The 57,671-nt window shown below is 59.6% G+C and carries 51 protein-coding genes (1 of these 51 running past the window's edge); 29 read left to right on the top strand and 22 right to left on the bottom strand.

Annotated elements, in window-relative coordinates:
* Positions 1–83 carry the start of an ATP-grasp domain-containing protein gene (locus tag VEJ16_08035; protein ID HYB09605.1) on the bottom strand. 2,071 nt of this gene lie to the left of the window's left edge, so only the first 83 of its 2,154 coding nucleotides appear in the window; it begins with the start codon at positions 81–83; its stop codon lies off the left edge, out of view.
* 107 nt (positions 84–190) lie between these two features.
* Positions 191–490 carry a PqqD family protein gene (locus VEJ16_08030; GenBank protein ID HYB09604.1) on the bottom strand — a complete coding sequence of 100 codons (300 nt, stop codon included), beginning with the start codon at positions 488–490 and terminating at the stop codon, positions 191–193.
* A gap of 618 nt (positions 491–1,108) precedes the next feature.
* On the opposite strand from VEJ16_08030, the gene VEJ16_08025 reads away from it, so the two are divergent.
* Positions 1,109–2,329: a cache domain-containing protein gene (locus tag VEJ16_08025; GenBank protein ID HYB09603.1), complete on the top strand. Its 1,221-nt coding sequence runs from the start codon at positions 1,109–1,111 to the stop codon at positions 2,327–2,329.
* An 81-nt stretch (positions 2,330–2,410) separates the two neighbouring features.
* On the opposite strand, the gene VEJ16_08020 is transcribed toward VEJ16_08025, so the two are convergent.
* A complete protein-coding gene (locus VEJ16_08020) occupies positions 2,411–2,713 on the bottom strand; it encodes a hypothetical protein (GenBank protein ID HYB09602.1) in 303 nt (100 codons plus the stop codon).
* A 140-nt stretch (positions 2,714–2,853) separates the two neighbouring features.
* Here VEJ16_08020 and VEJ16_08015 point away from each other — a divergent pair, with 140 nt between their 5' ends.
* Entirely contained in the window at positions 2,854–4,101 is a 1,248-nt protein-coding gene (locus VEJ16_08015; GenBank protein HYB09601.1) for an FtsX-like permease family protein, read from the top strand.
* Positions 4,102–4,132: 31 nt separating this feature from the next.
* Here the strand turns inward: VEJ16_08015 and VEJ16_08010 are convergent, their stop codons facing one another.
* Positions 4,133–5,092, bottom strand: coding sequence for a nickel/cobalt transporter (locus tag VEJ16_08010; GenBank protein ID HYB09600.1), 960 nt, complete (start codon positions 5,090–5,092; stop codon positions 4,133–4,135).
* On the bottom strand, positions 5,089–5,712 hold the full coding sequence (locus tag VEJ16_08005) for a DUF1007 family protein (GenBank protein ID HYB09599.1): 624 nt from the start codon (positions 5,710–5,712) through the stop codon (positions 5,089–5,091). The genes VEJ16_08010 and VEJ16_08005 overlap by 4 nt, the downstream gene beginning before the upstream one ends.
* Positions 5,713–5,942: 230 nt before the next feature.
* Here VEJ16_08005 and VEJ16_08000 point away from each other — a divergent pair, with 230 nt between their 5' ends.
* The 16 genes from VEJ16_08000 to VEJ16_07925 all read left to right on the top strand — a co-directional run bounded on the left by VEJ16_08000 (position 5,943) and on the right by VEJ16_07925 (position 24,994).
* Entirely contained in the window at positions 5,943–6,686 is a 744-nt protein-coding gene (locus VEJ16_08000) for a hypothetical protein (protein ID HYB09598.1), read from the top strand.
* Positions 6,687–6,748: 62 nt separating this feature from the next.
* Positions 6,749–7,690, top strand: coding sequence for a TonB family protein (locus VEJ16_07995; GenBank protein HYB09597.1), 942 nt, complete (start codon positions 6,749–6,751; stop codon positions 7,688–7,690).
* Between the two features lie 175 nt (positions 7,691–7,865).
* A complete protein-coding gene (locus VEJ16_07990) occupies positions 7,866–11,210 on the top strand; it encodes a CHAT domain-containing tetratricopeptide repeat protein (GenBank protein ID HYB09596.1) in 3,345 nt (1,114 codons plus the stop codon).
* Between the two features lie 103 nt (positions 11,211–11,313).
* The gene (locus tag VEJ16_07985; GenBank protein ID HYB09595.1) at positions 11,314–11,997 is read left to right on the top strand and encodes a hypothetical protein; all 684 of its coding nucleotides are present in this window, start codon (positions 11,314–11,316) and stop codon (positions 11,995–11,997) included.
* A 43-nt stretch (positions 11,998–12,040) separates the two neighbouring features.
* Positions 12,041–14,152, top strand: a complete 2,112-nt coding sequence (locus VEJ16_07980; GenBank protein HYB09594.1) for an adenylate/guanylate cyclase domain-containing protein — start codon at positions 12,041–12,043, stop codon at positions 14,150–14,152.
* Between the two features lie 613 nt (positions 14,153–14,765).
* A complete protein-coding gene (locus VEJ16_07975; GenBank protein HYB09593.1) occupies positions 14,766–15,485 on the top strand; it encodes a DUF1194 domain-containing protein in 720 nt (239 codons plus the stop codon).
* A gap of 103 nt (positions 15,486–15,588) precedes the next feature.
* Positions 15,589–16,179, top strand: coding sequence for an RNA polymerase sigma factor (locus VEJ16_07970; protein HYB09592.1), 591 nt, complete (start codon positions 15,589–15,591; stop codon positions 16,177–16,179).
* A 416-nt stretch (positions 16,180–16,595) separates the two neighbouring features.
* On the top strand, positions 16,596–17,318 hold the full coding sequence (locus VEJ16_07965) for a response regulator transcription factor (protein ID HYB09591.1): 723 nt from the start codon (positions 16,596–16,598) through the stop codon (positions 17,316–17,318).
* Between the two features lie 220 nt (positions 17,319–17,538).
* Positions 17,539–18,339, top strand: a complete 801-nt coding sequence (gene modA / locus VEJ16_07960) for a molybdate ABC transporter substrate-binding protein (protein HYB09590.1) — start codon at positions 17,539–17,541, stop codon at positions 18,337–18,339.
* A gap of 51 nt (positions 18,340–18,390) precedes the next feature.
* On the top strand, positions 18,391–19,116 hold the full coding sequence (locus VEJ16_07955; GenBank protein HYB09589.1) for a cytochrome b/b6 domain-containing protein: 726 nt from the start codon (positions 18,391–18,393) through the stop codon (positions 19,114–19,116).
* Positions 19,117–19,184: 68 nt separating this feature from the next.
* Entirely contained in the window at positions 19,185–19,892 is a 708-nt protein-coding gene (locus VEJ16_07950) for a molybdopterin-dependent oxidoreductase (GenBank protein HYB09588.1), read from the top strand.
* An 11-nt stretch (positions 19,893–19,903) separates the two neighbouring features.
* The gene (locus VEJ16_07945; GenBank protein HYB09587.1) at positions 19,904–20,746 is read left to right on the top strand and encodes a TIGR04282 family arsenosugar biosynthesis glycosyltransferase; all 843 of its coding nucleotides are present in this window, start codon (positions 19,904–19,906) and stop codon (positions 20,744–20,746) included.
* A gap of 5 nt (positions 20,747–20,751) precedes the next feature.
* Positions 20,752–22,104 (top strand): glycosyltransferase 87 family protein, encoded by a 1,353-nt coding sequence (locus VEJ16_07940; GenBank protein HYB09586.1) that lies wholly within the window; start codon positions 20,752–20,754, stop codon positions 22,102–22,104.
* The gene (locus VEJ16_07935) at positions 22,101–23,153 is read left to right on the top strand and encodes a radical SAM protein (GenBank protein HYB09585.1); all 1,053 of its coding nucleotides are present in this window, start codon (positions 22,101–22,103) and stop codon (positions 23,151–23,153) included. Before VEJ16_07940 ends, VEJ16_07935 begins: the two co-directional genes overlap by 4 nt.
* Complete coding sequence (locus VEJ16_07930) at positions 23,141–23,911, top strand: glycosyltransferase family 2 protein (GenBank protein ID HYB09584.1); 771 nt, start codon at positions 23,141–23,143, stop codon at positions 23,909–23,911. Before VEJ16_07935 ends, VEJ16_07930 begins: the two co-directional genes overlap by 13 nt.
* Positions 23,912–24,292: 381 nt before the next feature.
* Complete coding sequence (locus VEJ16_07925; protein ID HYB09583.1) at positions 24,293–24,994, top strand: SDR family NAD(P)-dependent oxidoreductase; 702 nt, start codon at positions 24,293–24,295, stop codon at positions 24,992–24,994.
* A gap of 55 nt (positions 24,995–25,049) precedes the next feature.
* Here the strand turns inward: VEJ16_07925 and VEJ16_07920 are convergent, their stop codons facing one another.
* The gene (locus VEJ16_07920) at positions 25,050–26,003 is read right to left on the bottom strand and encodes a DMT family transporter (protein ID HYB09582.1); all 954 of its coding nucleotides are present in this window, start codon (positions 26,001–26,003) and stop codon (positions 25,050–25,052) included.
* Positions 26,004–26,121: 118 nt separating this feature from the next.
* On the opposite strand from VEJ16_07920, the gene VEJ16_07915 reads away from it, so the two are divergent.
* Entirely contained in the window at positions 26,122–26,967 is an 846-nt protein-coding gene (locus tag VEJ16_07915; protein ID HYB09581.1) for a ribbon-helix-helix domain-containing protein, read from the top strand.
* Here the strand turns inward: VEJ16_07915 and VEJ16_07910 are convergent.
* Complete coding sequence (locus VEJ16_07910; protein HYB09580.1) at positions 26,867–27,601, bottom strand: hypothetical protein; 735 nt, start codon at positions 27,599–27,601, stop codon at positions 26,867–26,869. The genes VEJ16_07915 and VEJ16_07910 overlap by 101 nt on opposite strands.
* Positions 27,602–27,807: 206 nt before the next feature.
* On the opposite strand from VEJ16_07910, the gene VEJ16_07905 reads away from it, so the two are divergent.
* Positions 27,808–28,218, top strand: coding sequence for a ribbon-helix-helix domain-containing protein (locus tag VEJ16_07905; GenBank protein ID HYB09579.1), 411 nt, complete (start codon positions 27,808–27,810; stop codon positions 28,216–28,218).
* 100 nt (positions 28,219–28,318) lie between these two features.
* Complete coding sequence (locus VEJ16_07900; protein ID HYB09578.1) at positions 28,319–28,513, top strand: hypothetical protein; 195 nt, start codon at positions 28,319–28,321, stop codon at positions 28,511–28,513.
* 165 nt (positions 28,514–28,678) lie between these two features.
* Here VEJ16_07900 and VEJ16_07895 read toward each other — a convergent pair whose 3' ends face one another.
* Positions 28,679–30,106 carry a glycosyltransferase family 9 protein gene (locus VEJ16_07895; protein HYB09577.1) on the bottom strand — a complete coding sequence of 476 codons (1,428 nt, stop codon included), beginning with the start codon at positions 30,104–30,106 and terminating at the stop codon, positions 28,679–28,681.
* A 402-nt stretch (positions 30,107–30,508) separates the two neighbouring features.
* Here VEJ16_07895 and VEJ16_07890 point away from each other — a divergent pair, with 402 nt between their 5' ends.
* Positions 30,509–30,811: an HU family DNA-binding protein gene (locus VEJ16_07890; protein ID HYB09576.1), complete on the top strand. Its 303-nt coding sequence runs from the start codon at positions 30,509–30,511 to the stop codon at positions 30,809–30,811.
* Between the two features lie 71 nt (positions 30,812–30,882).
* Here VEJ16_07890 and VEJ16_07885 read toward each other — a convergent pair whose 3' ends face one another.
* The 5 genes from VEJ16_07885 to VEJ16_07865 all read right to left on the bottom strand — a co-directional run bounded on the left by VEJ16_07885 (position 30,883) and on the right by VEJ16_07865 (position 36,327).
* Positions 30,883–32,094: an amino acid ABC transporter permease gene (locus VEJ16_07885; GenBank protein ID HYB09575.1), complete on the bottom strand. Its 1,212-nt coding sequence runs from the start codon at positions 32,092–32,094 to the stop codon at positions 30,883–30,885.
* A 13-nt stretch (positions 32,095–32,107) separates the two neighbouring features.
* On the bottom strand, positions 32,108–33,223 hold the full coding sequence (locus VEJ16_07880; GenBank protein ID HYB09574.1) for an ABC transporter permease subunit: 1,116 nt from the start codon (positions 33,221–33,223) through the stop codon (positions 32,108–32,110).
* Positions 33,224–33,229: 6 nt separating this feature from the next.
* Positions 33,230–34,267, bottom strand: coding sequence for an amino acid ABC transporter substrate-binding protein (locus VEJ16_07875; protein HYB09573.1), 1,038 nt, complete (start codon positions 34,265–34,267; stop codon positions 33,230–33,232).
* 68 nt (positions 34,268–34,335) lie between these two features.
* Entirely contained in the window at positions 34,336–35,244 is a 909-nt protein-coding gene (locus tag VEJ16_07870) for an aminotransferase class IV (protein ID HYB09572.1), read from the bottom strand.
* Positions 35,245–35,574: 330 nt separating this feature from the next.
* Positions 35,575–36,327 (bottom strand): cell wall hydrolase, encoded by a 753-nt coding sequence (locus VEJ16_07865; GenBank protein HYB09571.1) that lies wholly within the window; start codon positions 36,325–36,327, stop codon positions 35,575–35,577.
* Between the two features lie 291 nt (positions 36,328–36,618).
* Here VEJ16_07865 and VEJ16_07860 point away from each other — a divergent pair, with 291 nt between their 5' ends.
* Positions 36,619–37,209 carry a hypothetical protein gene (locus VEJ16_07860; protein HYB09570.1) on the top strand — a complete coding sequence of 197 codons (591 nt, stop codon included), beginning with the start codon at positions 36,619–36,621 and terminating at the stop codon, positions 37,207–37,209.
* Between the two features lie 8 nt (positions 37,210–37,217).
* Here the strand turns inward: VEJ16_07860 and VEJ16_07855 are convergent, their stop codons facing one another.
* Together VEJ16_07855 and VEJ16_07850 are read right to left on the bottom strand one after the other, a co-directional pair.
* Positions 37,218–38,810 (bottom strand): adenylate/guanylate cyclase domain-containing protein, encoded by a 1,593-nt coding sequence (locus VEJ16_07855; GenBank protein ID HYB09569.1) that lies wholly within the window; start codon positions 38,808–38,810, stop codon positions 37,218–37,220.
* A gap of 130 nt (positions 38,811–38,940) precedes the next feature.
* Positions 38,941–39,195, bottom strand: a complete 255-nt coding sequence (locus tag VEJ16_07850; protein HYB09568.1) for a hypothetical protein — start codon at positions 39,193–39,195, stop codon at positions 38,941–38,943.
* Positions 39,196–40,135: 940 nt separating this feature from the next.
* On the opposite strand from VEJ16_07850, the gene VEJ16_07845 reads away from it, so the two are divergent.
* On the top strand, positions 40,136–40,876 hold the full coding sequence (locus tag VEJ16_07845; protein HYB09567.1) for a Crp/Fnr family transcriptional regulator: 741 nt from the start codon (positions 40,136–40,138) through the stop codon (positions 40,874–40,876).
* Between the two features lie 16 nt (positions 40,877–40,892).
* Here the strand turns inward: VEJ16_07845 and VEJ16_07840 are convergent, their stop codons facing one another.
* Complete coding sequence (locus VEJ16_07840) at positions 40,893–41,747, bottom strand: response regulator transcription factor (protein HYB09566.1); 855 nt, start codon at positions 41,745–41,747, stop codon at positions 40,893–40,895.
* Positions 41,748–43,022: 1,275 nt separating this feature from the next.
* Between VEJ16_07840 and VEJ16_07835 the strand changes: the two genes are divergently transcribed.
* A complete protein-coding gene (locus VEJ16_07835) occupies positions 43,023–43,745 on the top strand; it encodes a response regulator transcription factor (GenBank protein HYB09565.1) in 723 nt (240 codons plus the stop codon).
* Between the two features lie 164 nt (positions 43,746–43,909).
* Here the strand turns inward: VEJ16_07835 and VEJ16_07830 are convergent, their stop codons facing one another.
* The 3 genes from VEJ16_07830 to VEJ16_07820 form a co-directional block, all read right to left on the bottom strand.
* Positions 43,910–44,221 carry a helix-turn-helix transcriptional regulator gene (locus tag VEJ16_07830; GenBank protein HYB09564.1) on the bottom strand — a complete coding sequence of 104 codons (312 nt, stop codon included), beginning with the start codon at positions 44,219–44,221 and terminating at the stop codon, positions 43,910–43,912.
* A gap of 329 nt (positions 44,222–44,550) precedes the next feature.
* Positions 44,551–45,198 carry a hypothetical protein gene (locus VEJ16_07825; GenBank protein HYB09563.1) on the bottom strand — a complete coding sequence of 216 codons (648 nt, stop codon included), beginning with the start codon at positions 45,196–45,198 and terminating at the stop codon, positions 44,551–44,553.
* Positions 45,199–45,606: 408 nt separating this feature from the next.
* The gene (locus VEJ16_07820; GenBank protein ID HYB09562.1) at positions 45,607–46,083 is read right to left on the bottom strand and encodes a hypothetical protein; all 477 of its coding nucleotides are present in this window, start codon (positions 46,081–46,083) and stop codon (positions 45,607–45,609) included.
* Positions 46,084–47,240: 1,157 nt separating this feature from the next.
* Here VEJ16_07820 and VEJ16_07815 point away from each other — a divergent pair.
* The 3 genes from VEJ16_07815 to VEJ16_07805 are packed head-to-tail and all read left to right on the top strand — an operon-like array spanning position 47,241 to position 52,716.
* Complete coding sequence (locus VEJ16_07815; protein ID HYB09561.1) at positions 47,241–49,115, top strand: hypothetical protein; 1,875 nt, start codon at positions 47,241–47,243, stop codon at positions 49,113–49,115.
* A gap of 15 nt (positions 49,116–49,130) precedes the next feature.
* A complete protein-coding gene (locus VEJ16_07810) occupies positions 49,131–51,323 on the top strand; it encodes a peptidase domain-containing ABC transporter (GenBank protein HYB09560.1) in 2,193 nt (730 codons plus the stop codon).
* Positions 51,324–51,372: 49 nt separating this feature from the next.
* Positions 51,373–52,716 (top strand): HlyD family type I secretion periplasmic adaptor subunit, encoded by a 1,344-nt coding sequence (locus VEJ16_07805; protein ID HYB09559.1) that lies wholly within the window; start codon positions 51,373–51,375, stop codon positions 52,714–52,716.
* Between the two features lie 35 nt (positions 52,717–52,751).
* Here the strand turns inward: VEJ16_07805 and VEJ16_07800 are convergent, their stop codons facing one another.
* The 3 genes from VEJ16_07800 to VEJ16_07790 all read right to left on the bottom strand — a co-directional run bounded on the left by VEJ16_07800 (position 52,752) and on the right by VEJ16_07790 (position 56,015).
* Positions 52,752–53,468: a response regulator transcription factor gene (locus VEJ16_07800; protein ID HYB09558.1), complete on the bottom strand. Its 717-nt coding sequence runs from the start codon at positions 53,466–53,468 to the stop codon at positions 52,752–52,754.
* A gap of 659 nt (positions 53,469–54,127) precedes the next feature.
* Positions 54,128–54,646, bottom strand: a complete 519-nt coding sequence (locus tag VEJ16_07795) for a hypothetical protein (GenBank protein HYB09557.1) — start codon at positions 54,644–54,646, stop codon at positions 54,128–54,130.
* Positions 54,647–54,767: 121 nt separating this feature from the next.
* Positions 54,768–56,015, bottom strand: coding sequence for a sigma-54 dependent transcriptional regulator (locus tag VEJ16_07790; protein ID HYB09556.1), 1,248 nt, complete (start codon positions 56,013–56,015; stop codon positions 54,768–54,770).
* A gap of 700 nt (positions 56,016–56,715) precedes the next feature.
* Here VEJ16_07790 and VEJ16_07785 point away from each other — a divergent pair.
* A partial coding sequence (locus VEJ16_07785; protein ID HYB09555.1) for a hypothetical protein occupies positions 56,716–57,671 on the top strand: 956 nt, incomplete at its 3' end.

Genomic DNA, 57,671 nt, shown 5'->3' with positions numbered 1-57,671 from the left:
GAGCCGGCGACGTCCAAGCCTTCAAACCCGGTGATTGCTATTGCGGCCTTACGACCGGCGGGTAATGCGGCGCCGTGGTTCATGGCGGGACCCTCAGCGCAGCGACGGATTTAGTTGGCGAGTACTTAGAGTCGCAGAAGACATTGCAAACTGAAATGTCTGTTCTCAATGACATCTGCGCACCGATCAACTAGGCGACTTGGATAATTGGACGGTCGACTATTTCGAGCAATCCTGCCGCATTAAGAGCGTCGATGAATTGATGTATATCCCGCAGTGCCTTGTCCGCAGACACCTCGAAATGCTGTATGAGTAATTTTTGCAGCAATTCCACGTCGGCCCCCTTGACCAACTCGGACGCCAACATCGCAGCGGTTGCGTTACATGAATAAAGTACTCCCGAACGTCCGTTGATTAGTACAGAACCCTCGGAATCGGCGCTGGCCTCCAGCTCGACAAACCCTGCCAGCCTCAGAAATTTCTCGCCCATTATCCCTCCTTCGACACCCTATTGCCGCACTGAACTCGTCCTTCGCGGCGTGGTCGCGTACTAAGGGTTCCGATGTGCGCGTTGCTCCTACGCTCCTGCATTGCCGCTGACGTTGCCAATGCTGCCGGACACCCTCCTACCGATAGAACTTGTCAGTTTCGCTGCTCTGACCGACCTCCGCCCCATTCCACCGCTTCTTCAATGAGCGCAGCCAAAAACTTCACGCAAATTGGATGCCATGGTTGGAGGTACGGCTGGCATTCGAAAACAAAATAGCTTCAAAAGCTTAGGAGGGCTCTCGGCGGTGTCTCGGTGACGCCACTGTTACATAGTTGAGACCGCGGATTGCCACCGGTGACGGATGTCGGATTATGTGAATGGATCGTCTCCAAAGGTGGTATCCGTTAGATGGAATGTGATTAGATGGAATGTGAGAGGTCGCGAGCCTGCCGCAAGCGAAATGCCGTCGACGATGACTGGGTGACATTGCGACGGGACGAAGCGTGGTGGTAGTCTTTTAGCGCTCTAAACCAAGTCGGATAGGCCGCGTCGGCGCGGGGACGGTGCATTGCGCGACGCGCCCCGCAAAAATGCGCGGGTGATCCGATGGGGGCGCACATGGCTGGGAAGGGCAAGAAGACAGAGTCCGGCACGCGGATCTATATCGCCATTGCCGTCCTGATGGTAATCGTCATCGTCGGCTTGCTTGGCGGAATTCTCTGGTACAACTTCCAGAAGACGACAAAGCTCACAATTGCCAGCGCTGAGCGGCTCCTTGCCGAAAGCAGCGACAAAACCGTCAATCGCGTGAAGCTATTCTACGAACCCGTGATCGCGATCGTCTCTCTCTCCTCCCGGGTCCCCCAGGTCGTCAAGATGGACGCCGATCCTGACGACCAGCGTCCGACACTGATGATGTCGGGCCTGCGGCGTTATCCGCAGATTTTTTCCCTGGAAGTCGGCTTCGATAACGGCGATTTCGAAATGGTGACGCGCATCAGCGGAGACGAGCGCGCCGCGGTAAGGCAGAAGCTTGGTGCTCCTGACCAAGCCGTCTTCGCTCATGAACTCATCGGGAGCGGCAACAATGGCGAGCGGACAACGCGCTGGACATTCCTGGCGAATGACGGAACGCCCATTGAGATGCGCATCTCAGACGAAACGACGTACGACCCGCGCAAGCGCCAATGGTACACGGTTGCGGCGCAGGACGGAAATGTTCACCAGAGCGACGCGTATTTGTTTGCCTCAAGTCAAGAGATCGGCGTAACGCTCTCTCGGCGTCTCAACGGCTCGCAAGGGGGCGTATTTGGCGCCGATCTGTCACTGCATGAGGTTTCCAGTTTCCTCGCGGACCAGAAGATCACGCCATCCAGCATGGCCTTCATCTTCGGCGATGACGGTACCGTCATGGCTTATCCAGACGAGAGCAAGATCAATAAGAATGTCAAGAACGAGGGTGAATCGATTTTGGTTCCTACCAAGATCGAAAGCCTGGGCGCTCCGGCTATCGCAGCACTGTTCGAGCAGTTTCGCCAGCACCTGGACGGCAAGGTCTGGATGATGGATGTCGGTGGGCGGGATTACCTGGCGCGTGTCAGCGCATTCGCCAATCCATTCGGTCAGCGCGAATACCTCGGCATGGTGGTGCCGGTCGACGAGATTACCAGGGACATCGATGAGATCCGCTTCGATGCCCTCGTCGGCTCGATCGTAATCCTGCTCTTCATATTGCCCCTTTTCCTGACGATCATATTCGTGTGGATCGACGTTCGCCTGGGGCGCAAACCGTTTTCGCTTGCCGATTTCAAGAAGATCGACTTCGACAAAATCAAGTGACCGAAGGGGCGACGGATTTGCTCCTCTGACGGTGGCAAATCCTATCGCACCGCGAAAAGGGGATATTGCCTTTTCGGAGCCTCAGTCAAAGCGCCGGGTTGCAACAATCGGGCAGCCGCAGAAGGGGCAATATTCCGTCATCGAGACCGAGCTGCCTGGCGTTCCCGTTCGCTCAGCGAGGTTTTTCTCAAGTTTCGCCATTATCTGGGCATGTACCGGGTCGATACTGCAGCGATCCCTATACGCCACGCCAAGCGCACTTTGCGGCGGTATGCGCTCGGTCACGAAAGCCGACGCCGGCCGGCCCCCGGAAAACAAGGCTAAAGCGCTACTAGCGCCAACTGTGCCAAGAAGGAATGCACGCCGATCCAATTTTCTGCTCATGGGCAAAATCCCCGTCACCGGTTGAAGCCCCTCTAGGGCTAAGATATAGCATTCCCCGCCGCACGCAAGGCCGGACAGAGTGTCCAGGCGACAGGCCATTTGGCGAAGAATCATATAAGTGGTCGTGAAAACGTCTGAACATGAACCATCTGACCATCAGTCTTTCTTATTTGAAGGCGCGAGCCCCCGAGAGCTTGCTTCAAGTGTTGCTCCTCGCCATTGGCCTTGGGACGGTGGTCTTCGTCATTCTGTTCGAATCCCAATTCACTGAGCGCATGACGAGCAACGCCAAGCCATTCGACCTTGTCGTCGGCGCCAAAGGAAGTGCCCTGCAGCTCGTATTGTCCACCGTGTATCAGGCCGATGTCCCGACTGGGAATATTCCTCTCCCGGAGGCACAAGCGCTGAGAGAGGATCCTGGCGTGGCGGTGGCGATACCGATGGCGCTCGGCGACAGCTACGATGGGTTTCGCATCGTCGGAACCGAGCCGGATTATTCCGCCCAATATGGCGCAAAATTGAACAGCGGCCGGTTCTGGACGATTCCGCTTGAAGCCGTCTTGGGTGCTACGGTTGCGAAAAGATCGCGCTTAAGAATTGGTGACAGTTTCGTCGGCATCCACGGCGTCTTCGGCGGAGGCGACGAACATAAGGATACACCCTACCGCGTCGTCGGCATCCTCGGTGAAACGGGGACCCTTATCGACCGGCTCGTCTTGACGTCGGTCGAAAGCGTGTGGCGGGTACATGAGGTACAGTATGCCCATGCGAAATCGATGATCTTCGGCGGCAGCTCGGAAGCGAGCCCCGAAGGGGACGGTTCCGTGGGGAATTCGCTTAGGGAAGTAACCGCAATGCTGATCCGGCTCAAGTCCCCGGCCTCATTGGATAGGCTTGAGCAATACGTCGACCGACGCCCGACGTTGCAATGGGCGTCACCGCAGCAAGAGGCGACGCGGTTTCTCGCATTCGTCGGCGCGGGTGGCGACATGCTGCGCGTCATGGCGGGCGTTTTTATTGCAATGTCGGCGCTGGGTGTTTGCACTGCACTTTTCAACGCTATGCGCAAACGGCGATACGATTTTGCGATAATGCGCGCCCTGGGGGCTTCGCCAGCAGGACTTTTGTGGCTCGTTCTTGTCGAGGGGGTGATCGTGGCCTTTTCCGCCGCCGTGATCGGGATTATGCTCGGACACGCCGGCGCCGGGCTGATCGGAAAGTTGGTTCCTGAGGCAGGCGCTATGGCGCTCGACGGCAGTACGCTTGCGGAGGCGGAGATTTATATACCACTCCTCGCGCTTGGCGCGTGTCTCCTTGGCGCCCTATTGCCCGCGGTCCTCGCTTACCGAATCGAAGTGGCCGAGGTTCTCCTCCGGCGCAAACCCTGATCTGGCCTCCTTGCCAAATCTCGTTTGAACTTCAGAGCGACAGCGGCTGGGATAAACTCGCAAATAGGAGGACACAGCCGGCAGCGACCACGATGACCGCACTGAGTGCCGAAAGTCCGATGTGGATCCGCGATTGCCACTCGGAATCCCCGGCGGCAACGCTAAGGGCGGTTCGGCGCGACGCCACGGCAAGTAACGCTAGAGCGGAAATCGTTATGCTAGTGCCGAGCGCCATCACAAATGTCGCCACGATTCCCGCCACGAATATTTTTTGCGCCAAGCAGAAAAGAAGAACAAGAATGGCGCCGCTGCAGGGTCGTATTCCCGTCGCGAATATGACCGCGAGGTAATGGCGCCAGTCGTGCCGAAGCGGGCCGAACTCGATTGCGGATGAAGGCGTCCCCTCGGAGTCTTCGTGGATGTGTTGGTCGTGACGAGCGTCCGCTCCATGATGGGCGTGAAGGTGCGCGCAATGGGCTCCGGCGCGAAAGGTTGAGACGAGCATCCACACACCGAGTAGGATGATCAAGGCGTAGCTGGCCTCCTCGAGGAGCTGACCTTTCTGGTCGACCTCCATTCGCGTGAGGTTGAGCGCCAGAGCCAAAACGCCGACGAGGATAATCGCCGACGCCGCTTGGACAAGTGCCGAGGCGAACGAAATCAGAAGGCCCTTCCGCGCTTGGCTTCCACTCGCCACAAGATAAGATGAGATCACGATCTTTCCGTGGCCTGGCCCGACCGCGTGGAGCACGCCATACGCGAATGAGACAGCGAATAGCACGAGCAGGGGCCAAGGCGACGACCGCTCATGCGCGTGGCGCACCGCGTTGGCCAGGATCTCGTACAGACTGCGCTGGACTGCATTGATCCATGCAATCGCCGGGTGCAAGCTGCCCGCAGCACCGACATCCGTGCTCGCCAATGCGGCCAAACATGCGACGAGCAGGAGAAAAATAGCGCTGGTAACGAGCAGATGGCGGTAACGCTTCATTTGCAAGATATCCTGATCAAGGTCGGATAGTCGTAGCCGAAATAGAGCGGCGTTGTCGTGTCCGTCGAGCGCGTTTCTTTGCAGTCGGCTGGAGCGTCGCCTTCATACGTGACCTTGTGGCCTTTCGCCATGGCGAGATAGACGTAATAGGTCTCGTCGTAAAGCAGGAACTCAAAGGGCTGGACGCGGGGATCCACGGGAGGATCGACGGGTACGGTGAAGTGATAGACGAGCAGGCCATCTGCGATTTCAGCCGTGAAGTCCTGCACTTCGGTCACGGTCCGCCGTTTGCCGTCGATCTGAAGATATGTGAAATAGCTGTACTTCTTGAGCGACTTCGAGCTTGCCGCCACCAGCTCCTTCAGCTCCGACTGATCGATCTTGCCTCTCTCTTTTTTTCCGAAATCCTCTATCGTCGACTCGGTAAAGATATCGTCGAATACCCACGTTATCTTCATCGCAGCGACCCTCTTGTCCTTAAATTGGAGGGCCACGTCAGCGCCGATCCACACATGCGGATGTGCATGCGCTGGGAAAATCCAGATCGCGGCGAGCAGGGTAGCGGCTGCCGTTGAACGCAGGGCCTCTTGAAGGACGAGAAGAATACTATGGCCGCGCACGCCGGATTCGCACCGCTCAAAGGTCCTGGCAGGCCGGAAGGTGTCGCAATTTCGCTGCCTGCGCGAGTGGGCTAAACATATGCGATGCCGTCGCCCGGTAACAGGCCCGTTTTGGCCTGTTGGAGCGACCCGCCATTTCTCATGCGGGGATGTCGAGGTGGCGACGGCATGCGCCGGGTTTCTCGACAATGCCGGCTAGATATATCATATCCAGTCAGGAGGTTGATGTCGTGAGGCGTGGATTGGCAGGGCAGGCGCTGCGAGCCGGAATGGGCGTTGTCATGGTCGCTCTCGCGTCAAGCCTGGTGACGCCGGATAGCTACGCCGCTATGGCGGGCTCGACCGCCGGTTCACAAAGGATGGTCATTGGTCCCGGTTGCCACAAGCTTGCACCTGGCGGCTACGACGACGTGAGCGCATTTTGCCTCGACCAGTCAAGGGCAGCACCGGCATCTGGAGCGATTTTGGGCAGTGCGCCGCCCACCTTGGGTACGGCCGTCGTCAAAGTTCAGGATGGCGCACCAGTCACGCTTCAATCAGCGCTTTCTCGGCACATGATCCAGCTGGAGGGATTAGGCGACGACCTCCATGTGCGGATCAGGAATCTCACTGATATGCAGTTGGAGATTTGCATCGACGCGCCGACGGTCGTCATGGAGAACGGCGATTCCTACACGGGTGACCTGGCAAAGGTTTATGGCCAAATCGTTCGCATTCTCAAACCCTCTCCCGGCGACATTGCTCAGAGCGGCAAATCCGATAATGCGAGCGAGCGAGATGCTCGGGCAAAGACACAGGCGAAGCTTTGGACTGTCGTGAATGCTGTCGATGAGGCGGAGGCGAAGGAACAGGGCAAAACACTGCCTGCGGGGCCGTTCGATACACCTGGCGAGTCGGCCCCGGCGTGGTATTTCCCGAACAAATCCAAATGCACGGGTGGAACCAGTAGCGTTGAGGTTTGTGCCGGCCAGTGAAGTCTGTGCAATTTTGGCATTCGCTCGATCGTAAGGCGGGCGCGGATGCGGAGACGCTGGGCATGCCCGGGGTTTCAACGGCGAGGCGACTGGTTGCGACACGGATATTCGCAGTCCAATCGTCGAAGGACACTTGGGCTTGGCGTCGACGCGCCCTTGCGCGAAGCAGCGCATTTCTACTTCACGCGGTCGTGATTGCGCTCCTGCTCGTTCATTTCCCCATGGAGGTATTGCCGCCGACGCCAACCATCGCCGTCGACCTCGTCATGGCGCCCCCGCCCCAACCTCCCGCCAAAACGCCAAGTGCGCCGCAAACGATCCCCCTGGAAAACGCGCAAGTTCGCGTGAGCGTGTCGGGCAATGATCCCGATCGAGAAGCAGGGCGCCTGCCGACAGAGAAGACAAAAACAAGCGAGGAACCAGCGCCAGAACCGCCGGCTGCACCACCGCAAAAGGCCGAACCGGCGCGCGAAACGCCGGCGCAAGGCATCCCTGCGGCACCTGAAGCACCGGACGCCGTCGCAGCACCTGCAAACCCGCCCGTCAAATCGCCCACCGTCGATCCACACGCGAACGAGGCGATCGCCTCCCTGGAGCCGTTGCCGCAGCTCAAGCCAGCGCCACCTCCGAATCCGACGGCTCCGGATGCCGAGACCTCGCCCCAAAGGCCGCCCGCAAGGACCGCCGAAACCAGCACAGAGCTTCAGCCCGGCCAGGGCGGGGGCGATCGCTATCTCGAGAAGATCCGGCAGGACATTGACCGTAACCGCGTTTACCCGCCCGAAGCTCGTTCGCTTGGCATCAGCGGAACGGCACAATACGCGATCTTCATCGACCGCCAGGGTCACCTGCTTCGCTTGCGTCTGTTACAGTCTTCGGGTGCCGATCTCCTCGACAGGGCCGGCATGCAGATGATTCAACAAAGCGCCCCTTTCCAACCGCCACCTCTCGACCTCAAGGGCAACGAGATAAGGCTCGTCGTCATGCTGCATATCGGCCCTTGAATGCGGGACTCGTGGCCGCCTGTGCGCTCGCGCACAGACAGGCAAATCGGGCATGGTAAGATTCGGGCGAGGGAAGGGAGGTGCAAGGACCAGGGGCGGCCTTTTTAATGGTGGCCGATAAAACTAAGATATTCGCAGGGATTGGAATGAGGGCTTAATGGTCCGGGGGACGGCCATGAGGTTCCTTGATTTTCGCAAGGCGTACGCACTTTCGTCGGTCCGGTATGGACTGGGGGCGTTGGCAGTTGCGGCAATCATCGTCCAGGTTGCCCTCGCAACCTCCCAAGCCGGGGAGAAAAATCGTACCGAGGCCGTCCAGCCGTCAGGTGGCGGGCCTGCAGCAAGTGGCGCCGACCCGTCCGCACCCGCGCAGGCGCCTGCCGTCTCCATCGACGAAGCGCGCAAGATCACTTCGGCGGCTGAGAATGGTACTTCAGCACCCCCGCCGCGCACGATCTCCGACATTACCGCAGTCCTCGATCAGGAAAAGCCGGATGCCACCAGGCTGGCAGCCGAGAAAATCAAGGCCGACACGACGCCCCCCGCAGGTCTAAGTGGCGCGGAAGCGGCGCAGTTCTACGCGGAGCGCGGTTCGGGAGCCAGCGCCATCGGGCGCGCCGATCAATCGGTCGCGGACTTTGGCGAAGCCGTCCAGATCATTCGCCCAATTCGCGATACCTACCCCGACAAGTATAACGAGTACGTCAATTTCCTCGCGAGTGCGGAGCAGAAATTCGGGCATTTGCGGGTGGCTTTAAAACTTCACGAAGAGGCTGCCGGCTTTGCGGAAAGCACGCCGAGCCTGCGCGGGGCTGTTTTCTCGCATTATTACCATCTCACGGACCTGAACGTTCGTCTTGGCGATATGAACGCAGCAAAATCATGGCTCGACAAGGGCGAAGCGGCCCTAGCACGAGTTCCCTCGTGGAAAGGCCCACGAGCGCAAGCGCGTATCAATCTTTTTAAGGCGCTGGTCGATTGGAGCCGCGCGATATTCCTCCAGGGCCAAGGCAAATTCGCCGAGGCCGAGCCTTTTTACCGACGCGCCGTCGCCGAGGAAACCGCCCTGGTCGAGGATGCCAAGCACTGGGACGTGCAATTTCCGGCAGGATACTTCGAGACGGGCCGTGATTTCGTGATCCGCGACTTGGCACTCAACCTGGCACAGCAAGGTCGTCTCGTGGAAGGCGAGATCGAAGTGCGCAAGGCGTTGCTCGATCAATTGCACATCCGCGGCCGCTACAGCCAGGAGACGGCGTTCCTGATCGAAGCGTTGGGGTTCATCATCGCCCAGCAAGGTCGTTATCCGGAGGCGGAAAAGCTGCAGCGCGTCGCGATCGACACACTCGTCCGCGCGGGGCATGAGCCAAGCTCGCTCTCGCTCAACGCCGCACGTCGAAATCTTGCCGACGTGCTCGTTATCGAGCAGCGCTGGGCCGACGCGCTGGCGCAATACGACGCAATTGAGCAGGCACTCTCGAAAGACCCGCAATTGCAGCGACGATTGATAGGCGGCGATTTGAACTATGCTTACGCACTGGTCGAGGGCAAACGCTACGATGCGGCACTCGAAATTGCTCAGCACGCCGTACAATACCGCACGAAGGCGTTGGGCGATAAGCACTACAACACGGGCGAAGCACACGGCTTCCACGCCCTTGCACTCGCGGCGACCGGAAAGGGAAACGAAGCGCTGCCGGAATTTGCCTCGGCTGTAGCGATCCTCCTGCAGGGTTCGCGTCAAGTCATCGAGGACGAAAGCGGGGGCACTGGCCAGGAGATACGCTTTCACCGGATACTCGAGGGCTATCTCGACGTCTTGGCCAATCAGAACGGCGAAAACGCCCGTGACTCTTATGCCGAGGCGTTCCGGATCGCTGACGCGGCACGGGGGCGCGCGGTGCAGCGCGCGCTGACCGCCTCCGCAGCACGCTCGGCCGTTGGCGATCCGGCACTCGCCGACCTCGTGCGCCGCGAACAGGACGCCCAGCGCCAGATCGTGACCCTGAATGGGACGATATCCGATATCATCGAGATGCCATCCGATCAGCAGGATCCGAAAGCGGTCGAATCCCTTCGGGGTCAGATCGACCAATTGCGCGCAGCGCGTGCGACGATCCGCACTGAGATCGAAAAGCGCTTTCCCGATTACGTGAATTTGATTGACCCCAAACCCGCGACGATCGCCCAGGCACAGGCAACACTCGAACCGGACGAAGCGCTGCTTGCCACTTACACCGCAAAAGAGCGCACTTACGTCTGGGCGGTGCGAAAAGACGGTCCCGCCGCCTTCGCCGCCGTTGCTCTGACGAGGAACGAGCTTGAGGCTGTCGTGGGCGAATTGCGCAAATCGCTCGACCCGAACGCCTCGACCTTGGGCGAGATACCGCCCTTCAATGTGGCGCTTGCCTACAAGCTGTTTACGCTATTGCTCAAGCCCGTCGAAGCGGGCTGGAAGGGTGCCAAGAGCATCCTTGTCGTCGCGCACGGCGCTTTGGCGCAATTGCCACTCGGCCTCCTGGTGACGACGCCAACGAGCCTCGAGCCCGAGGGGGAGGGTCAAACGCCGTTCTTTCGTTACAAAAAGGTGCCGTGGTTGATTCGCGATGTCGCGATCGACGCACTTCCGTCCGTCGCGTCGCTCACCGCACTGCGCTCCTCGCAAGCGAGCAAGGCGGCACCGAAGCCCTTCATCGGCTTTGGCGATCCGTGGTTCAACGCCAAAGAGGCAGCACAGGGCGAAGCCGGTGCTGGTGGAACGCAAATGGCCGCACTTCAGAGCCGAGGCGGGGCGGGGAAGCTCGTAACCCGCGGCGTGCCCTTGCATTTGCGGAGCGTTCCAAAGACCGAGACGGTCAATAAAGCCGAATTGGGATTGCTGCCTCGCCTTCCGGAAACAGCCGAGGAAGTGCGTCAAGTCGCAATAGCGCTCAAGGCGGACCCGCGTGCCGACGTGATTCTCGGGTTGCGCGCCAACGAGCATATGGTGCGAACCATGAAGCTCGATGATCGCCGGGTGATTATGTTCGCGACGCATGGCCTCGTTCCCGGCGATCTCGACGGGCTTATGGAGCCGGCGCTGGCACTTTCATCCCCGGAAGTCGCTGGCGTGAGTGGGGATGGATTGCTGACGACCAGCAAGATTCTCGACTTGAAACTCAACGCGGAATGGGTGGTGCTTTCGGCATGCAATACGGCCGCGGGCAACGGTGCTGGCGCCGATGCGGTCTCGGGGTTGGGCTTGGCGTTTTTCTATGCGGGGACGCGAGCGGTGTTGGTATCGAATTGGCCGGTGGAAACAAACTCCGCACAAGCGCTTACGACTGCCCTGTTTCGTCATGAAGTGGACCCGGCGGGACTTTCCCGAGCCCAAGCGTTGCGCCAGTCGATGCTCGAGCTCATCGACGGCCCTGGCTTCGTCGATTCATCACAAGACCACCCCCTTTTCAGCTACGCTCACCCGATCTTCTGGGCGCCTTTTTCCCTCGTCGGAGACGGTGGGCGGGGTCGAGGCGGTTGAGCTGCCAGAATAAGTGTGAGAAGGCGAGACTATGCCGGGACGGTTGCGGGAGAAGTCGCGGGAGTAAAGCTAGGAACACTTCGATTCAGTCGAGGCATGTGTCATGGCGAGATGGCATTTGACGGTGTTTTCCCTTCTGTTCGGCGCCTCGTTTCTAGCGCCGCCTGCAGCGGCGGGTGATCCCGTCGCAATGGTCGAAGATATATCCGGAAAGCCCGCGGGGGTCGCGGTCATGGATTATCTCTCGAGCGGCAAAGTGATTCAACTAGGCGCCTCGGATAGGCTCATCATCAGCTATTTTCACTCCTGCACGCGGGAAAAGATTACCGGCGGCGTGGTAACGATCCGCACGGATCAAAGCGATGTCGTTGGCGGCACGGTACAGCGCGAAAAGGTCGAATGCGACGGCGGTCATCTTCATCTGACGACCGAGCAAGCCGCAAATAGCGGCGTCGTCGTGTTTCGTGCGCCACCGAAGCCGGGTGTGCGGACGGCCGAGTTTCCCATCGAGCGCACTCTTTATGGGCTAAGCCCGCTTATCGACCTTCGCGGTGGCGGAAAGCTCGTTATCGAACGTCTCGATGAGGCGGGCGAAAAGATCGAGCTCGATTTGCCTGCGAAGGAGCTCATGCGCGGGAAATTCTACGACTGCGCGAAGCACGAGGTGGCGCTGGCGCCGGGCGGGGTCTATCGGGCGAGCGTCAAGGGTCGCAGCGTCGTCTTCAAGATCGACCCACTGGCCCAACCGGGCGAGGTTGCGTTTGCAGCAAGGCTCCTCCAGCTCTAGGCGGAGCAGCGCCAAGGGCTCCCATCGGCGCCGGGATTGGGCCGTGGCCGTCCTGGTCGCTTTCGCCGTGAGCGTCGGGATGAGCCTCGGCCCGACGACGCGGCTTTCTGGGATTTCGATCGATTTTCTGTTCTGGCTCCGAAGCAAGGTGGTATCCGTCCGCTACGATCCAGCCACCTCGCCCGCCGTCGTCGTTGCAATCGACGAAGAGACTTTCCACACCCCGCCCTTTGCTGAAATCCCGCAGGCGCTCTGGACGCGCGAGATCGCATCGGTCCTTGACGCAATCGTCGCCGCAAACGTGAAGGTCGTCGGGTTCGATGCGATTTTCCCAGCGTCCGTCGAGCGTTACGTTCCCGGCTTCGACCGTGACTTCTTGCTTGCCCTACAGAACGCCGCCAAAGAGGGAAAGATCGTCCTGGGTGAAGCACAGCACCAGCGCTTTCCCATCCATCCGTTTCCCGCCCAAAGCTTTGCGGTCGGAAACCAAAAGAACATCCGCTCAACCAACCTCTTCACCGATGATGACGGCGTAATCCGGAAGATCCCGCTCACATTCGAGCGCGAGAATCCAGAGGGCGGCACGCGAACCGAGCCGTCGATGGCGCTCGAGCTTGCGGCACGCGCCCTTGGCGCCAGTCCCCAGCCGACCCGTTCGGGTGCCTTGGCACTGGGGGGCTACGAAATCCCGGGCTCCGCGCACAAATCCATGCTGGTCAATTTCGAAGGCGGGGATGCAATCCCTTCCTATTCCCTCGCGGACCTCCATGCCTGTGCCGCAGCCGGAAACGCCGCATTCTTCCAGGAGCATTTTGCCGGCAAGGTCGTGCTTGTTGGCGGCGTGCTCGATGTGGAGGACCGCAAACTTACCTCGATGCGGTTCATCACGGAACCCGACCACCCAAGCTCCGGCGAGCGGTGTGCCTTGCCGCCGATGCGCGATCTCTTTCGCAGCGACCTCGTGCGCGACTCGATTCCCGGAGTTTTCGTGCTCGCGACAGCGGTCGATAATCTCCTGCGCGGCGATGGGCTTTACGAACCCGCTCCGCCAGCGCCGTTCATACTTCTTCTCCTGGTGACGCTGGGCGGTGCCGTGGCAACGATGGCGCTCCGGCCGTTAGCCGCGGGTGGGGTTCTCGTGGGCGGAAGCGTGCTGTGGATCGGAATCGCGACGTTCGCCTTCGCGCACGATGTGGTTGTTCCTCTCGTGGCTCCTCCGCTCGGTGCAGCGCTCGCCACGGCACTCCTGCTCGGATATCGATTTGCCGTGACAGACAGGGATCGGCGATTACTACGGAGCAGCTTCAGTCTCTATTTGGCCCCCGCCCTCATCGATCGAATGCTCGAGTCGGATCGACAACCCGAGCTCGGCGGGGAGCTGCGCAAGGTGACCGTGCTCTTTTCCGATCTCGCGGGGTTTACGAATCTCTCCGAGCGTCTCGCGCCAAGCCAGCTGGTGACGCTCATGAATTCGTACCTCACGGCGATGACCGACATCATCGAGTCGGAGGGTGGGTTTGTCGACAAGTTCGTGGGTGATGCGATTTCGGCTGTTTTCGGCGCACCGCTGGATGACGCCAAGCACGCCGAGCACGCCGTGCGGGCGGCTCTCCGATGCCGTGAACGGCTCGTCGCTCTCAACCGCGACACGCCGGAATTCCATGGTCATCAATTGCAAGCGCGAATCGGACTCGGGACGGGCGAAGCGCTCGTGGGAAACATCGGGTCTCGCCGTCGGTTCAATTACACGGCGATGGGCGATATCGTGAATTTGGCGGCGCGCCTCGAGGGAGCGAACAAGACCTACGGTACCACGATCCTCGCGGCTGAGCCGACGCGCGTGGCCGTGGGCAATTCGATTGAGTGGCGCGAAATCGACCGCGTTCGCGTGGTAGGGCGCGAAAGTGCGGTATCGATATTCGAGCCGCTTGCGGTTGCGGACGCAATGAGCGCGGATAAACTCAAGCTCAGGGACACCTTTTCCTCCGCACTCGCCGCGTACCGCGCACGCCAGTTCGAAGCCGCCGCGACCCTCTTCGAGGAACTTGCCGCCGGCGACACGCCGTCGCGGATTTTCGTCGAGCGCGCGCGCCGCCTCTCTGCTACGCCGCCAGGTCCATCCTGGGATGGGATTGCGGTGCTCGAATCGAAGTAGGTCTCTCAGATGTGCGGTGTTTACTCGCGCTGCGAAATCTCGTCTTTTGCGAGAATGACTTTGCACGCGACCATTACCCTCATCCAGTTGGCCCGAGCTTCTACATCGCCGGCTTCAAGCAATTGATGTGCCCATTTCGACGCATAAGAGGGCGCTCTGTCACCTGCAAAATCCACAAGCGTGGACGCCGTCTCCCAGATCCTCTGTTCCGATTTCATGCAATTCGTCCCTCCACCGACGTTTTGCCCGTGCGCGAATGACCGCCCGGCCAACGAGATCACCGCGTTGCCGCGCGACATTGCGTGTATGTCAGGTCATTTAAGACGGGGGCGCGCGGTTGCAAGCGTATTTTCGTTCATCTTCGTGACGTTCTTTGGGCACGCATCCCATCGGCTCGATCGTTGTGACAATTTTTGGCCAGATGCGCAGAAGCAAGTCCGGCGACCGCTCTGCCGAACAATTTTGATTTACGAAAAACGCAATCGCGGCACGGAAATTTTGTCGCCTGGTGAAGGTCGACCGGCCGTAGAGGATACGCTATGCTCACGGGCCGCCGGCGCCGAGGTTGCGTGCCGAAGGGCAAATTGCGCTCAAATGCGATAGGGACCGCATCATGGGGGGGAAAATAAGGCATCTGCTCGTCATGTTGGTCGTGTTGTTCGCGCCGGTTTCCGCTTTCGCCGAAACGGTGGACGTCCAATTGGTCTACGCGGCCGACGTATCGCTTAGTATCCAGGGGACAGAATTCCTACTGGAGCGGCACGGATTCTCGTCGGCCCTGATGAGCGAGGAAACGATCGCGGCAATCCAGGCGGGCAAGCACAAGGCGATAGCCGTGTGTTTCATTGAATTTGCGGACCAATCCCAACAGAAGATCTTGGCCGATTGGACCATCCTGAGGGACGAAGGGGACGTGGCGACCTTCACGATAGACCTGCTGACCGCACCGCGCTCGTTCTCCGGCTACGCCTCGATCAGCGGCGCTATCGATTTCGCCGTCAAGCATATTCAGACGAGCGGTATTACGGCCGACCGGCGGATCGTCACGATCATGGCCGACGGCACGAATGCGGCCGGCCGTCCCGTCACCGCAGCGCGTGATGCGGCGGCAGCGGCCGGTGTCACGGTCGACGCCATCGCGATCGTGAATGTGGCGCCAAAATGGAAACATATAGAGCACACCAACCCCAAAGAAGGGCTCGCGGAATATTTTAGCAAAAACGTCATCGCGGGGCCGGGTGCCCGTGTCAGTGTGCTGGATAATGTGGCGCCACCGACCGCCGGCGACTTGATCGGCGGCCATCTGAGGCAAGAAATTCTCGGGCAGCAGTAATTGAAGCGTCCGGCGAAGCGGATTGCGAAACGGCAAGCGGCCCGATCGTGCAGGGGGTGAGGGTGCGCTTTCCACGAGGCGCTATTGTCCCTAATACGGCAGGATGAATCCTGAGGACACCGCGCTTCTGCCTCGGCTTCTGCGGAACGAGGCGGCTGCCTATCGCACGCTCGTGGAGAGACATCACGGGGCCCTGCGGCGGCTCGCGCGCGCGATCGTCGGCGACGCCCTCGCCGAGGAAGTCGCGCAGGAGACGTGGATCAAGGCGATTGCAGCACTTCCATCCTTCGAAGGGCGATCGAGCCTGCGCTCATGGTTGCTTCGAATCGCGCGCAACGAGGCGATCGATCGGCTGCGCAAGGAATCGCGTACGGGGGAGAGTGAAAGCCTTGAAGACGAAGTACTCGTGGACCGATTCGCTCCCGACGGCCATTGGCGGCCGCCGCCCGCCATTTGGTCCCACGAGACGCCGGAAGCGCTTCTGGCAACGCGCGAGCTTGCCGCCGTCATCGATGCCGCCCTCCACGCCATGCCTGCGAGGCAGCGCTCGGTACTGACGCTGCGCGACATGGATGGGTTGGACTTCGACGAGATTTGCAACATTTTGGACATTCCCGCGTCTAGCGTACGGGTGCTGTTGCATCGGGCGCGCCAGCGTCTGTGGATGGCGATTGACGCGCACGAGAGAAAGTAAAGTGAAGATGTATTCCTGCCACGACATAAGCGATAGAATCGGTGCTCACTTCGATGGTGAGCTTTCCCTCCGCGATCGGATCCATTTCCGGTTGCATCTCGCCATTTGCGTGCATTGCCGGCGCTTCATTCGGCAGTTCGCCGCGACAATTGGGCTCGTGCGACTGCGCGCCGCGGCGGAGCCGGACGACCTTCAAGCCCAGCTAGACTCGATCCGGCGACTACTCGAGCGTCGCGACAACCCTTAATTCCGACAGTCTTGGATGAACTGTAACGAAACGAGCGTCTTTTCGTCTTCTGCGTATGGTCACGACATACGGCAAAATGCCCTCGGCGTCAGAGCGGCACCTTCGCGCGATTGAGTCGGGCAAACCGCCGCGCGTTGGGCATTTGATATTTGCAAGCCGAGATTGCGGCATGAGCACGGCACTTGGCGACGCATTCGTCGCAAGTGGCGGCTATTCGATCGACCCGGTCCAATCGGGCGCTGCACTCGTCGGCCGGCTGACAGTGCGGCACTACGATGCCGTGGTGCTCGATGACCCTCTTTTGGACATGGATGCCTGCGAAGCCTGCCGTATTATCCGCCGTCGCGGCTACCGCGCGCCGGTGATTCTGTTGGGAGCGCCATGCGTCGACGCCGAAGTCATCCTGGGCCTCAGCGTCGGCGCCAACGACTATCTGGTCAAGCCATATTCGACGGCCGTCTTGCTCGCACGGCTGCGCGCGCATCTCAGCAACGCCGGGCAGGCCGAAGATGCAATGCTGCCGATTGGTCCTTACGTGATGCAATGCGCACACCGGCGGCTTGTTGGCAGGGGCGGAGAGCTAAGAATTGTTCTCAGTGCTGCCCAGCTTTCAATCCTCAAGTATCTCTACCGGCGTGGCAACGACGGGGCAAACCGCAAGGAGATCGCCCATGATGCATTGGGAGCTTCCGGCGATTTCGAGAGCCGCGCGATCGAGACGCATATCTGGCGCCTTCGCCAGAAGATCGAAATCGATCCCAAAGATCCACGTGTCATCCTTACCATTCCAGGCGGCTATCGCCTGTGCGACGCCGATGGATCTATTGCGCCAGAAATTTCCCCATCCCAATCGCAGGGATATTCGAGCCGACCGATAACGGCATTCGCCTGAGGGAAAGCTCAGTCCGCGGCAACCGGCGAGCGAGTGCGGATAGCGCTTGCAACAAATTCATTTGGTCATCGTCTTCCATTCGAACCGGCCAGGATTGATCGGTGGGCGATGAATGCGCAAGCACCACCTAACATACCTGGAGCGATTGTTCGTTTACTTGTCACGGCAAATGACACAATCGTGAAGCGGCGTCTCAAATGCCCGGAGCTATATTGTCGCAATGCTGTTGACGACAAGACGCTCGTTCGCACTGTGCACGCCAATTGCGATCGCGAGTGCAGCTTATAGTGCACCGGTTTCGGCGGCGGCACCTGCGCGCCAAACCAACATTGTCGTCTTCTGTGAGGAAACTTTGCGGCCGGCGATCGAGCGGGTGGAACGCCGATGGCGCGCGCGGGGTGGCACGCGGCTGAATATTTTCGTTGCCCGGTCCGACTTGCTACTCGAACAGATTGCGCGCGGCGCACGCTGCGATTTACTTGTGGCGACGGGCAAGGTGCAGGCCGACGCCGCGATTGAGCGGAAACTCGTGCGACCGGAGTCGGTCAGGCTGTCCTGGCGCAATCGGCTCGTCGTCGTTGGATGGAACGAAGCGCCTCCCTCGGATGCAGTGACCGCGTCGAGCGAGAAAATTGCTGCACTGATCGGCGACAACAAACTCGCCATCGCGGATTTTAGCGTATCAGCCGCGGGGATTGAGGCGAGAGCTGCGCTCGATCGTCTCGGCGTCTGGTCGTCTCTCGAAGGCAAGATCGTCGGGTCGGAGAGTACGGAGGGTGTTGTCTATCTTCTCGCCACGGGCGTTGTGAAGCGCGGCGTCGTTTACCGCACGAACGTGGCAGCGGAACCGCACCTCACGATTTTGGCGGCAATACCCGACGACGCTTATTCACCGGTTGTCTATTCGACCGCGTTGACATTCCCCGACGCGACCGGCGCCGCGCCGCAATTTCTGAATTTTCTTCGCAGCACCGAGGTGCTGCCCGAACTCATGGCAAGTGGGCTCGAGATCGTTGGATAATGGTCTTCCGATGGCCTCGCAATTCTTTTCCTGCGACAATGATACTCGGCCATGAGCGATCATAGCCCGACATCGAACGCCGGAAATTCGCGGCGCGACACCCAGACCCATGCGGGTCTCGTGCGCTTAACGCATTGGGGAAATGCCATTGCCGTAATTATCATGATTGCCAGCGGCTGGCGCATTTACGATTGGAGTCCGATATTTCCATTCCGCTTCCCCTTCGAAATCACACTCGGCGGCGACGTCGGAATGTCGGAGGCGGTCCATAACGAGGACGGATTGGCCGGCGCCTTGCAATGGCATTTTGCGGGAATGTGGCTGCTTGCCGTCTCATTCGTGATCTATGTCGGGTATGGATTCGGTTCAGGTCATTTCCGCCGAAGCTTCTTTCCTCTCGATGCTCGCGCGATCTTCCGTGATTTCGTCTCTGCCCTTCGGCTTCGGCTCGGGCACCGGCTCGGGCGGTACAATGCGGTCCAGAAGGGCGCCTATATCGCGGTAGTGGCTGCGATTATCGTGATGATCGTCTCGGGCCTTGCGATATGGAAGCCGACGCAGTTCCGGGAACTCGCCTGGCTATTCGGCGGTTACGACATTGCGCGCATCGTCCATTTCTTCGGTATGTGCGCGATCGTGCTTTTCCTCGTCGTGCATTTGGCGCTCACGTTGCTCGTGCCTAAGACGCTCGTTGCGATGATATTCGGTCGTGCCTCCAGTCCCGCGATGCGCGAGCCCGACCATTCGCCGACATTGAACGCGGGAGGCAAACGTTGAGCGGCCAGCCGAACGTCCATAGACCCGGGGCTCAGGCGCTGCCCACCCGGCTTCGGCGCTCGGGGCGGCTGATCGATGTCGAGCGCCGCCTCTTTTTCGGTCGGAGTTTGAGCGTGGGGGCCTTGGCGCTCCTCGCCGGTTGCGATCTCACCGATGACGACGACGTCCAACGCGCGCTCAACGGGATCAGCCGCTGGAACGATCGTGTGCAGGCCGCTCTCTTCAATCCCAATCGATTGGCGCCGACCTATTCGGAAAGTGCCGTCATCCGGGATTTTCGCTCCAACGCCTACTACGGTGAAGACAAGGTTCCGCAAATTGACGGCCAGAGCTACAAGCTGGAGCTTGCCGGGCTCATTGCAGACAAGCGACCATGGACCCTTGACCAACTCTATGCGCTGCCGCAAGAAACTCAGATCACCCGCCACGTTTGCGTGGAAGGGTGGAGCATGATCGGAAAATGGAGCGGCGTGCCGCTCCGCGTGTTTCTGGAGCGCGTGGGCGCCGACCTTAGCGCCAAATATGTGGGCTTTCTCTGCGCGGACGGATATTACGGAAGCCTCGACATGCCGAGCGCGCTGCACCGCCAGACCATTCTCGCGTTCAAATTCGCCGACCGGACATTGCCGCCACGCTTGGGCTTTCCGATGAGGGTTCGGGTCCCAACGAAGCTCGGATTCAAGAACCCGAAGCTTATTACGGCAATTTTCGTGACCAATCGGTTCCCGGGGGGATTTTGGGAGGATCGGGGCTACAACTGGTTCTCTGGAACATGAATCGATCGCATATGCCCCTTGAGAAAACCCGTAACAACGGCGAGACCGGCGCCGATCCCCAGCACTTTTGCGCCATTGCGGTCATGGCAAAAGCGCCCCAGCGTGGCAAGGTCAAGACGCGGCTCGTGCCCCCGCTCACCCCCGACGGCGCCATGCGCCTTAGCATGAGCTTTCTGCGTGACATCACCGAAAATATCCAGCTCGCGGCGCGTAGCGTGCCGATTCAGGGCTTCATAGCCTACGCGCCTGCGGGAGCCGAGGCTCTCTTCCGCGGTACCGTCGCATCGGGTACGGAATTCGTGCTCGCCGACGGCTCGCCGGAGATGTCGCCGCGCGTGGGGGGCTTGGGTCGAAGCCTGCTCCATGCGAGCAGAGGTCTGTTTGCAAAGGGCTATCGTGCTGCCTGCCTGGTGAATTCCGATAGTCCGACCCTGCCCACCGCCTATCTGCGTGAGGCGGCGGAGGCGCTCTCCACACCGGGTGAGCGCATCGTCCTCGGACCTGCCGACGATGGCGGATACTATTTGATTGGCATGAAGGCGCCCGACGCCCGCCTCTTCGAGGATATTCGCTGGAGCACTCAGCATGTTGCGGCCGAGACGGCGGCGCGAGCAAAGACGCTAGGACTCGACGTCGTCATGTTGCCGTCTTGGTATGACGTCGACGACCGGCCGAGCCTCAGGCGGTTGTTGCGCGATCTTTCGGCCGACACGGCGAAGCGCACCGATGGCCACGCGCCCTATTCCGCACCCGCCACGGCCGAGGCTATTGCCCAAATCGGCCTTGGCGAAAATTCTGATTTTGCCGAAGATACGCCATCCCCCGGGGCCTCCGCCGAAGACTTGGCGTCATAGGGGCAATGAATTTCTCAACGAAAATCCTCGCTTTAATCGGGGCGGTCTCGGTCGCCGTGGTCGTTGTCTGCACGCGATTGGGATTTCCCGGTGAAGCCGCCGCCGAATACGGCGTCACGCTGCGCGTATTCATAGCCCTCATATGCGTTTCGGGCCTATTGTATCTCGGCGCTGTAGGGGTCGTCCTGCGCGGTAATCTTGGGCGCGGCACTTTTTGGGGAATCCTCGCCTGCGCTGCGATCATGCGGATCCTCGCTCTTTCGGAAGCGCCCTTTCTGTCGACGGACGTCTATCGCTACGTGTGGGACGGCCGGGTGCAGGCTGCCGGCATCAGTCCATACCGCTACATTCCCGACGCGCCCCAGCTCAACGCACTCCGCGATGCGGAAATCAATCCGCAGATCAATCGTGCGCACTACGCGCCGACGATTTATCCTCCGGTCGCCCAGGTGATTTTTTTGTTTGTCGGAAAAATCAGTTCGACGGTCGGCGCGATGAAGGTGGCGATGGTCTTGTTCGAGGCGTTGACCATTTTCGCCATCGTCAAGCTCCTTGTCATCGCGGGTTTGCCGCGTGAGCGGGTATTGATCTATGCGTGGAACCCGCTGCCGATCTGGGAATTTGCGGGCAACGGTCATATCGATGCGGCGGCGATCGGCTTTATAGCACTTGCGTTGCTCGCGTGCGTGCGGGGCCGCGCCTATCTCGTGGGTGCAGCACTCGGGGCGGCGACGTTGGTGAAATTTCTCCCGGTCGCGATCTTCCCGGCCCTCTGGCGGCGGTGGGATATCAAGATGCCCGCGGGCTTTCTTGCGGTCGCTGCTATATTTTATCTTTGCTATGCAAGTGTGGGATGGAAGGTGTTCGGGTTCCTCCCGGGCTATTTTTCGGAGGAGGGACTTAACGACGGCAGAGGCTATTATTATCCGTTTGCACTCGAGCGCGTGACGGGGGCGCTGCCGGCCATGGCCTACCCGGTGCTGGCCCTGATCCTTTTGGTGGCACTTGCATGGCGCGTCGCTTTCGCCCGGAGGCCGCCCATGAGGGAAGAGGCGGCTGTGCTTGCGCTCATGCGCGACACGCTCCTGCTGGCGACCGCACTCGTGATTGCCCTAACCCCTCATTACGCCTGGTATTTCGCCTGGCTCGCCCTTCCGGCATGCTTCGTGCCCGCCTTCAGCGTTCTTTACCTGACGATTGCGGCGTCTTTCCTTTATCTCGATCCCGGTCACACCGAATTGCTTTGGCGCAGTCTGGTTTACGGCGTATTTCCTGTGCTTGCCATCGCAGAGGTCTGGTGGCATCGCAGCGCTATCGCCAATCCGGCGTTGAGGGCCCAGTGGAGGACAATAAGATGACCGCAACGACGCTCAGGGACCCAGGCCGGTATTTCGAGGCGGTGGGGGAGACGCGCGGCGCTCTCGCCGAGTCGCCGCCAGTGTGCCTTTATCTTGAGACCACCAACCGATGCAATCTCTTGTGCGAGACCTGTCCGCGCACGTTCGAGACGCTCGAGCCGCCGGCTGACATGAGCTGGGAGTTGTTCACCTCGATCGTGGACCAAGTCCCGAACATCGCGCGTGTCGTGCTCCATGGCGTGGGCGAGCCCATGATGGTGCGGGAACTGCCGCGGATGATCCGTTACCTCAAGGCGCGGGGCACATATGTGCTGTTCAACACGAACGGAACGCTGCTGACGCCGCGCAAGCGGCGCGAGCTCATCGAGACGGGGCTCGACGAACTCCGTGTTTCGCTCGATGCGGCCGAGGCGGACGCGTTCCTGCGCGTGCGCGGGCGCGACATGTTCGATCGGATCGTGCGCAACGTGAAGGAATTCGTGGTCTTCCAGAAGGAGTTGGATGCGAGCACGCCGCGCGTGTCGCTTTGGCTTACGGGCCTCAAGGAGACGGTCGATCAACTACCGGCCTTCGTTCGCCTTGCAAGCGAGATGGGGGTGCGCGAGGTCCATCTTCAGCGCCTCGTTTTCATGCCGCAAGGGCGGGGGCTTGCGCGTTCCGAGTCCTCGCTTTTCGAGAGTATGGCGCGGGAAGAAGAAGCGGCGATCGCCGCAGCGCAAACGATCGCGAACGATCTCGGCATCACCCTCGATGCGTCTGGGGCCACCGAGCCCGGCATGAGTTTGAAGCGCCACCAAAAAGACTCGCCCTGGTCGACCTGTCGGCGTCCGTGGTCGCTCATGTATTTCACGGCGCACGGCCGGGCGCTCCCCTGTTGTATCGCGCCGTTCTCGGCCCGCGGGTACGACAATTACACCCTCGGTGATGCGACCCAGCAGACCTTGCGGGAAATCTGGAGCGGGCCAGCCTATCGCGACTTCCGCACGGCCCTTCTCAGCGAAACACCACCCAAGCCGTGCGAGGGCTGCGGCCTGAGATGGAGCCTATAGCCACGAACGATACGTTCTCGCACCCGATCGGGATCGAGACCGGCATCGCCGTCGTGATCCCGACCCTCAACGAGGCCGGCGCCATCGCACAAGTGGTGCGCGAAGTCCCGAAAGGGCTCGTGCGCGAAATCATCGTCGCCGACAGCGGCAGCACCGACGGCACGCCCGAAGCCGCGAAGTCGGCAGGTGCGCGCGTGGTCTCCTTGCGCGAGGGAGGGTACGGCCGAGCTTGCGCGAGCGGCGCGGCGTCGGCATCCGCAGACTGCGGCGTCATCGTATTCCTCGACGGCGACGGCAGCGATCGCGCCGACATGATGGCGGCATTGACCGCACCCATCTTGGCGGGAAGCCATGACTTCGTGATCGGCTCGCGCACGCGGGGCAATCGGGAAGCGGGTGCGATGAACTGGCATCAGCTTCTCGCGGGCAGGATGGCCGGGCTCGTTACGGCTGCACTCTACGGCGTGCGATATAGCGACATGTGCGCTTTTCGCGCGATCCGGCGAGACGCTTTGGATCGGCTCGGCATGCGCGAATTGACCTATGGCTGGAACATAGAGATGCAGATGCAAGCAGCGCGCGCCGGGCTTCGTATTCTCGAAGTTCCGCTTCCCTATCGACGCCGTGCGACGGGCAAATCGAAAGTCGCGGGGTCGCTCAGCGGAACGATTCGAGCGGCGTGGCGCATTGCCGTGACGTGCATGCGCGTCGCGATGTCGCCGCGACCGGAGCCGGCACGAGATCCCGGCCGATCGTAGCGCACGGAACCGCAAGCCTGCGAACGACAAGACTTGCCCATTCGTGTGGATGCCCGGGTCAAGCCCGGGCATGACGAAGGGAGAGGTCGGTGGCTGTTCGATTTGGATTTTGGCGCACCGGCAGCGATTCAGCACGGGGCGCAAAATACTGCAAAACCGTCATGCTCGGGCTTGACCCGGGCATCCACGCCTTTCAATGCTCGGGGCTTGATGCGTGGAGAGGATCGGAATCATTTGCTGGACCCTCGTGTGTCGAATCCGAATTTCGCTCACGGTCTCGCATCCAGCTGTGGCGAATTTCGGGTTCACCGCACTAGCCTCAGGAGCAGGGTTCGTCCTACCATTGCGCCTTCCCAATCGACAACGGACGGAGGCGAGGCCATGGATTATCGCGATCGCCATGTGGTCGTGACCGGCGGCACGGGTGCGCTCGGTACCGCCGTGGTCGATGCCCTTCTCGATGCAGGTGCCGTATGCCACGTGCCCTTTCGGCCGGGTGCGGCCGCAGATAGCGCGTCGCAGCGCCAACGTCCCCGGCTTCACCTCATTTCGAGCGGCAATGTTGCGGACGAACGGGAGGTCGAACGCGTCTACGCGGACGTCCCGGCGCTTTGGGCATCGATCCACATTGCGGGCGGCTTCGCGTTCGGCCCCCTCGCGGAGGCGTCGAAGGCCGTGCTTATGCAGCAGCTCGAGACGAATCTCATCAGTTGCTTTGTATGTTGCCGTGCGGCGATTCTTGCGATGGCGAAGGCGGGCCGAGGTGGGCGCATCGTGAATGTCGCATCGCGGCCGGCGTTGGAATGGCGCACCGGTGCGCGGATGACCGCCTACACGGCGTCCAAGGCAGCCGTGGCGGCCTTCACCGCGGCCCTGGCCGAGGAAGTCGCGGGGCAGGGCATCCTCGTGAACGCTGTGGCACCTTCGATCCTCGACACGCCGCAAAACCGCAAGAGCATGCCAAAGGCGGACTTTCAGGCATGGCCCAAAGTCGGCGAGGTCGCGAGCACGATCCTTTTCCTCGCCTCACCCGAAAACCAAGTCACGCGCGGCGCCGTCGTGCCGGTTTATGGCCGGGTTTAAGGGGCGGGAGCGACCGTCTGTGTTTCTGCGCGGGCTATCCGGCCTTTTTGCGGGGTCAGTTGCCGGGCTGAGCGTCCGGCGTGCGACGGCCGCCGGCCGTGCGGCGAGAACCGATCCGCACCCTTGCCCAGTTCCCCGTGGTCAAGGCCATGCCGAGCAGGACGATCGCCAAGGCGACCGAGGTGCCGACACTGAACCGTTCGTCGAAGAACAGCGCACCAAGCCCGGCGGTAACCGCGATGACGACGTAACCGAGCTGGCTGAAGGTCACGGGACCCGCCAAACGCTGCAGTGCGAATGACATGGCGAACCCGGCGGCGGAGACGACTCCCGCCGCGTAAAGCGGCCAGTCGGAAATAGCGGGCAAATGGGCGTCGCCAGAAATCAGCATCGCGGGTGCGATCCAAAGTGCTGCCGCGATGAGCATGCCGCCGGCGAGCATGTCGGGCGGTGCGGCCTTCGGCCAGTCGAGGCTGCGATAAATGTTGGCGCTCGCCACGGTTAGGGGCGTCAGCAAGACGAGCGCCATCCAGCCATATTGTTCTGGAGGCAAGCCGCCAAAGCGAGGGCTGGTGAGCAGAATCGCACCAGTCGCCCCCAAGGCCAATCCCAGAAGCCGGACAACACGGGGCGGCTCGATACGTAAGGTAAGTGCAAGGAAGTAAGTGAGCATTGGCGTAATCGCATAGGAGATCGCGACGTGACCGGCGCCGACGTGCGATATACTGAGAAACAACAACGTATTGGGCAGGCCGACGGAGCAGAGGCCGGTAACAGCGTAGTATCGTAAGTGATGGCCGGTTAGCCCGAGCCTGACCCCGCGCGATAGGCCGACGATGACAATTATCGATCCGCCGATCAGGGCCTGCCAAAAGCTGATCGTGGCAGGCGGGATGCCGGTTTTCGAGGCGGCGGCGCACAACACAATGGCGATTCCGAGGAGCAGGCCGGTCGCGATCAGCATGGCGAGCGGGAAGACGATTGATCGCATTCCCGAGAGAAGGCGCATCGCCTTCTTCTCCTGCGATTCCGACTTTTGTAATATGTCAGTTATCATCAGGCGGGCGCCTGACGTTTTCAATTTTTCTTGATGTTGTTTTGGAGTGGATGCTATTTGATTGCAGTTCGTGTACTCTTATACGCGCAATAGGGGAAAAATGCCGGAGCGTCAGCTTTACGTTTCCACGCTTGAAAACTTCAACCTTCGCATCAAGGGGCGATGGACGACGGTTCGTATGGAGCCGCTGATCATGGATGCGCTCCACGCCATTGCACGCGCCGAATCGAAATCGATCCACGAACTTTGCGGCCAGATCATCGCAAATCGAACGGCCGGAAGCATCGCCTCCACCTTGCGGCTGGCGGCAACCGCGTATTTTCGGGAGCGTTGCGAGCAGATACAGGGTTCGCTCCCACCCTCGTCGAGTCTCGCGTCCGAAATCGTCACGTACCGGAACCTCCACCTTGAAACCGATGAGCGCGATTTCGTGGTCCGCAATCGTATGGATTTGACCCAGGTCCACGAGACCCATACGGGCCTGGGATTTCTCTTGGCCTACTGGCGTCTCATGGGAGAGGCGCGGGCGCTCAGCGCCAATTTCAGCCTCGATCCTTTGCAGAACAGCGATTTCATCCGATGGATCCACATCATCGACGTATCGCAACCGGATCCCGGCGATTACTTCGCCATTCGCCAGGCGCCGGGCACGGTGATCTACCGGCGACCGGACAATATGCCATTGCGCGAATTCGGGAACTCCCTTTACGTCCATTCTCTCAAGACCGACTACGAAGAGGTGAAGAGGACGCGCAAGCCGTCGTTCCAACGCCTTTCGGTCAAGTCGCCGGAGGGGGCGGTTCGCTATTTCCGCCTCATCCTGCCGACGGCGCGAAAAGATGGGGCGATCGACCGATTGCTGGTGGGGGTGAACGTGATACCCCCGCGAGTTCGGCATGGGACATCCAAGCCATAGTCATACGCTCCATCCGCTCGACATACGGAAAGAACGCCTCGAATACCTCGACTGCATGCGGGTAGCCGTATAGGTCATGGATGATCCGCGGGGTTGCGACGTGTTTTTCGATCAACGTCACGGCCCAGTCGGGATGGAGATTTCTCAGCGTGAAATCGTGCGTCAATCGCATTGACGCCGCCACAAGGCGCATCCCCCACGAGGTGCGCGCCCTGCGCCACGCCGGATCGATATAAAGCCCGGAGGCCTGGACCACCGTTCCCCCAAGGCGCGGCAGGTCGCTCCTCAGCATCCGCGCCTCGCGCAGCGCCGACGGCGAGTCGCCGTACCAAAGCCTGTGGCTTCGGATGAGTTCGACGTAATCCTCCGTCTCGATGATTCGGAGCACTTGTGTTCCGATTGTATGACCTCGTTTGTGGAGGTTGAGCCAGAAGACCTCCCCCGGCTTGAACTCGTGTCGCGCGGGGTCGGCCGATGCATTTACAACCGGCCAGTCGGTCCCAAGGATGTATGTCTTCCATTCCTCCATGTCGAATTCGATGCGGAGGCTGAGACCCAACTCATTGATTTGGCGGAAAAGATTTTCGTCGAACAGGTAGCGCGATGCGCGCCCCGTCGTCGCCGATGTGTCCATGAAGGTGCCCTCCCTTTTTGAGAGGGCCAGTTTGGCGAAGAAGGGATCGCTATTTCTTCGAGTTAGTGCCTGTGCGGGGACTTAATGCCATCGTATGACCCCGGTAGCACCACATGCTATGGCACTAAGTTATTGTAAACCCTCGTCCGTTTTTGGAGGCTCTCGGGGCGATCTGAAATACGCAACCCGTTCGAGGTCATACGGACATGGCGGCAAAGCATTCGGACTCCGGCTTGCAACCACGGGTCATATGGGTGAACGGCTTTCGAACGAGCGTCAGGCTCGAACCGGAGTTCTGGGAGGCACTTGAAGATATCGGCCTGAGGGAAACCCTGACGAGGACTCAACTCTTCTCCTTCATCGCGAACCGGCGTCCGGGAAGTCCGCTTTCGTCCGCGGTCAGGGTGTTCGTTGCGACCTATTACGGCGAACTGTCCGGCTTCTATCGATCGGTTTGGATGCCGAAGGTCGGGAACCGCGCCGCGCCAGAGGTGGGACTGGAGCACGCGAACCTGCCGCTGACGGGGAGGAGGTCGACTGCACGTCGAGCGACCGCATTAGGCGCTTCGCGGGCTGTCCCGACGCGCACGAAGGACAGGGAGATTTCCGAACACTGAAACGACCGAGCAAACATTCTGGGAAATAAGAATATGGAGACATGGGATGCCAAGACGCACGGCAAAAAGAGGGAAGAATGCACTGCGACATCGCGCTCGCATGGATGATCGGCAAGCCAAGCGGAAGATGATGACCGTGCTTCGAGAAATCGAGTCGCTCAGTACCGGTCTGGGGCGATTGAGGGAAATCGCCGACCGGCTCGATCTCCACGATTTGGGGAAACGAATCGATTGGGCGTCGGATTGCGCCGCAGAGACGATCACCCGAATGCGGCGTGGAATTGCAACGATGTGAATGTAGGGCAAGTTCGAGTGCGAGTGTATGCGTCAGACGACGAAGGATGATCGCAGCATCGGTTCCCGATTCGATTTACCCGACTGATCGACGTGGCAAGGAACATAGCGGGGGTGCACTCGGCCTTCCCCCTTTCGAGGGGGGGGCCGAGTGTATTTGAACCGGTCACACGTTCGTTCGCATGCCCGATTGCCGACCCGGTGGAACGGGAGGGGGCGCTCGGAATCGCCACGCGAGCGCCAAAAGTTCCAAGGCTGCCATGTCGAAGACGTGGTTCCAGTCGCCCCCGGCCCTCGGTCGAAAAAGGCGCAACGTCGGATACCAGGGGCTGTCGCTGCGATCCAACAACCATAGCCAATAGGCGGGCCGACCCAGGAGGACCCAAACGGGCTTGCCGAGAGCGGCCGCCAGATGGGCAACCGAACTGTCGGTCATGATGACGAGGTCGAGCTGAGCGACGGCGGCTGCGGTGTCCGCGAAATTGCCGATGAGTGGTGCTAGATCGACGATCGGTGCGCTTGACGGCAGCTCTGCGAGCTGCTTTTCCGGAGGGCCTTTCTGCAAGCTATAAAGCTGTACACCCGGTAAGGCGAAAGCTTCGAGAAAGCGTCCGAGAGTTTGGGCGCGGTCCTTGTTGTCCCTGAAATCGACGTTGCCGGACCAGACAATGCCCACCTTGAACCGCCCCCGACCCTTCTCTAGGGCGGGTCCGAATTTGGCCATGCGATCTCGCGGTGCTTCAAGATAGGGCACGGGGGGCAGCGCGCGCGGATCGTTGGCGAACAGGCCCGGCAGGCTGCATTGGTAAATATAATAATCGGCGGGCGGTAGCGGATCTTCGTACGGTATCAGCCGGTCGGCAATCTTCTGAAGCGCCATAAAATCGATCGACTCGCGCCTGCATTCGACGATCAATTCGCCGCCGAGCGACTTGGCATGGCGCAAATATCGCGACGCCCAAATCCCGTCGCCCAATCCCTGCTCCGAGAGAACGAGCAGGCGCTTGCCGGGATAAGGCGCACCTGTCCATCGTTGCCCGGGCAATGTCCGCGGGGGAACGTGGCCCGCCGCGAATCGGGCTTCGTAATCCGACCAACCTTGGCGGTAGTCGCCGAGAACGAGATGACCCATGGCGCGGTCCCACCGCGCCAAATGAAATTGCGGGTCCAGATCGAGGGCGCGGCTCTGCGCCAAAATCGCTTCGCGATGACTTCCCCCCCTCGCAAGCGCGATGCCGAGGTTGTGGTAGATGCGCGCATCCGCCGGCGACAGAGCGCTTGCACGCCGATGAAATTCGGCGGCGATCAAGAACTGTTTGAAAAACACCGTCGTCCGGCCGAAATTCGTCCAGTTATTGGCCGCTTCCGGATTTCGCTCCACACCCTGCCGAAAGCACAAGATCGCCTCGAGCCGTCGGTCCAGACTTGCCAGCGCTACGCCACGGGCATTCAATAGTTCGTTGTTTGCCGGGTCCACATCGAGCGCTCGCGCAAGCATGGTCTCGGCCTCGGCGAACCGCTTTGCGTCGAACATTTGGATTGCATGACGCAGCGCCTCCCCCGATTTCGACAAAGGAGCACTGCCGCCCGCCATGCTCGACTCAGCATTCGAACTCGTCTCTACCGTCATTGCTGGGAAGTTTGCCTCGAATTACGTGACCTCGATTCGCACAATCGCGATGATGCCGTCCTCCCGGCCATTTTTGCAAGACCCGCAGCATCCTGATCCGACTCCGCCGTCGCCATATCCGATGCCCGCCCCTCACGCGCCTTCACGGCCGAGTCGCCGCCACGGCTATGGCTCATTCCGCATAAAGATGCGAGAAGGCCGGAAAAATGGGCTCTAACCCCCCAAATTCGTCGAATTGCATTTGTGGCCCCCCGTCCGGCGCAATAAAATAGGCCGTAGAACCGGCCCTTCCTTGCGTCCAAGGGGCAATTGTGTTTTCCTGCCGCCGCCATCCAAACGGGGCATTAGAAATCAAGGAGAACGAGAATGGCGACAAAGACAACCAGCAAGTCCGCCGTTGTAACATTGAAGCATCTTGCGGCGGCGTTAGCCGACAAGCACGAGATTTCCAAGAAGCAATCGACGGAATTGTTGGTCGATCTCGTTGACCTTCTCTCCAAGCACTTGAAGAAGGGAGAGAAGGTTCGCATTGCGGGATTCGGTGTGCTGCAGGTGCGCAAGCGCCCTGCGCGAATGGGCCGTAATCCTGCGACGGGGGAGCAGATCAAAATCAAGGCAAGCAAAAAAGTCGCCTTTCGCGCGGCCAAGGAACTCAAGGAATCGGTTTGATCGGCCCCTCGCGGCTGCTGGCGCGCAATCGCGCCAGCAGTCCGAGAGATTGCGTGGATTTCAGGCCATCGTCAGCCCTTGTGCCGGCTGAGGCGACGTTCGAAACGCCTGCCGTAACTCGACATCGCAAAACAGCACACAAAAAAGACGACAGCCGAGAAAACGAAGCCTTCCTTCGCGAAACCTAACCATGCCGGGTCCTTCAGCGCCTGGCTTACCGCACCGAGTAGATCGAACAAGCCCACGATCGTCACGAGCGTGGTGTCCTTGAACAAATCAACGATGTTGTTGACGAGCCCTGGCGTGACATAGCGCAGCGCCTGGGGCAGCGTGACGAAGACCTGCACCTGCCGCCAGCTCAACCCGATCGAGTAAGCCGCTTCCTCTTGCCCGACGGGAACGCCCTGGAGGCCGCCGCGCACCGTCTCTGCCATGTAGGCGGAGTTGAAGAGAACAAGCGCCACCATTGCGCGGATGAGACGGTCGATGTTGACACCCTCCGGCAGAAAGAGCGGCACCATGACCGCCGACATGAAGAGTGCGGTCAAAAGTGGCACGCCGCGCCACAGCTCGATGAAGCCGATGGACATGAGGCGAACGATCGGAAGCTGGGACCGGCGGCCAAGCGCGAGCACGATGCCGAAGGGCAGCGCGCCTGCCACCGTCACGAACGAGATCAAAACGTCGAGCATCAACCCGCCCCAAGAGTTGGTGTCGACGTAGGTCAGGCCGAATATCCCACCGACCAGGAGCACGCCCGCCAGTATCGGAAACACGGCGAGCAGGAGAAGGAGCCAAACCCCCCGGTTTTTGGTTTTCTCCCGCACGACCGGATAACCGAATGCAATCATCAGGAGGCCCGCGAGGTTGACCCGCCAAATCTCATCGGCTGGGTAGCGACCATAGAAGAACGTCGGCAGTCTCACCTTGATGAAGGTCCAGCAGGCCCCGTCGCCAACACAGGCGGATTTCGCGACTCCCGAAATGGTCGCATCGATAAACGCCCAGCGTATGAAGGGCGGCACGACGAGGGCCAGCAGGCCGACCATGGCGACCGTCAGGGCCGCATTTGTGTATGAGCTGAAGAGATTGCGCCGGAGCCAGTCGAAGATGTGATAGAGGATGCCGCGCCTGCGCACACCCCCATCGAACGTGCCGCGAAAAGTCGGCACCGACGATTTCGGGGCGACCCCCGTGCCGGATGATGCGTCAGTCGTCACAACCGGCTCAATGTCTGCCGCCGCTGCGCGGCGGTGCGGAATGACGAGACGTGCTGCAAGCAAGGCATCTGCATGGTCAATTCTCGATCAATGCGACGCGGCGGTTGTACCAATTCATGAACGCGGACGTGATCAGGTTGATCGAGAGGAAGAGGACCATAACGATGATGATCGTCTCGATCTCCTTACTTGCCTGCTGCATCACGGTCCCTGCGAAAATCTGGAATATTTCTGGATAGGCTACCGCTTCGCCGAGCGTGGTGCTTTTGATCAGGTTGAGGTACTGGCTCGTCATCTGCGGGACCATGATGCGAAGCGCTTGCGGCAGAATGACGAGGAAGAGGCGTTGACGCGGCTTGAGGCCGAGGCTAAGTGCCGCCTCGGATTGGCCTTTCGGGATGGCTTCAATGGAGCCGCGTACGATCTCCGCGATGAAGGCGGAAGAATAAATCGAAAGGCCCGCCCAAAGGGCCACGAGCTCGGGCGGCACTTGGATCCCGCCCACGATGTTGAAGCCCTGAAGCGTTGGCCAGCTGATATGGTCGACGCCGAAGGCAAAGAGGGCTATCGCAACCGGCACCAACAAAAGCGCTTTTCCCCTGAGGTGCGCCCCCCCGATCTTGATGCGCCATGCGAAGGGGATCGCGAGAATGGCGAGAAGTGCGAGCCAGGAAAAAATCTGGCTGTCCTCCCCCATGCTCGCGGCCGGCAGATAGAACCCGCGAATATTGAGAAGCATGCCCGCCGGCAGCACGATGCTTTGACGTGGCGGGGGCAACGACTGGAGCACGGCCAGATACCAGAAAACGATCTGGATGAGTTGCGGCGTATTGCGCACGAAGTCGACATAAGCGAGGGCCACGTTACGCGCGAGCCAATTGACCGACAGGCGCATGATGCCAACGAGGAGGCCGAGCAACGTTGCGGTCACGACCCCCATCGACGCGACGAGAAGGGTATTGAGCGCGGATACAAAGAGGGCGCGGCCGTAAGTATCCTCCTCGCTCCACGAGACGAGGCGGAACGGAATGTCGAAATTCGAGCGATTGAAAAGGAAACCGAACCCGAACGTAAGATCGCGGCGGGCGAGATTGTAGGTTGCGATATGGACAAGGATCCAGGCGACCGCCACCGTCACGATCAGCAGAACCCATTGTCCTGCGTAGGCGCGCGGTGACGGTCGCCTGACCACGTGGGCTTAGTGCCAGGTCGGGAGGGTCTGCAGCCCACCCTTGTTATAGAGGTTGTTCATGCCGCGAGGCAGGCCCAAGCCCTCCGGGCCGAACGTCGCGTCGTACAATTCGCCGTAATTGCCGACATCCTTGATGATGCGGACCGCCCATTCGTTGTCGACGCCGAGCAGCTTGCCGAAATCGCCTTCGACGCCGACCATGCGACGCACGTCAGGATCGTTGCCCGGATTGGCTTTCTTTTCGCCGATGTTGGTCTTGTTGATGCCCATCTCCTCAGCCTTCAACATGACGTAGTGCACCCACCGGACGAGCCGGGTCCAGTCCTCGTCGCCAGCGCGTGTGAATGACCCAAGGGGTTGAAGTCCTCCGATCGTCTCGGGCAGGAATACCCAATCGTCAGGCTTCTTCATCGTCGAGCGCGCCGCCGCGACCGACCCGCCGTCATCCGTGTATCCATCGCACCGCCCGGCATCGGCGGCGGCGAAGGCCTCCTCCGGCTTCTCGAACAATAGCGTGTTGATCTTGATGTTATTGGCGCGGTTGTAGTCGGCGATATTTGTCTCGAGCGTGGTGCCCGTCAGCAAGCAGATCGTGGCCCCATTGAGTTCCTTCACCGATTTAACACCCAGGCTCTTCTTCACCATGAAGGTCTGCCCGGTGAAGAAGTTGACCGCGACTTCGCGCAGGTTCATGGCCGTGTCCCGGGTGAAGCTGAATTCGGAGTCACGAATCAGCACGTCGATCTCGCCCGAGGCGAGCACGGAGAAGCGGACCTTGGACGTCGTGCCGATGAACTTGACCTTGGTCGGCGAACCCAGCAGCGCGTCGGCAATGGCCCGGCAATAGCCGACGTCGAGCCCCTGCCACTCACCCTTGGCATCCTGGTAGGCGTAACCTGGAATACCGGTGTCGATACCGCAGACGAGTTCGCCGCGTTTTTTGATCGCGTCCATCGTCGGGCTCTTGATTTCCTCCGCGCGGCTCGTGCCGGCGAAGCCGATCATGCTGGCCGCGACGGCGCAGCATGCAGATACTCTGAGCATTTGTCGTATCATCACTCACTCCCTGTTTTGAGGTTTTACAACCTTGCCGCACTTCCATTTCGTCAACTTCAGCTGTGATATTCGATGGGTGTGGCGTGCCATCCCCTTGCCCGCTTCGCCCAAAATAGCTCGCGCAGGCGGGCCGATATCGGACCCGGGCGATCGTTGCCCAGTATCCGCCCATCGATTCGCGAGGCGGGCATAATCCCGCCCGCGGTCGTCGCGAGGAAGATCTCATCCGCATCCCTGAGTTCCGCCGCCTTTACGGGTTTCACGCTGCAAGGAATGCCGAGTTCGTCGCAGATTTCGAGAACCGACATCCGCGTGATTCCTTCCAGGGCGCCACGGTCCGGTGTCGCCACTGCACCATCGCTTACCGCGAAGACGTTGAAACCAGGGCCTTCGGTGACGAAGCCGTCGCGATCGAGCAGGACGCAGGTATCGGCCTTGCGGTCATAGGCCTCGAACAGTCCGCGAGTGAGATCGCCCCAATGGAAGTTTTTCACCTTGGGATCGACCGATTCGTCGGGAATGCGCGGTGTTTGGGCGATTATCAAATGTGCGCCCCGCTCTTGCACTTCCGGCGACACGACCCAGACCCACGGAATCGTGAAGGCGACAAGGTAATTCTGGCAATTCATAGGGTGGCGGGGTAGGTCCGGTTTCGGACGGCCGCGCAGGCAGTCCATGCCCACATACGCCTCACGCAAGCCGGTGCGTTGGACACATTCGGTCAATATCCGCCGAATATCGTCGTCCGACTCAGGGGGGGCCAGGCGCAGTGCCCGCATCGAATTGCGGAACCGCCGGATATGATCGTCCAGCCGAAAGAACGACCCACCCCATACGCCGACCACGTCGTAAGTGACGTCGGAACGGCGATAGCCGAAATCCAAGATCGGAATAGCCGCTTCCGCGATCGGCATATAGCGGCCATCGATATAGGCAATACCTTCCGACGAAAGATCCTTCGACATTTGCCGCACCCCTCCCTGTGCCGAGGGTCACATTCGTTATTGCGGCCAAGCATAACAGAATATCGGGTTGGGCAAATGATTAAGAATGCAAGTCGCCGGGGAACTAGACCATGCAGCCTGCGCTTCGAGACGGGATCTTGCCGCGCTCCCGCAGCAACGACCTTGGGCGAGGCCCGAGGTCTTCTATCCTGGAATGGCACTCGGAGGGCGGACGACCACTCGCGCCGCCAGGCACGCCCCGCGTTGATGCGGGGAGGGCGGAATTAGTTTGAGCCTGCCTGCGGGGCGAACATCACCTAGCGCTCGAGGGAGACGATAAGCCTTGATGGCTCAGCCGTGCCCTTCGTTGGTGCGGAATTCCCGTGCCGACGGAAGGGGGCTGTCGCTGTCCGAGTTCTTGGGCGCGGTAAAGGCGGCGATTTGCTCGCTCTTGTCCTGCCGGTCGACGGGAGCGGGCTGTGCCGCCAGCTGTACGGCGGGCTTGCGCGATGCCGCGTTGGGCTTCGCCGTCCGAGCGACCCTCGTATAGCTTGCGGGGACGGTCGTGTAGCTTGCATGTGCGGTGCCCGGTGCGGGGCGGACATAGAACTTATGATGGCCCAGCTGCCAAATGAATTCTTTGTCGGCGACCCACCAGGGATGGATCGACGTCGCGTGAAAATCAACTGCACCCTTGGTCGGGTCTTCCGTTAAACCCGTAAGCGCCATTTGCGAGATCAACATCGCCAGATGCCAAGCCTGTTCCTCGTGGACGTCGCTAAAATTGTTTGAACGATCGGATGTCCAGGAAAAGGCGCCGCTCTGATAGACAACCTTGCAGACCGTCTTCGGGAAGTGGGCGTCCCTTAGGCGGTTCAAAGTCACATGGGCCACGGCAAGCTGGCCCTCGGGCTCTTCGCCACGAGCCTCGAAATAGACGTTCATCGCCAGGCAGCGCAGCTCTTGCTGGTCGAGCCCAGCCAATTTGCCCGAAAATGTATGGGTAAGTTGATAGGCGGGTGCTTGATAGGAAACCGCTTCGTGCGCTGGTCCCGATACGAGCAATGCAAATCCGACGGTTACGCCCGCAAGTATCCGCTGCATCGCCTGGCTCCCCCAATTGTTGTTTGTCCCGACCTGGCTTTGGCGAAGCAAGTTTAGCGATTACTGGAGACCTCGCAAGAACTATAAAAATTATTTCTTAATCAATTATTAACCCTTTATTAACTATGCTTGTGATTCAACAGTTATTAACACTGCCGATTCTTGATACGGTTCCGCTCGACAGAAATGCCAAAAATTCGAACCTTCGCCACGGTTCCGTGCGCGAAATTCATGAGAACCGGGCCGCCACGCGCTATCTTGTCGCAAAGGCTTGGCAAGCGGGGAAAGGATATGCGCGGCCGGGAGCGTAACAGGCGCGCAGGTTTTGGGCTTACGGCGATCGCGATGACATCGATCGGATTGATCGTCGCGTGGGATGCATATGCGCAACAGAGCATTTCGGCCGGCAGTTGGACGGGCGGGACGCGGTACAGCGAAACCGGCACGTTCGACTATTGCTATATCTCGTCGAACACCCCAAGTGGCCGCTCCATAACCTTCGTCGTGTCGGCGACAAATGCATGGCTGTTGTTTTTCAGTGATCCCGATTGGCGGCTCAACAAGGACGACAACTTCGATTCAACATTGTCGATCGACAATGTGCCACTCACAAATGGAAAGGTGCTCGCGATAACGGACAACCAGGTTGGAACCGGAATACCGAACGAGGCGATCGTGTTCGATAGACTCCGAAGCGGTCATGTGGTCACGCTTGCGCTGCCTTGGGGCACGTTCAAGTTTAGCCTGAACGGCTCCACGAAGGCGCTCAAAGCAGCCGATGAATGTCGGACCAAGCACGCGGCACCGGTGTCGCTCAATACCGAACACGAGTTGGCCGCGACATTGACGGCGTCCGTCGCGGCAAATCGGAGGGGGACGTAGGGGCACGACTAAGGCGAACTCGCGCGCGCATGCCCCGGTGCGGGTCGGTCGGCCAAGCTGGACAAGGCATCTTGCAACACCATGCGGATGCGCTCGGCTTCGCGCTCGTCGATGGCGTGCGGATCGAGATAAAAATCCAGACCGGCCGAATGCTCGCTAAACACCCGGACTGTTTGGCCGGTCCGATCCAACATACCTTCGACGATGTAGGGAACGACCTCACGGCCGATGCCCTTCATCGTCAGTGCGGGCAAGGGATGGGCAACGACGATTTCCCGTACGAGCGCATAGGTCTCGTAGCTCATGACGATCTGGCCGGGTTCGGCGATCGATTGCAGGCGTGCCGCCAAGTTGGCTTCGGATCCGTGGATGGTATAATCCATCCGGTCGGCACTGCCGAAATTCCCAACATTGCAGAAGCCCGTGCTGATACCCATTCGAACGCGGAACGGTTGCTCCACACCGCGGTCGCGCCAATCCGAATTCAGCTTGGCGAGACGGCGCTGCATTTCAACGGCCATTCGAAGGCACGACCTCGCATCCTCCTGCGTTCCACGAGTATCGGGATCGCCAAAGAAGATCACGATCGCGTCGCCTATGAATTTGTCGATTGTTCCGCCATGCTTGATGGCGATGACAGACATCTCCGTAAAGTACTCATTTAGCATTCGCGTCGATTCTTCGGGCTGCAAGCGCTCGGTCGCCGCCGTGAAATCCTTGATATCCGAAAAAAAGATCGTGAGTTTCTTGCGTTCAGTGTGAATCGTGACGTCTGCTTCGCCGCTGAAGATCCTTCGATAGATTTGCGGTGAGAGATAGCGCGAAATCTTTGTTGAAATCGACGTCAAGAAATCGTTCGCCGCGGCGAGCTCGTTGTTGATCCGCTCGATGACGGCGGCCTGCCGCGACTGATTGAAGATGAACCCGAACCCGATTGCGGCAGCGGCAACGAAGTAAATCAGGAGATATTTGAAGGAAAAGATGTTCGCAGCGATCGGCTGGGTGATCACTATCTCCTGAATCCCGCGGACATCGCCGATTTTCCAATCGCGCTTCGGGCTGGCGGGGTGGGAGTTGTGGCAGTCGACACAGGTGCTGCCCATGATGATGGGTGCGACGACCCGGACGCGGTCGCTCAATCCCGAGGCCGATACATCGTACAGCAACTGTTCCGAATCAGCGCGAAGGGTGGCAAGCGCATCGCGCTCGAACGCGTCCATCTCATGCGGCGCTCGGCCTTCGAAAGGATAGTCGGATATGAATCTGTACGTTACATTCGATTGCTGCGCCTTGACCACATCGCCGAGTTCGAGCGATAGCGTTGCAGGAATGGGGATGGCGCCCGGAATAGCCTCATAGTTGTGCACGACCCGAACGCCGCCGGGTGCTGTGAGAACCCGGCTGACAACGTTGTTCGCGTAGTAACTTCGCACACTCGTGATGATCGAATTCAAGTCGCGGGCTTGGCGCTGCAGCGATGCCTCGGAAAGATCGCGCAGATCGAGCCACACGGCGATCGGCAATCCCAACAGCAGGCCGAGGACAAGCCATATGGGCACAAGCTTGCGCAATCGCCCGCGCGCCGTGCGAGGAGCGTTCATGGCCATCTTCCCCCATTCGACATGGATCGAAGCCCCGCCGGTTCGGAGAAAGGCCAGGATACCGGCCGCTTCGGGCGCCAGCAATCACCCCGGCCAGCATCCGCGGGGCGAGATCAGGGGGTCAGAGGGCTTACGGCTTGCCAGTTCGAAGCGCGTCGAACTTCGACAAGAATGACCGTCTTATCGCCTGCACATCCGCAGTCCGGAAGTATCTTGGATTGAGCAGTGCCCGTTCGGAAATCAGGATACTTGTCGTGGGCTCGCTCGTGTTGCGCAGGCGGAAGTGCCGAATACCCTCTCGGTCATTCACGAGTTCAGATGCTTCCCAGACGAGCGGCGGGCCGCTCACCTTGACGAAGCGCTGCCCCAATTCGATTGCGTCCATTGCCCCTCCTCCACGTCCTCAAGCTTGGCGACTTCCCCGGCGTGTCGAGCGGCCAGTGTCGCATTGCGTCCAACATGCATTCGAGCACGTTGCGCGCGTAAAATCAGGTCACATCTGTATTGACGGAAGGGGTAATCCCAAAGGATTTCCGAATCTGCCGCTCAATGTGGTGTGGCTTCCCAGGCTATCGAGAACTTTCCTTTCGGATCCACACAAAAAAGCCCACCAACGGATCCAGGGGTTGGGTGCTGGGGGGCAGCCAGACAGCCTATAGGACCCTGTATGGCGCGATTGCGATCCGCGCCCCGGGGGAAGGTTATGCCCCATCGTGGGCGCACGGAGGGGCGAATTAGGGATAGCGGTGCACTCCATCATTCGCACCAACGCCAGCGCTACAGTTTCCGGCATTTTGGGGCAGCCCTCAAAATTCCTGCAACCTGTGAAACGGTTCATAGGGTCTTGCCGCCCAACTGGCCTACCTAGTACGCGCCCCCGATCGTCTTCCAGCTGCCTTAGGGCGGCGGTTTGGGTCAGGGGGGCACAGCAACCGAAAGGGACCGCGATGGACGGCGGAAATTGCAGCTTGCTCAACTGGATCGAGGAACGAGAGGCGCGGCACGCTGGCGAACGGGCCTACTTCGCGCGATCTGAATTGGCACTGGAGTCGCCGGATCGCCCGTCGAAGGTCGCACGCTTGGAAGCCCTCGTTTCCGGATGCCCGGCACAGGAGCGCGCGACGTCGGTCGAGGCCATCTCACCGAATGCGCGAGTCCGCTGGACGCGACACATGGGGTGGCTCGTGCGACTCGTTTTGTGAACGCGCATTTGCAACCGTACCGAGCCGATTGCCCTTTTGCGGGCGACGGGATCGTGTGAGGACATACGCCATTTGGCTGCAAACGCGGTTTGTTGGCTCTGTTTAAGACCGGAGATTCAGCGTATGAATACGATCGCAGAACTGCCCCGAACGGTAGAGCCGATGGCGATTCAGACGCCGAGTCATGCCGAAAAACGCAAACTCCTCGAGCGACATTTCCTATTCGGCCGCTTGAAGGCCGAGGAGCTCGACAACCTGCTCACTTATACGCACGTTCAGCACTTCGCGGCCCGGGAGGAGATTTTCGCCAAAGGTTCACCGGGCGATCGGATGATGGCTGTCATGCGTGGGCGGGTGAAGATCAGCTCGCTTTCGTCCGAGGGCCGGGAAATCGTGCTCAACATCATCAGCGAGGGAGAGATATTTGGCGAGATAGCACTGATCGACGGCAAAGACCGCACGGCCGATGCGGTCGCGATGACGGAGTGCGACCTGCTCGTCCTCCACCGTCGGGACTTTCTGCCATTCCTCGAGCGGCACGCGGACGTATGCCTGCATTTGCTGGGCATTCTATGCGAGCGGCTACGACGGACGAGCGAGCAACTCGAGGACATCTCCTTCCGCCATTTGCAATCTCGCCTCGCAAAGGTATTGCTGCGGCTTGCGCAAAATGCCCCCCCGGACTCCGAGGGCGGCCTTCACGTCGATCTCGGATTGTCTCAACGAGAGTTGGGCACAATTGTCGGGGGCACCCGAGAGAGCATCAACAAACACCTCCAGGCGCTCAATCGAAGCGGGATCATCGAACTCGAAAAGGGTGCTATTCTCATTCGCGACGTTGCAGCGCTCGAGCGGATCGCATAGCGCGATTTTCTGAACCTCAGGCCACGTTGGGGAGCGGAGATCCGGTCGCCTTGCGCTGATCATCCAGGTTCAGCTTGACCAAATTTCGGCTCGCCGGTGCTGCTCCCAGCGCGGTCGAGGCTGAGCCCACGCCGCCCGCCGGCGGCCGGCTCGAGACAGTCTCACTCGACGCGATGCCATTGTGAACGGCCCATATTGCCGCTTGCGTTCGGTTGGTGACGTTAAGCTTCTTAAGGAGAAGTTTCACATGGACCTTTACCGTCGCTTCCGATATTTGAAGCTCACGTGAGATCATCTTGTTCGAACATCCGTTGATCAAGCAAAGGAGAATTTGCTTTTCCCGCAACGAAAGTGGCGCCTGCGGCGCTGGCTCGGGGGAACGGGGTGCGCGCAACTTTTGGTCGAGGCACGCGACAGCGACGGCTGCCGGATAGATCGGAGCACCGAGCAATATCAGATCAAGCGATTGCTTGAGTACTCTTGGCTTTATATCGGTTAACACATATCCGTCTATCCCGATCTTCAGGGACTCGAGCACGCTCACGGGGTCGATTTTCGGATCGCTGTAGCAGACGAGGCGGCTGCGTGAGAACGTTCGCCGTAGCGAGGCAAGGTCAGCCAGATTGGCGCTATTGCCTGGGTGAATGCCGAACAGAATGAGATCCGGTACCGTCATTGAGTCGACACAACCGAGCGCCGACGCGATTCCGTCGGCCTCGATGACGAGCTCATATCCGAGTTCGCGGAGTAGAAGTTTCATTCCTTCGCGGAATAGATCGTAGCCGTCAACCAGCAAGATACTGGGCTCTAGGGAGTTCTCGATTGAGACCGGAGTGGCCGCGCGGGCGCTATGCGTAGTCTGCTCGTCCATTGCTATCTCCTGACGCGATTTTTGTTCGTGCCACGACCACAAACGATGCACCGCTTGTGCATTTGCACATACGACCGTCACACAGCATCAACCGCCTCGCTTGGCGACGGGTGCTACGGACTCACCCAGGAACGGCGCATCGTGCGTTAACAAATTTCAGCAAAGGACGTACAAATACTTACTCTCGCTGTTCCCGCTCAGGTGCTTTTCAACGCGAGTTTTCGGGAAAAGCTTCCCAGCCTTTGCTCCGTATATCGCTCGAATCGCCCCAAAGAATATCACGCATAGGTGTAGGATATGTGGCTCTTTGCGCCCGGCGAAAGCGAGCGATTTTTTTGGGGCAAAATTTCATTTTATCTGGCAAATGGCTTTCGTAAATGTCGACTGACGCGCGATTTTTTTCAGCATCCATTCGATGGCAATGCGGTGCACATAAACGCTACGGTCTGCGATGGATCGCATGTGCCGAAAGCGCGCCTCGGTCGCGTCGAGCTTAAGAATCGATATCGGCGACGTGGATATCACCGAAATGATGGGCGCCCTCGCGAATCGATCGTCGAAGGTGCTGATTGAAGCGCGCTTTCAAACTAGATCTGCGCGTTGCGGATCGTGGAGGGTACGGGGGAAAAGCAAGCCCCGCCGGGAAGAAGGATCCGGCGGGGCTTTCCCCTTTGGTTGCCGATGGGAGCGGCAGCTTAGGGGCGGCCTGGGCTGGCCAGCATTATCTCTAAACCTCGAAATATTGCGGCAAGATTAACGAACGAGAACGTTCTACCTTTCATTTGTCCTGGGACGGCCGATCCCTCGAGACCGGCCCTTCGCCCCTTTCTGGGGAAAGCTCCTTCGCCGCCCCCCGGCTTTGTTTCCGTTTGCCTAGCCCTTCTGATGTACCCAACAGATTCGCCATCCTTTCAAAGAGATAGCAGATATCGTCGTACGGTCCAGCCGAAGGCCGAATATCGGGGACGCGCTTGGTCATCAGAGCTCCACCCGGCGAATGTGATTATTTGCACTTACATTGGCCTAGGCTCGAGCATGGGTCAGTGACAGGCGTCACAGAGTCGATACACATTGGTCAGCTATGCAAGGGTGGTTGGTCTGTATTGCAATTCCCGCATTTTATGATGGCATGTCTTTTGCCGGTAGCCTCCTTAGACTGTGGATTATGGGTCAGCCTGGCATGGATCGGCGGCCGATTTCGCAATTTGCCACCGATGGTGCTATGCAATTTGCGAGCGCGACGCCATGAATCCCGCCAGGTAGGGGGACGATGGTATGAGGAATGAAGCCGATCCCGATGGGGGTGTTAAGGCGCTAGTGGTTGCACTGCCGGCCGCGGTCCGGACCGTGCTTATCGACACCAATCAGCTTTTTCGCGAGGGCATCAAGCTAATCCTCGGCAAGCTCGGCTACGAAATGGTTGCGGAAGCGCCCGACGTCGAAAGCTTCGCCGAAAAGATCGGCACCAATGCCGCGCCGGATCTTATTTTGCTGCGGCTTGGCGCGATCACCGACGAGTCGAGCGCGATCGTCATGCTACGCTCGGCCTGCCCGAGAGCAAAGATCGTCGCCTACGCCGATGCCGACATCTGTCCGTCCCGGCTTATGCGATCGTTCGAGACAGGATTGGATGGATACGTACTTCCAGATGCATCGGCTGCGGTATTGGACCAATCCCTCCAGCTCGTAATGCTCGGTGAAAAGGTATTTCCGGCTGAATGCGCGATCGAATGGCTGACGAGCGGTGACAACCTCACGGCAATCGAGAACCCGCGGCCCGAAGAGCTTTCACAACGAGACGTTGAGGTTCTTCGATTTCTCGCGGGCGGATTTCCCAACAAGGAAATCGCGCGGGCACTCAACGTGGCGGAAGGAACCGTAAAGGGTCACCTCAAAATCCTGTTGCGAAAAATAGGGGCCGGAAATCGAACTCAAGCTGCAATTTGGGCGATCAATCATGGCTTGAAGTACGAGACAAGAATGCGAGGGTCGGCTTGAGGTGCGGCTCCGGCGAAGGAGTTTTCGACAGCGCCGGCAGCAGCTGCGTGATTTGGTCCGCAAGGCGACATGAAACATCCGCACCTCGATCGGTAGATCGGATGCGCCGCGCGTGATGTCGCAAATCGTCTCGCGCGTGCCTCGGCGGCCTATACCTCGTTCGCCTATTTGCCGCGCGCGGTCGCGAAGATGAGATTCGCGAGCGCTTTGCGCGCCGCCGAATCGCGAATGCGCGAGACCGCGCGAACAAGTTCCAACGTCTCGCGCTTGAACATCGGGTCCTTCTTCTCGACGCCCAGTTCGCGTTCCGCCGACTGCTTGGCACCCAGCCCCTCAAAGAAGAATGCGACGGGCACACCGACGATCTGCCCGAACTGATAAAGCTTGCTTGCACTGATTCGGTTGGTGCCGCGCTCGTATTTCTGGACCTGCTGGAACGTCAGCCCTACTGCCTCCGCGAGAGTCGACTGGCTCATCCCCAACATCGTACGACGTGTGCGAAGGCGCGACCCCACATGCCGATCGACCCGGCGATTGTCCTCACTTCGACGATTGCCCCCCTTTGGCATTTCGATGCTCCTCGATCTTTCGTTTCGTTCAGTCGGGGAATGTTGCCGGATTTCTCGCGCAGGCGGCATGGGAATGGAGTGGTACCACTAATGCGCGACTACATCCCCGATGGACACCTTTGAGCGGTCGGAAGGTTCGCCGCGACGGTGCACACGGGCATTCATGCGCTGCTACCCTTTCGGGGTAGACATATTTGTAGAGTGTGACGCGCTAATCTCGGAGAGTGGATGCCGCGTTAGGTGACTGACGCCCCGCTCCGAGAACCCGAATCGAAATCGCGGCGCACGATTCGCCTTCTTGCAAACGAGACGCACACCGCTGCGACGGCGAGCCCTGTCGTGAAGAATGCGAAATCGTCGTATCTTCCAAAGACGCCGTCGACGTCGCCGCAATTCCAGGGTGGGGGGCAAAGTAGACCCGCCGCATCTGCCACGAAGGCCATCAGGGTTCGCAGCGATACCAACAAAATTGTGACGGCCAACAAGGCGATCGGGATGGGAACGCTCCAGTACGATGCTCGGCGCGATCCGATTCTGTGACTAATCGATAGTGCTACGAATGCCAACACTCCGCTCGCAAGGGCGGTCGCTGTGAAGGTAAGTGCGACCAAGTTCGGCTCGCCAAGCTCGAACCACAAAAGAACCTTGACCGCCACGCCTATCAAAATGGGCTTGACGGACGTTGCGAGGCCGCTCTGCTCGCCGTGTTCGATAACGTCGCGCATGAGGAACGCGCACGGCACGAGCAGCACGCACACTCCACACATCCGCGCCCGCGGCATGCGCCAAATCAGAAGCAGCAAGCGCATGGGCCAGTGTCGCGCGCGTATCACCATCTCGAGCCCGTCGCACGTCTTTGAAGTTGCGATATGCTGGACGGCCATCGTCTCGCCGCTCGGGTCTTCAGCCTGTGCGGCGGCTGCGCAGGATCGGGAGCTTCGCACAGGGGCCGTGAGCTGCTATCGGTTAGGACCGTTGCCTGGCTGTACCAGCGTTGGCCGGTGAACCTGCCGCAATCCTGCGCTGCCGTCACGCACCACAACAATTCAGCAATGTGCGTGCCAGCAGCATTAGCTGCCTAATCTCTTGAGGTGCCGCACCAAAGCAATTGTGCAAACGCCGGAAGTGTCATCCCAAGTGGTTCGGCGTATCGGCGCTGAAACAGGATGACATGCACTCGGCGCGCAATCGGGCGATTCTCGAAAACGCGATTGGTTAAATCGCATCACTGCGCGAACCGCAGCGGCAAATCGAAGGAGGGAGATTAGTCGGGAACCCCAGTAAGCGCGATGCTAATGGGCGAACCGAGCAAATGGCGCCATCAATGCGCTGCCGCGCCATTCACGTCGCTCGAAAAGCGGTCCAGAGAGTTCGTCGACGCCACTGATCTCGTCGGTCCATGCATGTGTCGCGGAAAGCTCCAGCCAATCGCCGGGTACGGAAAACCCCCGTTCGGCGAGCCGGCGTTCGATCATCGTGCGCACGTGCTGCATAAGTCCCACGTCGCTCGCTTGGCCCGTCGCACGTGGTCCCATGTAAAGGAGTCCTATTCTCCCGTCCGCGAGCCAGCCGACGGAGCCCAAACGCGCGAGAGTGCCGGCGACCGCAGCTACCGTAGCCGCATCGCATCCGCCTCCCAGGCGCACCGCAAAGAGCGAAACCTGGAGCCGAATATGCTGAAGCAGCCCAATGCTGCGTTCGACTTCGCTCCGGAAGGCGGACCAAGATGTGATGATGTCATTGGCCCGACTGTTACTGGACGCACGCATCGGAGTTTGTTCGTTTCCCCTTAAAGGCACGGCGGCTCTCCACAAGTAAACGCGGAGCCCCGCCCTGGGCACGCGCAATCGGCAACTTACATCGTCGGCAAAATTCGTGTGAGGACAAAATTGGGGCGAGTACGTGACCAGCCGAAAGAAATGGTTAAGAAAGCCTTAAAGCTCCGACTCGGATTCCGATGCGTGGCTGATCATCTCGTTTCAAGTTTGAAACACGCGACACGTTCGAAATCGACGATCACGTGCGCTTACACAAGTTATCAAGGCAGATGCGGTTCAGCCGAATATGCCAGCTTCGTCGGCACGGTATTTGCTCAATTTTACACGATGAGCACTTTCGGGGTTAAAGCAACAACCCCTCGGGCGTGTTCGCGCAAACGAGGGAGACCCGGGGCAAGGCTATGGACGGCAAGCGTACACATGTTCCACTTGACGAGAGGGTAGCGCTCTACTGGGGGGCGTGCTGGCTCCTGCGGAATGGCGAGCTTAGCCTTGAAACCCAACGAACCGTGCTCCAGGTCCTCATGGCATTCGCACGATCGGACTCCTCCGCGAAATTGCGGCGGGCGGCACGGGATGCAATCGAAAATCTTGCTCTCCCGCCCGCACAATCGGCAAGACGGGGATAATTGAGAAGCCTGTGCCGTAGTTAATCTGGCGTTTGGCCTGGAGGCGGCGCGGCGTCATCGGGAACGTTCGTGCTTGGTATTTTCTCCGCCCGTCACAAGCGCTGCGCGACCACCCCATGCCATGCTTATGATTTGTTAATTGCGAAGTATTACGGCGCGCCTCAAAAAGCCATGTCTGTGTAAGATCATGAAATTGCTATTAGTTTTCATAGACAGCAAGCGCCCCCGCGCTTAACCAACTTTTAACCGAAATGGCGGACTCTTAAGAGGAAAGTAACCTTACCGAGGGGTTTCCTCTTGGCGAATCGTGTCGCCGGCCTGTCGATCGAAGGGCATCACGGATCGGACGCAAATCCAATCCGAGGGTTCCGCGAGCAGCCGGCGTCGAAGGACAAATCGGGCCGCGCTGGGCAGGAGTCGAACGCGGCGATGCCGAGTACGGCCGGTAAGGTCATGGCGTTAATCTCTGGCCGCGCCGGCGGTGGTGAGTGCAGGACGTTTCGTTTGGAAAGCGAAGATATGTTCGTTAATCCATTTGCCGGACCGTGGAATGACGAGGCGGTGTTGGTGAGGTTTAGACACGACCTCGCGAGTCATCCAGAAAAGCTCGAGGAAATTCTTGCGGCTTACGTGCGCCAGGATCCGGCACTCGCGCCGCGTTTGTTGTCCTTGGCATTGGCGCGCCGCCCCCTCGCGGCGATCAAGCTCGCATCGGTCGCGGCGTCGGCTGGACCACTCGGGCGCATGGGCGTCCTGGGTCTCCTGTTGGCGGCGACAGCCACGGGCGTTCTGGGTTCCAGCGATCAGGGCAATGCCGCGGAGCCGAGGTCCCCACACCCGACGGATACAAATGGCATTTCCGGTTCCACGCTCATGTCGGCATCCGCCGTTGCCGCGTTACTCGTCGGTGCCGGCAGTGCGCTCGCCGCGTCGAGCGCCACCATACCGACAAGTGGCGGTGAAAATTCGCAATGGCATTCCGGAAGCGCGGCCCACGGCGATGAGGCAATCGGGAATCAGTCGGAAGCAGGTGCCGATGCTGCCGCTGCCGGAGCGACCGCCACGTCTTACGACGATCTAACGAATTTCGGTGTTAACGCCGAGACCTCCGGCTCGGGTCGTGCCCCCGGTTCAGCACTCAATCATGCCGTTTCCCAACGTACTGCGCAAACGACGGACCTCGTACATGGGATTACACATCCCGCCATTCAGGATGGTGTATCCGGCCCGCTCCACAACAACGATACCGGCGATCATGGCGGCCACGTGGCGGATCCGATGGCCGGCTGGAATGATCAGTCGGGCAGCCTTTTGATTTCTTCCGAGGATCGCAATCCCGGTAGTGTGAACGGATTTGATATAACATCGAGCGAAAAAGGTACGGACACTGACGCTCCAAGCACAACCGCATTCGGCGATGCGTGGCTCGGCGTGGAGAAGGGTGTGAGTTCCAGCCTCGGTGTCGGTGCGGAGACCGTCTCGTCCTTTCTTACTCCCGGTGCCGCGACTTCTTCGCCGACGACCTCTTTTTCGACTAGCGGCAGTGGTGGATACGACTTAGCCGACGGGCTTACGAAGGGTGCGGTTGATTCGCAACAGCACGGCCAAACCGGCACGTCATCCCTGCTTGGCGCAAGTGACGCTGCTCATGGCGCGCAACAGATCGTCTTGGCCGGCTTCGATGGCATGGGATGGGCGAATGGCGCAAGCCTGCCCGGCTTGCAGTCCGCAACTGGGGACAGCGGTCCGCACGATGCCGCCCCGTCGGACGGACTGGCGCCGGCGAATGCAGCGCCGCTCGGGCTGGACGGGCTTGCCACCGCCGTCAAGGAAATCGGTGCAGCGGTTGCGTTCCCGTCCTTTAATTCGGCACCGGCGATGAATCTGCTGTCGGCGGCAGAAACGCATATCGGGTCGTTCCTGTCGTTCAGTGAAGTCGGGACGGGCGTGGGATCGCCGGGCCAGACGGTAGGCACTGCACCAGCTTATGGCGCCCCCTCTCAAACCGCCTCCGAGTTTGGCGCCGTAACAAGTTTCCTCCATGAGATCGAGAGCGGCGCGTCGGGCGCCGGTACCGGCGCAACCTCCCTTCCGCTCGCGAACAATGGGCAAGTCATCCCATTCCACGAATCGTCGCTTCCCGTTCCAAACATGGTGGATACCTTGCATTCTGTGGACGCATTTCCCACGCAGGCGGCCGCTGGTGCCGGTGCTCAATTCGCTATGCCGACGATCGCGGGATCGAACCATGCCTCGAGCGCAATCGAGAGCTCCGTTAACCACGCGCTAGCCGATGCATTCTCTTGGCAAGGTGGGTCGAGTGGGGGCGAACACAGCACAACAGCATCGACCCTTGCCGATTGGACGCACGTCGGCTTTGGCCATTCCGGTTGAACGAGACGGCACACCATGTCGTATAGCGGCGAATTTCCTTGGGGAAGGCCAGTTACGTCCCAAACGATCGAGCTCCGCCCAGTTGGGGTGCATGCCGGGCGATCCGAGGAGCGAAAGGAGCTTGGTGACTCAAAACAACCAAGGCGAGTTGGCCAGGTGCGGAATAAGGAGCTCTTTTATTTCTTGATGCAATTGGCACGGCAATTCGATAAACCGGTCAGTGCGTCGGAGCTCATGGCACTTGCTGGATCTCGTGACGAATCGCTCAATTTCGACGAATTTACCACGGCGGCGCACCGTCTTGGCTTGACACTGATAGCCCAGCGTCTGACAGCGAAGACGTTGCGGTCGAACTCCCTGCCGATGATCGTACTGCATTCCGGCACATCCGATGCCGTGCTGATCCTGTCGCGACAGGAAAATGGGCTGCGCATCCTCGATCCGTCGTCCAAGTCCACGCGCGTGCTGTCTATCGCCGAGGTCAAGGCCATCGGCGACCAGATCCTTTCTGTCAAGGCCACCGAGCCGTTCAACTGGGCCAATCTCGTTCGTGGCGCTACGCGGCACGCACTTTGGCAACTTGTCTCCGCGTCGCTCTTTCTCAATCTCTTCGCGCTCACGCCCCCGCTTTTTATGATGACCGTCTACAACAAGGTCATCGCGCACAATGCTCTCGACACGCTCGACATTCTCGTTCTGGGCATGGTTCTCGTGTATTCGCTCGAGGCGCTTTTGCGCGGACTGCGCAGTTACGTGGCGAGCCATGCCGGCACGAAACTCGACGCGTTGTTGAGCAAAGAGGTCGCACATCGCATTCTCAACACCTCCTTCAATGAACTTCGAACGACCTCGACTGGTTTAATTCGCGAAAAATTCGGCCAACTCGACGTCATCCAGCAATTCTTTACGAGCCAGATGCCGCTCGTCCTCGTAGACGCGGCGTTCATATTCGTCTTCGTGACTGCTCTCTTCTTCATAAGCACGACACTCGCGACAGTGACAATCCTGGCGATGCCGGTACCGGTGATATTTTCGATTTTTTTCTATCGCGCGCAGAAGCGGCTGAATGAACAAAAGTTTGGGGTCAGCGCTGCTCGCTCCACTCTGCTTTCCGAGGCGGTGGCGCGCGCGACGACGATTAAGGGTCTGGCACTCGAGCCGGAAATCGAGCGGAGACTTGCCAATAAACTTGCGGCCGGTGCGGTTACAAGCCTCAAGGCGGCGCGGTCTGCAAACGCCATAAACGTTGCATCCGTCGCAATACAGCAAGTTGCGCATCTTGCGATTATCTTCCTGGGTGCGCGACTCGTTATGTCGGGCGAGCTCAGTTTTGGCGCATTGATTGCGGCGAGCCTGCTCGCGGCGCGGGCACTCGCCCCGCTCCGTCAATGCGTGTCGGCGATACAGCAATTCCACGACGTGCGTACCGCATTCTCCCAACTCGACGGCATTGTCTCCACAGGCGATAGGGCCGTAGCCGGGCGCTTGCAAATGCCCCCGGTTCTCGAATCGGTGAAATTTGAGGCGGCCACATTCGGCTACGGCGACGGTGTCGCCAAGGCGCTCGACGAGGTCTCGCTCGAAATCGCTGCTGGTCAGATCGTCGGAGTCACGGGGCGGCCAGGATGCGGAAAAAGCACCCTCGTGAAATTGGTTTGTGGGCTCTTGCGGCCGAACGCAGGGCGCGTCCTCGTCAATGGCACCGACTTAAGCCACTTCTCCGGGTCGGCTTGGCGCGGAGGGATTGGCTTCGTCCCCCAGGAAATAGAGTTATTCGCCGGTACGATCAGGGAAAATATCGGCTTAGCCGTGCCGGACGCTCCTTTTGAGCACATCGTCGCGGCGGCGCGATTTGCGCTCGCGCATGAGTTCATCCAGGACCTCCCGCTCGGCTACGAAACGTTGCTTACCGAGAACGGCTTGGAGCTTTCGGCCGGTCAGCGCCAACAGATTTGTATTGCGCGCGCCGTGCTTCGCGATCCAAGGGTCCTGATTCTGGATGAGGCGACCAGCGCGCTCGACCGCGATACCGAGATGCGGCTTATGTCCAATATCCGCCAACGAGCGGCCGGCCGGGTGATCGTCGTCGTTTCTCATCGTCCGATACCGCTCATGTGCGCCGACCTCATCGTCTACATGGCCGACGGCCGGATCGCGAACGTCGAACGGGTCGGCCGGCAAACGGCGCTGGTTCGCGCAAACGGATGACGACGCTCGAACAATCCAGACCATCGCTGGTCAACGGGACATTTCGAATATGACAAGTCGATCTCTGACGGTCGCGGACGAGTGGAACCATCGCCTTGACGCCGATCTGTCGCTGCAAAACCTGGCGGACAGCCGGCACGGTCCGCTCACCCGTATTCTTTTGGTTGGGATTTGTGTGATGTTCGCCGGTCTAATCGCGTGGGCATCGCTCGCGCGGGTTGACCAGGTGGTGTCCGCACTCGGCACGGTGCGGCCGGCTGGCAAAACCAAAATGATCAATCATCCCGACGGCGGCCGGGTCGTGGAGCTCTATGTCCACGAAGGCGATACCGTCGAAGCCGGACAAGTTCTGCTCGCATTTGACGGTGCCGCACTCGAACAGGACGTCATTCAGCGTAAATCGGAATTTGAGCGGCTCTCGGCGGAGATCGCGCGGCTCGAGGCTGAGGGCACGCACGCACCGCTCACCTTCCCGGATGAAATCGCAAGCATGCGTCCCGACCTAGTGGAGGCCGAAACGCGCTTGTTCTCCGCGCGCTTGGATGCCCTTGCAACGCAAAGGGCGGAGGCCGACAGCGCGGTGTCACAGCGCAATTCCGAAATGGCTACGCTCTCCGACCGTGTTGCTCAGCTCAAAGCCTCCGTTGCGATCCTTCGCGAGCAGGAGGCGGCCGTCGGGAAGCTGGCCGAAAAAGGATATTTCCCGCGCGTCCGCTATCTCTCGCTCAAGCGAGACCTGGTCACCGCCGAGGGCGAACTTGCGCAGGCGGAAGACGCGAAAGCGTCCGCAATTTCCGCGCATTCCGAGGCACTCGAGCGCAGACAGCGGATCGATCGTGAGCGGGACGCGGATGTGCTATCCAAGCTTGCTGCGTCGCGTGGCCAACGCGACCAGATCGTCTCGCAGCTCCGGCAATCCGAAAGTCGTGCTGGGCACCTGAAGATCGTGTCGCCCGTGAGCGGAGTGGTTCAGAACCTCGCGGTCAAGAACGTCGGTCAGTCCATCGCTGCCAATCAGTCGATCATGGAAATCGTACCGCGCGGCGATTCACTCGTGGTCGAGGCCCGAGTCGAGAACCGTGACATCGGCAATGTCCGAATCGACCAGCCTGCGACCATCAAAGTTCGAGCCTTCGATTTCGTCAAGTTCGGTACCCTTCGCGGCAAGGTGGAACACATTGCACCGGATGCGTCCAAGGAGGACGGTGCCAGCGGGTCATTTTTCCTCGTGACCGTGCGCACGGATGCGACTGAACTATCCGACAGCGCACGGAGAGTTTCAATTGCACCCGGTATGCTCGTCGATGTCGACCTCAAAGTCGGTCGACGCACCATCATGTCGTACTTGACCGATCGAATATTCGAGGCCACGGACTCGGCGTTCAAGGAGTAGCCGGGTGCGATCGATTGGAGCTGGATGCCGCCGATTCAGGCCGATTCTTCGGATTGAAGATGGTTCATCGCCCAGATCGCCGCTTGCGTGCGATTGGCGGCGCCGATTTTCTTGAGCAGCATTTTGACGTGCACCTTGACGGTCGCTTCCGAAATTTTCAACTCCCGCGCGATCAACTTGTTTGAGTGGCCGTCGCGCAGGAATCGCAGGACCTGGCGCTCACGCTCCGAGATCCCGTTTCCCTGTGCGGGCACCGCCGCCTCCCAGGTCTCGGGGTGTTGTGGAATGCTACCCTTGAGCAATGCGAAGGGAAAGATGCGCTCGCCCATCATGACGAGCTCGAGGGATTGGCGCAGAATGTGGGATGAGGCATTCGACGTGAGACAACCGTCGATGCCCGCCTGGAAGGTCGCAATCAGGTCGGCTGTGGCCATACCTTCGGACTGGGCGTAGAACACGATCCGGCCGTCGGGAAAGGCGGCCCGCAATAGCTTCAACGGTTCGACCATGCTGCCGTTGAGATTGGCGCCAATGATTATGAGCTGCGGAACGTTACCCGGCGCAGCGAGGGTCAGGGCATCAGCGATATCGCTGACTTCATAGCAGACTTTGTAGCGCGACCCTGCCAAGAAGGACTTCATACCCTCGCGCAGCAGGGTATGCTCGCTGACGACTAGGGTCGAGATCGTATCCTGTTCCAAAGTCACCAATGCTTCGCCACGGTCTTCGTAACCGTTGCGCCTTTCATTCATTCAACGACCTCCTCGCGCTTAACCTCGCAGATCCTGCAGACGCGCGGCTAAGCTTTCAAGGGAAGCTGCTGAGGCGTGCATGCGCACGCATTACCGTCGTGACGGAACAGGGTCCTTGGGATGGATTGCGACAATCGTTTCCCCAGTTTTGTTCTGATATTGCTCCCAACGATGTCGACGGTTGGTTCCTCTCTCACTCCCCCGCAAAGGTTCGACAACACTAATCGGCATGCCGATCAATACGCCTTTTTAGCACATTCTCCTGCTCTTGTATGTCTAAAGAATACCAAAAAGGGTGCCCTAAAATGTCAGAGAGGGAGCCCTTTGGGAGAGCAAGGCTCTTGGCGGGAATAGGCGTCCGACCCGCGCAAAAGCAGCCAAAGACGCGGCGGGCGGGCATTTGGCGCCCAGCGATGATGCCTCTGCCGGCCCGACCTGAGACGGGATCTTCCTGGCGCGCTATGTCGCCGGCGCCGAGGTGGCCGACCTTGTAAGCTGGTGCAGGGCCCATTCGAAATCGGCTGCTGTACCAAACCCGGCGACCGACCGGTATGTGTGTGGCTGGCGGGCACGCGTATTCATGACCTTAGGATCCCGCCCGATCCCTGCTCTGGCCCGCATCCCGTCGCAAAAGGGATTTGTCCGGCAGAAACTGAACGCTAGGTCACGGAGCGCGCAGCCGAGAATATGCCGGCGCTATCGAGAACTTCGGCTAGAGAGGCGCCGATCCGAACCGAGCTATTCCTGTGGTCCATGACGAAGTAACGACGAGTCGGAAGCACACCGATGCTAAAGGCCGAGTGCCTGTATTCATGGACGTGTACTTCGAAAAAATCCGAGTCGACGTCTTGGCGACGCTCCACGGAGCGCCAGAGGTTCGCCGAAATCATGAGTTGCGAAACTGTTCCAATGAAATCGATGTCCTCCGGCATTAGCCGTGCGCGCAAACCTGACGCGGGTTCATTCGATTCATTTTTCGTCGTGAATGTCTGCTCCATGACAATCCCTGTTTCAGCGTAAACGAGGTGTAGATTTCTCACCAATATCGGGCCGCGCGCAGCCACGACCGTGAGATTTGCAAATTCCATGTCAAGACCGGCGGATAGCGAAATATTGCGATCGCGGCCATCGGCGAAGCGGCGGACCGCCCAAAGGGCCTGTTGCAGCGTTACTTGCAATGCGACGATCTCTCGCGCTGAGGCCGTCGGCCACTGCGTACGCTCGATTTCATGGTTAACGATGTTTCACTTCGGGAACGAACGTGTTGCCGGTCGCTGACAGAGTCACTGTGTGCTTGCGCTACCAATTCCCCCTGGAGCTCCGGTCGATCTTGATGTCGTGCTTTTGAATGAGGCGGTAAAGGGTGACACGCGATACGCCGAGCTCGCTCGCGGATTTCTTCACGTTGTAGCGATTGCGCTCAAGCGTGTTTTTTACCAGGCTCGCTTCCGCCTCTGCGCGGACCTTGCCAAGCGCTTGATCCGGTGCTGCGACGAGGTCGGGCGCGTTCGAAAGTCCGAGATCTTCGGCCCGGATCGCTTGACCGTCGGACATCACGACCGCCCGGCGCATGCAGGCAATGAGCTCTCGCACGTTCCCCGGCCAAGGATGGGAGTTGATCGCCGCCGCCGCATCCGGTAACAATTCGGGCGCTTGGCGACCGATCTCCTTTGAGAACTGATGCAGAAAAAAATGCGCGAGCAGTAGGATGTCGTCGCCGCGATCCTTAAGCCGGGGCATCTCCGCCGTGAGCACATTTAATCGATAGAAGAGATCCTCCCGGAATCGTCCCTTGAGGACAGCGTCGCGCAAATTTACATGGGTCGCTGCAATGACGCGCGTGTTGACGAGGATGGGCCTGTTGCCTCCGACGCGCTCGATCGTCTTCTCCTGAAGGAAGCGCAACAGCATCACTTGCGTCTCAAGCGGCAGGTCGCCGATTTCGTCGAGGAAGACGGTTCCACCTTCAGCCATTTCGATCCGTCCGAACTTGCGGCCGGCAGCGCCCGTGAAGGCGCCCTTCTCGTAGCCAAAGAGTTCGGACGCGATCAGTGTTTGCGGCAATGCGCCGCAGTTGATCGCGACGAACGGCCCTTTACTCCAGGTGGATCGTTCGTGGATAGCGCGTGCCGCGAGCTCCTTGCCCGTGCCGCTTTCGCCCGTGAGCAGCACCGGCGCACTCGATCCGGCGTAACGTCGGATCGACTCGAATAGACGGCGCATCGCGGGGCTTGCGCCGACCATATAGCCCGACGAGACGTCGCATCCTTCCGGAGTGGGCGCATTCGCCTCGTAGGAGTTTGCTTGCTGTGCTAAGTTGTTTGGCTTGGCGGCTTCCGCATCCCGAATCTGGGAAACGAAAAGCTGGCGTGCGGACTCCTCGTTGAGATTGAGTATCTCATACAACCGCCGGCGCAGAACCGGATCGCGCTGGGCCGATTCGATGAGGAGCGCCATGAGCCGCGCGGACCCGATGCGCGCAACGGTTGCGGCGTCGAGCCGCTCGGCTGCCCGAATTGGGATCGTCGTAGCATAATCAGAGGCCATATCGGCGCCGTCCCTGTCCATCGCTCGCCCGCACCACAACGTTTACAGATTCGTTTCATCCACGAATCATGTTCGAGATGTTGAAGTCTGAGCCGCGTAAGATTCGATTGCGAGTGCGCATCTAGGTTATCCCGAATGGAACACTTGTGGGTCAATTTGGGCGAAATTCACGGAAAGATAGGTAATAATGGGTTACCTCTTGTGTATAGGCGTAGTGCGTCCAAAAGATCCATGATGCAGACAGGTCTAGCGGTACGATCGAGGTAAATCGGCGCGGGCTCGCCTTGGAAACAAGCCATCGAGTTGCAACGTCCGGCTGTAGATTTGGCTGGAAAGGGTCAGCACGCTCACATTTATCAAAAGGATAGTCGAACTTGTTTATAATTATACGCTTTCTGATAGCAACAAAGGCATTGCAAGCGATCTACCGCTTTTGTGGTATATCTACCACTTTGTGATATATACAAGTGCGCCATATTCATCGTAGAAAAACACGCAAAACGGCACCCAATTAAGAACGGTGACCCAACGGAAAAAACGCAAGAATGCTAATTAAACCGTAAGCTTAGCCCTTGCGGAAATCTAAGGCGCAACAAATATGGCGCGGCCCTAATATTCCTTGACAGATTCTGACCGAATCTGCAGTCTCGATATAAGGGATTGCGCTTTTAAGCGCGCAGCTGGGCAAGAGGGGGCTAAATTGTCTGGCCATAGCAAATTCGTCATGGGGGTGGCGACTGCGGTTGGTTTCACCCTAGCGATACCCTCCTCCTTGGGCGCTGCGGACAATACGTCGGATCCCAACGCTGTTGACATCCCGCAACCCGCCTCGCCAACTTCACAATATTATGAACAGAAGATCCGCGAACAGCAGGAGCTGCTAGATCAACAGAACCAGGTCGTTCAGCAGCTTCAGGATCTCTTGAAGCGCCAGAATGCGCGCCTCAACAAGCTCGAGCAGACGGTGGGCCAGCCCCAGACCCCGACTTTCACGCCGGCGGCGAGCAGCGATGCGCCGCCGAGCGCTCCGGGTAGTGCTGCCCAACCTGTCGCCCCGCAGGTTGGACAAGCGCAGCCGGTCCCGACAGCCCCGCCCTCGACGCAACCCGGCGGGGAGGCGATTCCAGGCCAGGGCCCGGTCGGACAAGCGCCCGCAGCCCCGTCGGAGGAGGAGCGCCGGCCCCAGGTGCCGTCGCTTCCCGAAATCGGCGGCGTGCTGACGCCCGACAACCACCTCTCGATCGAGCCATCGGTCGAATACGATCGAGTCTCGACCAATCAGCTCACTTTCCGTGGCATTTCCATTGTTAACGGCATCCTGATCGGTGCCATCAGTGAAAGCGACATCCGAAACGATACGGTGATGCCCGCTTTGACCGGGCGGTACGGCATTACCAATCGGCTCGAAGCCGAGGTGAAAGTCCCTTACGTGGCCCGGTGGAATACCGAGACCGACACGTCCAAGGCAGAATCGAACCCCTTTACGAACCAAACGAGCACAAGTGGCAATGGCATTGGCGACGTCGAGGCGGCGCTTCACTATCAAATCAACGACGGGCTCGAAGACTGGCCGGTTTTTGTCGCCAATTTCCGATACAAGAGCAATACGGGAACGGGCCCGTTCGACGTTCCGTTCAACTCACAGGGCTTGCCAAC

The organism is Alphaproteobacteria bacterium (genome assembly GCA_035625915.1).
Taxonomy (GTDB): domain Bacteria; phylum Pseudomonadota; class Alphaproteobacteria; order JACZXZ01; family JACZXZ01; genus DATDHA01.
Note: the sequence above shows the minus strand (reverse complement) of the source record. Positions and strands in the feature narration are given on the sequence as shown.

Bases quoted from the DNA above. Each gene is read 5' to 3' on its own strand.
- VEJ16_07840 (HYB09566.1), bottom strand. From the start codon at position 41,747: ATGGACGAGCAGACTACGCATAGCGCCCGCGCGGCCACTCCGGTCTCA.
- VEJ16_07870 (HYB09572.1), bottom strand. From the start codon at position 35,244: ATGTCGAAGGATCTTTCGTCGGAAGGTATTGCCTATATCGATGGCCGC.
- VEJ16_07975 (HYB09593.1), top strand. From the start codon at position 14,766: ATGGGGGGGAAAATAAGGCATCTGCTCGTCATGTTGGTCGTGTTGTTC.
- VEJ16_07990 (HYB09596.1), top strand. From the start codon at position 7,866: ATGAGGTTCCTTGATTTTCGCAAGGCGTACGCACTTTCGTCGGTCCGG.
- VEJ16_07970 (HYB09592.1), top strand. From the start codon at position 15,589: ATGAATCCTGAGGACACCGCGCTTCTGCCTCGGCTTCTGCGGAACGAG.
- VEJ16_07865 (HYB09571.1), bottom strand. From the start codon at position 36,327: ATGCAGCGGATACTTGCGGGCGTAACCGTCGGATTTGCATTGCTCGTA.
- VEJ16_07895 (HYB09577.1), bottom strand. From the start codon at position 30,106: ATGGCGGGCGGCAGTGCTCCTTTGTCGAAATCGGGGGAGGCGCTGCGT.
- VEJ16_07875 (HYB09573.1), bottom strand. From the start codon at position 34,267: ATGCTCAGAGTATCTGCATGCTGCGCCGTCGCGGCCAGCATGATCGGC.
- VEJ16_07940 (HYB09586.1), top strand. From the start codon at position 20,752: ATGAATTTCTCAACGAAAATCCTCGCTTTAATCGGGGCGGTCTCGGTC.
- VEJ16_07945 (HYB09587.1), top strand. From the start codon at position 19,904: ATGCCCCTTGAGAAAACCCGTAACAACGGCGAGACCGGCGCCGATCCC.
- VEJ16_07935 (HYB09585.1), top strand. From the start codon at position 22,101: ATGACCGCAACGACGCTCAGGGACCCAGGCCGGTATTTCGAGGCGGTG.
- VEJ16_07845 (HYB09567.1), top strand. From the start codon at position 40,136: ATGAATACGATCGCAGAACTGCCCCGAACGGTAGAGCCGATGGCGATT.
- VEJ16_07890 (HYB09576.1), top strand. From the start codon at position 30,509: ATGGCGACAAAGACAACCAGCAAGTCCGCCGTTGTAACATTGAAGCAT.
- VEJ16_08010 (HYB09600.1), bottom strand. From the start codon at position 5,092: ATGAAGCGTTACCGCCATCTGCTCGTTACCAGCGCTATTTTTCTCCTG.
- VEJ16_07855 (HYB09569.1), bottom strand. From the start codon at position 38,810: ATGAACGCTCCTCGCACGGCGCGCGGGCGATTGCGCAAGCTTGTGCCC.
- VEJ16_07930 (HYB09584.1), top strand. From the start codon at position 23,141: ATGGAGCCTATAGCCACGAACGATACGTTCTCGCACCCGATCGGGATC.
- VEJ16_07985 (HYB09595.1), top strand. From the start codon at position 11,314: ATGGCGAGATGGCATTTGACGGTGTTTTCCCTTCTGTTCGGCGCCTCG.
- VEJ16_07830 (HYB09564.1), bottom strand. From the start codon at position 44,221: ATGAGCCAGTCGACTCTCGCGGAGGCAGTAGGGCTGACGTTCCAGCAG.
- VEJ16_07920 (HYB09582.1), bottom strand. From the start codon at position 26,003: ATGCGCCTTCTCTCGGGAATGCGATCAATCGTCTTCCCGCTCGCCATG.
- VEJ16_08020 (HYB09602.1), bottom strand. From the start codon at position 2,713: ATGAGCAGAAAATTGGATCGGCGTGCATTCCTTCTTGGCACAGTTGGC.
- VEJ16_07965 (HYB09591.1), top strand. From the start codon at position 16,596: ATGAGCACGGCACTTGGCGACGCATTCGTCGCAAGTGGCGGCTATTCG.
- VEJ16_07800 (HYB09558.1), bottom strand. From the start codon at position 53,468: ATGAATGAAAGGCGCAACGGTTACGAAGACCGTGGCGAAGCATTGGTG.
- VEJ16_07805 (HYB09559.1), top strand. From the start codon at position 51,373: ATGACAAGTCGATCTCTGACGGTCGCGGACGAGTGGAACCATCGCCTT.
- VEJ16_08015 (HYB09601.1), top strand. From the start codon at position 2,854: ATGAACCATCTGACCATCAGTCTTTCTTATTTGAAGGCGCGAGCCCCC.
- VEJ16_08025 (HYB09603.1), top strand. From the start codon at position 1,109: ATGGCTGGGAAGGGCAAGAAGACAGAGTCCGGCACGCGGATCTATATC.
- VEJ16_07835 (HYB09565.1), top strand. From the start codon at position 43,023: ATGAGGAATGAAGCCGATCCCGATGGGGGTGTTAAGGCGCTAGTGGTT.
- VEJ16_08030 (HYB09604.1), bottom strand. From the start codon at position 490: ATGGGCGAGAAATTTCTGAGGCTGGCAGGGTTTGTCGAGCTGGAGGCC.
- VEJ16_07900 (HYB09578.1), top strand. From the start codon at position 28,319: ATGGATGATCGGCAAGCCAAGCGGAAGATGATGACCGTGCTTCGAGAA.
- VEJ16_07825 (HYB09563.1), bottom strand. From the start codon at position 45,198: ATGGCCGTCCAGCATATCGCAACTTCAAAGACGTGCGACGGGCTCGAG.
- VEJ16_07910 (HYB09580.1), bottom strand. From the start codon at position 27,601: ATGGACACATCGGCGACGACGGGGCGCGCATCGCGCTACCTGTTCGAC.
- VEJ16_07790 (HYB09556.1), bottom strand. From the start codon at position 56,015: ATGGCCTCTGATTATGCTACGACGATCCCAATTCGGGCAGCCGAGCGG.
- VEJ16_07820 (HYB09562.1), bottom strand. From the start codon at position 46,083: ATGCGTGCGTCCAGTAACAGTCGGGCCAATGACATCATCACATCTTGG.
- modA (HYB09590.1), top strand. From the start codon at position 17,539: ATGCTGTTGACGACAAGACGCTCGTTCGCACTGTGCACGCCAATTGCG.
- VEJ16_07860 (HYB09570.1), top strand. From the start codon at position 36,619: ATGCGCGGCCGGGAGCGTAACAGGCGCGCAGGTTTTGGGCTTACGGCG.
- VEJ16_07810 (HYB09560.1), top strand. From the start codon at position 49,131: ATGTCGTATAGCGGCGAATTTCCTTGGGGAAGGCCAGTTACGTCCCAA.
- VEJ16_07815 (HYB09561.1), top strand. From the start codon at position 47,241: ATGTTCGTTAATCCATTTGCCGGACCGTGGAATGACGAGGCGGTGTTG.
- VEJ16_07995 (HYB09597.1), top strand. From the start codon at position 6,749: ATGCCCGGGGTTTCAACGGCGAGGCGACTGGTTGCGACACGGATATTC.
- VEJ16_07850 (HYB09568.1), bottom strand. From the start codon at position 39,195: ATGGACGCAATCGAATTGGGGCAGCGCTTCGTCAAGGTGAGCGGCCCG.
- VEJ16_07925 (HYB09583.1), top strand. From the start codon at position 24,293: ATGGATTATCGCGATCGCCATGTGGTCGTGACCGGCGGCACGGGTGCG.
- VEJ16_07955 (HYB09589.1), top strand. From the start codon at position 18,391: ATGAGCGATCATAGCCCGACATCGAACGCCGGAAATTCGCGGCGCGAC.
- VEJ16_07905 (HYB09579.1), top strand. From the start codon at position 27,808: ATGGCGGCAAAGCATTCGGACTCCGGCTTGCAACCACGGGTCATATGG.